At 73.3% G+C, this 57,671-nt stretch carries 44 protein-coding genes and 1 pseudogene (1 of these 45 running past the window's edge); 30 read left to right on the top strand and 15 right to left on the bottom strand.

What is annotated here, in order from left to right:
* The 4 genes and pseudogenes from ACFVVA_RS33995 to ACFVVA_RS34010 form a co-directional block, all read right to left on the bottom strand.
* Positions 1-184 (bottom strand): annotated as a pseudogene (locus ACFVVA_RS33995) (N-acetylglucosamine-6-phosphate deacetylase); the annotation flags it as partial.
* A gap of 130 nt (positions 185-314) precedes the next feature.
* Positions 315-2,489 carry an NEW3 domain-containing protein gene (locus tag ACFVVA_RS34000; protein ID WP_387694595.1) on the bottom strand — a complete coding sequence of 725 codons (2,175 nt, stop codon included), beginning with the start codon at positions 2,487-2,489 and terminating at the stop codon, positions 315-317.
* A gap of 284 nt (positions 2,490-2,773) precedes the next feature.
* Positions 2,774-5,206: a ricin-type beta-trefoil lectin domain protein gene (locus ACFVVA_RS34005; RefSeq protein ID WP_387694596.1), complete on the bottom strand. Its 2,433-nt coding sequence runs from the start codon at positions 5,204-5,206 to the stop codon at positions 2,774-2,776.
* 103 nt (positions 5,207-5,309) lie between these two features.
* Positions 5,310-7,766 (bottom strand): RICIN domain-containing protein, encoded by a 2,457-nt coding sequence (locus ACFVVA_RS34010; protein WP_387694597.1) that lies wholly within the window; start codon positions 7,764-7,766, stop codon positions 5,310-5,312.
* Between the two features lie 557 nt (positions 7,767-8,323).
* Between ACFVVA_RS34010 and ACFVVA_RS34015 the strand changes: the two genes are divergently transcribed.
* The 4 genes from ACFVVA_RS34015 to ACFVVA_RS34030 all read left to right on the top strand — a co-directional run bounded on the left by ACFVVA_RS34015 (position 8,324) and on the right by ACFVVA_RS34030 (position 13,579).
* Complete coding sequence (locus ACFVVA_RS34015; RefSeq protein WP_387694598.1) at positions 8,324-9,373, top strand: substrate-binding domain-containing protein; 1,050 nt, start codon at positions 8,324-8,326, stop codon at positions 9,371-9,373.
* Between the two features lie 158 nt (positions 9,374-9,531).
* The gene (locus ACFVVA_RS34020; RefSeq protein ID WP_387694599.1) at positions 9,532-11,103 is read left to right on the top strand and encodes a sugar ABC transporter ATP-binding protein; all 1,572 of its coding nucleotides are present in this window, start codon (positions 9,532-9,534) and stop codon (positions 11,101-11,103) included.
* A 73-nt stretch (positions 11,104-11,176) separates the two neighbouring features.
* Positions 11,177-12,217, top strand: coding sequence for an ABC transporter permease (locus ACFVVA_RS34025; RefSeq protein WP_387694600.1), 1,041 nt, complete (start codon positions 11,177-11,179; stop codon positions 12,215-12,217).
* Between the two features lie 555 nt (positions 12,218-12,772).
* Positions 12,773-13,579: a DeoR/GlpR family DNA-binding transcription regulator gene (locus ACFVVA_RS34030; RefSeq protein ID WP_387694601.1), complete on the top strand. Its 807-nt coding sequence runs from the start codon at positions 12,773-12,775 to the stop codon at positions 13,577-13,579.
* 27 nt (positions 13,580-13,606) lie between these two features.
* On the opposite strand, the gene galK is transcribed toward ACFVVA_RS34030, so the two are convergent.
* Complete coding sequence (gene galK, locus ACFVVA_RS34035; RefSeq protein WP_387694602.1) at positions 13,607-14,752, bottom strand: galactokinase; 1,146 nt, start codon at positions 14,750-14,752, stop codon at positions 13,607-13,609.
* Between the two features lie 266 nt (positions 14,753-15,018).
* On the opposite strand from galK, the gene galT reads away from it, so the two are divergent.
* Positions 15,019-16,125 (top strand): galactose-1-phosphate uridylyltransferase, encoded by a 1,107-nt coding sequence (gene galT / locus ACFVVA_RS34040; protein WP_387694603.1) that lies wholly within the window; start codon positions 15,019-15,021, stop codon positions 16,123-16,125.
* A gap of 166 nt (positions 16,126-16,291) precedes the next feature.
* Here galT and ACFVVA_RS34045 read toward each other — a convergent pair whose 3' ends face one another.
* The 5 genes from ACFVVA_RS34045 to ACFVVA_RS34065 form a co-directional block, all read right to left on the bottom strand.
* Positions 16,292-18,778, bottom strand: a complete 2,487-nt coding sequence (locus ACFVVA_RS34045; protein ID WP_387694604.1) for an RICIN domain-containing protein — start codon at positions 18,776-18,778, stop codon at positions 16,292-16,294.
* 87 nt (positions 18,779-18,865) lie between these two features.
* A complete protein-coding gene (locus ACFVVA_RS34050) occupies positions 18,866-20,752 on the bottom strand; it encodes a DUF5107 domain-containing protein (protein ID WP_387694605.1) in 1,887 nt (628 codons plus the stop codon).
* On the bottom strand, positions 20,749-21,594 hold the full coding sequence (locus ACFVVA_RS34055) for a carbohydrate ABC transporter permease (protein ID WP_387694606.1): 846 nt from the start codon (positions 21,592-21,594) through the stop codon (positions 20,749-20,751). Before ACFVVA_RS34055 ends, ACFVVA_RS34050 begins: the two co-directional genes overlap by 4 nt.
* 48 nt (positions 21,595-21,642) lie before the next feature.
* The gene (locus tag ACFVVA_RS34060; RefSeq protein WP_387694607.1) at positions 21,643-22,608 is read right to left on the bottom strand and encodes a carbohydrate ABC transporter permease; all 966 of its coding nucleotides are present in this window, start codon (positions 22,606-22,608) and stop codon (positions 21,643-21,645) included.
* 2 nt (positions 22,609-22,610) lie between these two features.
* On the bottom strand, positions 22,611-23,894 hold the full coding sequence (locus tag ACFVVA_RS34065) for an ABC transporter substrate-binding protein (RefSeq protein WP_387694608.1): 1,284 nt from the start codon (positions 23,892-23,894) through the stop codon (positions 22,611-22,613).
* Positions 23,895-24,191: 297 nt separating this feature from the next.
* Here ACFVVA_RS34065 and ACFVVA_RS34070 point away from each other — a divergent pair, with 297 nt between their 5' ends.
* From ACFVVA_RS34070 to ACFVVA_RS34105, 8 genes are all read left to right on the top strand, one after another.
* A complete protein-coding gene (locus ACFVVA_RS34070; RefSeq protein ID WP_387694609.1) occupies positions 24,192-25,196 on the top strand; it encodes a LacI family DNA-binding transcriptional regulator in 1,005 nt (334 codons plus the stop codon).
* A gap of 44 nt (positions 25,197-25,240) precedes the next feature.
* Positions 25,241-27,784: a glycoside hydrolase N-terminal domain-containing protein gene (locus ACFVVA_RS34075; RefSeq protein WP_387694610.1), complete on the top strand. Its 2,544-nt coding sequence runs from the start codon at positions 25,241-25,243 to the stop codon at positions 27,782-27,784.
* A 9-nt stretch (positions 27,785-27,793) separates the two neighbouring features.
* Positions 27,794-28,552: a DeoR/GlpR family DNA-binding transcription regulator gene (locus ACFVVA_RS34080; RefSeq protein WP_387694611.1), complete on the top strand. Its 759-nt coding sequence runs from the start codon at positions 27,794-27,796 to the stop codon at positions 28,550-28,552.
* A gap of 213 nt (positions 28,553-28,765) precedes the next feature.
* Positions 28,766-30,028, top strand: coding sequence for an extracellular solute-binding protein (locus ACFVVA_RS34085; protein WP_387694612.1), 1,263 nt, complete (start codon positions 28,766-28,768; stop codon positions 30,026-30,028).
* A 19-nt stretch (positions 30,029-30,047) separates the two neighbouring features.
* Positions 30,048-31,070 (top strand): carbohydrate ABC transporter permease, encoded by a 1,023-nt coding sequence (locus tag ACFVVA_RS34090; RefSeq protein WP_387694613.1) that lies wholly within the window; start codon positions 30,048-30,050, stop codon positions 31,068-31,070.
* On the top strand, positions 31,067-31,906 hold the full coding sequence (locus ACFVVA_RS34095) for a carbohydrate ABC transporter permease (RefSeq protein ID WP_387694614.1): 840 nt from the start codon (positions 31,067-31,069) through the stop codon (positions 31,904-31,906). Before ACFVVA_RS34090 ends, ACFVVA_RS34095 begins: the two co-directional genes overlap by 4 nt.
* Positions 31,907-31,959: 53 nt before the next feature.
* The gene (locus ACFVVA_RS34100) at positions 31,960-32,961 is read left to right on the top strand and encodes an SIS domain-containing protein (RefSeq protein WP_387694615.1); all 1,002 of its coding nucleotides are present in this window, start codon (positions 31,960-31,962) and stop codon (positions 32,959-32,961) included.
* A 116-nt stretch (positions 32,962-33,077) separates the two neighbouring features.
* Positions 33,078-35,744 (top strand): TIM-barrel domain-containing protein, encoded by a 2,667-nt coding sequence (locus ACFVVA_RS34105; protein ID WP_387694616.1) that lies wholly within the window; start codon positions 33,078-33,080, stop codon positions 35,742-35,744.
* A 107-nt stretch (positions 35,745-35,851) separates the two neighbouring features.
* On the opposite strand, the gene ACFVVA_RS34110 is transcribed toward ACFVVA_RS34105, so the two are convergent.
* Positions 35,852-36,055, bottom strand: a complete 204-nt coding sequence (locus ACFVVA_RS34110) for a cold-shock protein (protein WP_359907422.1) — start codon at positions 36,053-36,055, stop codon at positions 35,852-35,854.
* A gap of 415 nt (positions 36,056-36,470) precedes the next feature.
* Here ACFVVA_RS34110 and ACFVVA_RS34115 point away from each other — a divergent pair, with 415 nt between their 5' ends.
* On the top strand, positions 36,471-36,698 hold the full coding sequence (locus tag ACFVVA_RS34115) for a hypothetical protein (protein ID WP_359907425.1): 228 nt from the start codon (positions 36,471-36,473) through the stop codon (positions 36,696-36,698).
* Between the two features lie 478 nt (positions 36,699-37,176).
* Here the strand turns inward: ACFVVA_RS34115 and ACFVVA_RS34120 are convergent, their stop codons facing one another.
* A complete protein-coding gene (locus tag ACFVVA_RS34120) occupies positions 37,177-38,172 on the bottom strand; it encodes a TauD/TfdA family dioxygenase (RefSeq protein ID WP_387694617.1) in 996 nt (331 codons plus the stop codon).
* Between the two features lie 40 nt (positions 38,173-38,212).
* Entirely contained in the window at positions 38,213-39,199 is a 987-nt protein-coding gene (locus tag ACFVVA_RS34125) for a hypothetical protein (protein ID WP_387694618.1), read from the bottom strand.
* Positions 39,200-39,746: 547 nt separating this feature from the next.
* On the opposite strand from ACFVVA_RS34125, the gene ACFVVA_RS34130 reads away from it, so the two are divergent.
* The 10 genes from ACFVVA_RS34130 to ACFVVA_RS34175 all read left to right on the top strand — a co-directional run bounded on the left by ACFVVA_RS34130 (position 39,747) and on the right by ACFVVA_RS34175 (position 50,230).
* A complete protein-coding gene (locus ACFVVA_RS34130) occupies positions 39,747-40,760 on the top strand; it encodes a hypothetical protein (protein WP_387694619.1) in 1,014 nt (337 codons plus the stop codon).
* Positions 40,760-42,112, top strand: coding sequence for a cytochrome P450 (locus ACFVVA_RS34135; RefSeq protein WP_387694620.1), 1,353 nt, complete (start codon positions 40,760-40,762; stop codon positions 42,110-42,112). Before ACFVVA_RS34130 ends, ACFVVA_RS34135 begins: the two co-directional genes overlap by 1 nt.
* Before the next feature lie 114 nt (positions 42,113-42,226).
* On the top strand, positions 42,227-42,532 hold the full coding sequence (locus ACFVVA_RS34140) for a GNAT family N-acetyltransferase (RefSeq protein ID WP_387694621.1): 306 nt from the start codon (positions 42,227-42,229) through the stop codon (positions 42,530-42,532).
* A 216-nt stretch (positions 42,533-42,748) separates the two neighbouring features.
* The gene (locus tag ACFVVA_RS34145; RefSeq protein WP_387694622.1) at positions 42,749-44,089 is read left to right on the top strand and encodes a cytochrome P450; all 1,341 of its coding nucleotides are present in this window, start codon (positions 42,749-42,751) and stop codon (positions 44,087-44,089) included.
* 250 nt (positions 44,090-44,339) lie between these two features.
* Positions 44,340-45,401 (top strand): fatty acid desaturase family protein, encoded by a 1,062-nt coding sequence (locus tag ACFVVA_RS34150; protein ID WP_387694623.1) that lies wholly within the window; start codon positions 44,340-44,342, stop codon positions 45,399-45,401.
* A gap of 62 nt (positions 45,402-45,463) precedes the next feature.
* Positions 45,464-46,609, top strand: a complete 1,146-nt coding sequence (locus ACFVVA_RS34155) for a glycosyltransferase family 4 protein (RefSeq protein WP_387694664.1) — start codon at positions 45,464-45,466, stop codon at positions 46,607-46,609.
* A gap of 19 nt (positions 46,610-46,628) precedes the next feature.
* Positions 46,629-47,495 (top strand): alpha/beta fold hydrolase, encoded by an 867-nt coding sequence (locus ACFVVA_RS34160; protein ID WP_387694624.1) that lies wholly within the window; start codon positions 46,629-46,631, stop codon positions 47,493-47,495.
* Between the two features lie 175 nt (positions 47,496-47,670).
* Entirely contained in the window at positions 47,671-48,783 is a 1,113-nt protein-coding gene (locus ACFVVA_RS34165) for a hypothetical protein (RefSeq protein ID WP_387694625.1), read from the top strand.
* A gap of 201 nt (positions 48,784-48,984) precedes the next feature.
* A complete protein-coding gene (locus tag ACFVVA_RS34170; RefSeq protein WP_387694626.1) occupies positions 48,985-49,713 on the top strand; it encodes an alpha/beta fold hydrolase in 729 nt (242 codons plus the stop codon).
* Between the two features lie 19 nt (positions 49,714-49,732).
* Positions 49,733-50,230 (top strand): MarR family winged helix-turn-helix transcriptional regulator, encoded by a 498-nt coding sequence (locus ACFVVA_RS34175; RefSeq protein ID WP_387694627.1) that lies wholly within the window; start codon positions 49,733-49,735, stop codon positions 50,228-50,230.
* A 142-nt stretch (positions 50,231-50,372) separates the two neighbouring features.
* On the opposite strand, the gene ACFVVA_RS34180 is transcribed toward ACFVVA_RS34175, so the two are convergent.
* Positions 50,373-51,122 carry an anti-sigma factor domain-containing protein gene (locus ACFVVA_RS34180; RefSeq protein WP_387694628.1) on the bottom strand — a complete coding sequence of 250 codons (750 nt, stop codon included), beginning with the start codon at positions 51,120-51,122 and terminating at the stop codon, positions 50,373-50,375.
* The gene (locus tag ACFVVA_RS34185; protein ID WP_387694629.1) at positions 51,119-51,703 is read right to left on the bottom strand and encodes a sigma-70 family RNA polymerase sigma factor; all 585 of its coding nucleotides are present in this window, start codon (positions 51,701-51,703) and stop codon (positions 51,119-51,121) included. Before ACFVVA_RS34185 ends, ACFVVA_RS34180 begins: the two co-directional genes overlap by 4 nt.
* Before the next feature lie 341 nt (positions 51,704-52,044).
* On the opposite strand from ACFVVA_RS34185, the gene ACFVVA_RS34190 reads away from it, so the two are divergent.
* From ACFVVA_RS34190 to ACFVVA_RS34215, 6 genes are all read left to right on the top strand, one after another.
* Positions 52,045-53,682, top strand: a complete 1,638-nt coding sequence (locus ACFVVA_RS34190; RefSeq protein ID WP_387694630.1) for a molybdopterin-dependent oxidoreductase — start codon at positions 52,045-52,047, stop codon at positions 53,680-53,682.
* A gap of 113 nt (positions 53,683-53,795) precedes the next feature.
* Complete coding sequence (locus ACFVVA_RS34195) at positions 53,796-54,455, top strand: fasciclin domain-containing protein (RefSeq protein WP_387694631.1); 660 nt, start codon at positions 53,796-53,798, stop codon at positions 54,453-54,455.
* A gap of 168 nt (positions 54,456-54,623) precedes the next feature.
* Positions 54,624-55,700 carry a tRNA (adenosine(37)-N6)-threonylcarbamoyltransferase complex transferase subunit TsaD gene (gene tsaD / locus ACFVVA_RS34200; protein ID WP_387694632.1) on the top strand — a complete coding sequence of 359 codons (1,077 nt, stop codon included), beginning with the start codon at positions 54,624-54,626 and terminating at the stop codon, positions 55,698-55,700.
* Positions 55,701-55,836: 136 nt separating this feature from the next.
* Positions 55,837-56,436, top strand: a complete 600-nt coding sequence (locus tag ACFVVA_RS34205; protein WP_387694633.1) for a class I SAM-dependent methyltransferase — start codon at positions 55,837-55,839, stop codon at positions 56,434-56,436.
* Between the two features lie 185 nt (positions 56,437-56,621).
* On the top strand, positions 56,622-57,263 hold the full coding sequence (locus ACFVVA_RS34210) for a nucleotidyltransferase domain-containing protein (protein WP_387694634.1): 642 nt from the start codon (positions 56,622-56,624) through the stop codon (positions 57,261-57,263).
* A gap of 137 nt (positions 57,264-57,400) precedes the next feature.
* On the top strand, positions 57,401-57,671 hold the 5' portion of the coding sequence (locus tag ACFVVA_RS34215) for a chaplin family protein (protein ID WP_387694635.1). Its footprint extends 50 nt past the window's final position; only the first 271 of its 321 coding nucleotides appear in the window; it begins with the start codon at positions 57,401-57,403; its stop codon lies beyond the right edge, outside the window.

Below are 57,671 nucleotides of genomic sequence, written 5' to 3' on the forward strand. Positions count from 1 at the left end.
GGACGTGCAGGTCGACGAAGCCGGGGACGACGGTGTACCCGGTCAGGTCGAGGTCGCCGGGCGCGGTGTCGCCGCCGAGGCCGGCGATGCGCTCGTTCTCGACGGCGAGGCGGTCTCCCTCGACGACGCCGCCGGGCAGGACCAGGCGGGCGCCGGCCAGGGTGATGCGGTTCGTGACGATCATGGGTGGGTCCTGGATGCCGTTCGCGGGGAGGGGCGGAGTCCCGGGCGGGGGAACAGGGGCGGAGTCCCGGGCGGGGGAACGCCGACCGCCCGGCCCACCGGAACCGGTCCGATGGGCCGGGCGGTGCGGATCACGGCTGGACGGCCAGCGCGAACACGTGGATCGCCGCGGCGCCGGGCAGCGTGACGGAGCGGATCGTCTTGCCGGGCGTCAACGGGACGGTGTTGGTGAAGACGCCGTAGCCGGTGCCGAAGTTGCCCGGGCCGGTGGGCGTGTTGCGGTGGTCCGTGGTGAACGCGGTCTTCGCGCCGTAGGCGTCGGTCGGGGTGCAGCACCAGTTCGGGAAGCCCAGCTGGCCGCTGCTGGTGGTGCCGTCGGTGTAGGCGACGGTGACCGTGCCGGAGGCGAAGCCCGCTTCGGCGCCGAGGAAGCCCAGCGCGCTGCCCCGGCCGCCGAAGGTGATCTCCTGGCCGGCGGCCGACACGTTGTCGTTGGTGCCGGCGGCCGCGGACGGCCAGGTGAAGCTGAGGCCGTTGGCGCTGATCGTGGCGCCCGCGGTGGCGCCGGCCAGGGCCAGGGCCTGCGCGGAGTAACTGTTCCCGGCACCATCGAAGTTGCCGGGAGCGGTGTCGCTCTCGGAGGTGGCGCCGACGTTGTTGAACGCGGCCTCCAGCGACGGGTAGGGCACGGTCCGCACGATCGTCTGCTCACCGCTGACGGTGTCGACCCCGGCCGGCCGGGCCCGGTAGCTCGCGGTGGCGGTGATCGCCGTGACCGTGGTCCCGGGAGCGCCCTGGGGGCCGTGCACCGTCACCGTGGCCGACGCGGTCGCGCCCGGCGCGATGCGCGGCAGCGCGACGGTCGCCGGGGTGACGGTCCAGTCGGCGGGGGCGCTGATCCGCAGGTCGGTGTCGTTCAGCGCGACGGCGCCGTTGTCGGCCAGGGTGATCCGGTACGTCCCGGGCTCCTCGGCCGTGCTGACGTCCTGCCAGGTGACGGCGGTGGCGGGGGCCAGGCCGTGGGTCGCGCCGGGGTGGACCCGGTAGAGCACCGTGGCGTGCGGCGGCACGTTCGCGGAGATCACGCCGGTCGTCCCGACGGCCTGCTTGGTCACCAGGTCGTCGAGCCGGTAGCCGGCGGCGGCGGGCAGGCCGGCCCGGGCGGCGGTCGTGGTGATGGTCTGCGCGGTGTCGGAGGAGTTGAAGAGCGCGACCGCGCGGTCCCCGCCGGCCAGCGGCTTGCTCAGCACGTCGTAGCCGGTTCCGTGCTGGACGACGCGCCCCTGGATGCCCAGCCGGTCCTGGTCGACGGCGATGACGTCGCGGTTGCCGAGCACGTCCAGCGCGGCCGGGGAGAGGCGGGTGAGGTCGGTGCTGGAGATCAGCGGCGCGGCCATCATGGCCCACAGCGAGATCTGGCTCTGCATCTCGTCCTGGCTGAGCCCGGAGTCGCCGGCGAGCAGGAAGTCGGGGTCGTTCCACCGGCCGGGGCGCTGCAGATCGGCCAGTCCGACGTTGTAGCCGTAGTTGTACGTGATCGACGCCCACTTCTCGGCGCCACTGGCCTGGCCGAGCGCGATGTCCGCGCCCTCCCGCCACAGGTTGCCGAGCGGCGCGGACCAGCGGATCACCGAGTCCCAGTTCGGCGTGCCCTGGAAGTAGGCGGGCGCGGAGATCGAGAAGACCATCCTGCGGTGGGTGTTGAGCAGCGCCCGGCTCATCGCGGTGTAGGTGTCGCGGTAGCTCTGTTCCTCGGTCTCGCCGGGCTTGACCGGGACGTTGCAGCCGTCGAGCTTGACGTAGTCGACGGCCCAGGACGCGAACAGGTCCGCGTCCTGCTGCCAGTGGTCGAGGGAGCCGGGGTAGCCACCGCAGGTGGTGGTCCCGGCGTCCTCGTAGATGCCGAACTTCAGGCCGAGGTCGTGGACCTGGCGGCCGACGTAGGCCATGCCGTGCGGGAACAGCTTCGGGTCGGCGACCAGGTTGCCCTGGGCGTCGCGCTGCCCGGACATCCAGCAGTCGTCGATGGTGACGGTGTCGTACCCCTTCTTCGCCAGCCCGGTGGAGACGAGGGCCCGGGCGTTGTCGAGGATCGTCTTCTCGTCGATCCCGCACTGGTAGTACGACCAGTCGTTCCAGCCCATGGGCGGCGTGGGGGCGTAGTTCGGGTACTCGGCGACGGTGCCGGGCGGGGCGGGCTCCGCGGCGACCGCGGGCTGCGCCAGGAGCGTGGCGGTGGACACGGCGGCGAGCGCCGTACAGCAGGCGACGGTGGTACGGAGCCACCGGCGGAGGGCAGTTGACACGCTTCGACCTCACGGGATCTCGGGGGTCAGGGCATGGGTGGCTGCTGTGGTCCCAGCCGGATCATTTGTACGGGCCTCTGCTCGTTCTTGACAAGATGACGGGCAAAATAAGCAGCAACACGCACTCACTGTGCAAAGTCCGAGCACGAGTGCCCCTGCGGACCGGCCCGGCCGGGCAGCCGCCGGACGCAGGACGCAGGAGCGCGACCGGCCGGGCGCCCGCGATGTCACGGGCACCCGACCGGTCGCGCGCGGGATCTTCCGGATCCCCGCGGGTCGGTGGGCTACGGCAGGGTCCAGCGCTGGTTGGCGCCGCCGTTGCAGTCCCAGATCTCCAGCGGGGTGCCGTCGGCGGTCGCCGCGGCCGGGTCGTCCAGGCAGCGGCCGGACTGGGTGCTCTTCAGGGTGCCGTCCGGCTGGGGCGTCCACTGCTGGTTGGCGCCACCGGTGCAGTCCCACAGCTCGACCGGGGTGCCGTTGACGGTACCGGCGCCGGTGACGTCCAGGCACTTGCCGTTGTGGGTGAGGGTGCCGTTGGAGCGGGTCCACACCTGCTGGGCGCTGCCGTCGCAGGCCCAGAGCTGCACGGCGGCGCCGCTGGTGCCGGCGGCGGGGCGGGCGCAGGTGCCGGGCAGGGCGGAGGCGATCGGGCCGGTGTGGGTGGTGGGCGTGCCGGGGGTGAGGGCGAAGTTGTCGAACTGGTCGGTCTGGTAGCCGGTCACGCCGAGGCCGGCGCGGCCGTTGGTGAAGCTCGCGTCGGTGGCGCTGCCCACGGCGGTGCCGTCGATGCTCGCCGTGAGGGTCTCGTTGTCGAGGGTGAGCGCGACGGTGTGCCAGCGGCCGGTGCCGAGGGCGGCGGCGGTGCCGCTGGCGAGGGTGGTGAAGTTCCACTTGGTGTCGCTCTTGTCGATCGACCAGGCGCCGGTGTCGCTCACCCGCAGGTGGTAGGCGTTCAGGCCGTTGTTGTTGCGGCCCTGCTGGTTGGCCCGGCCGAGGAGCTCGACGGTGCCCGACTGCTCGAACATGGTGTCGGCGGTGACGGTGTAGTTGGACCAGCTGCCGTCGCCCATCATCGTGTACGGGGCGTTGTAGGGCTCGTCGGTCCAGCGGATCGGCGAGGCCGGGGCCATCTGGCGCAGGCAGGTGCCGGTGCGGCCGCCGCCGCAGGCGACGGTCTGGAAGGCGCCGTTCATGTCCGTGAAGTACTTCGGCGAGGTGGTCGTCGCCGGGGTGTCGAAGCCGTCCGCGTAGGGCAGCTTCATCGGCGCGGCGGCCGGCGGGGTCGCGGTGCCCTTGCCCTGGCCGGTGGTGGTGGTCACGGTGTAGACCCGGCCGGGCTGGAGGGTGAGGGTGTAGCGGCCCCCGGACGGGGTGACGTCCTTCTGCTTGACGAACCACTGCGCCGGGTCGTTGGAGTTGAGGTCGGTGGACCAGACGTGGACCTTGCCGGTGGACAGGCCGCCGGAGACGGTGAAGTTCGCGGTCTGGGCGGCGGTGGCGTCCAGGGTCTCGATGACGGTGCTGTAGTCGCGCTTGTTCGTGCTCTTCAGCGTGACGTAGCTGCCGTTGGCGCGCGCGCCGCCGAGGTAGCCGCTCGCGGCGTCGATGTAGCTCCAGCCGGGCCGGGTGAACTGGGTGGTGTGCGCCGTGACCCAGGTCGTCTTTCCGATGCCGTAGTTGCCGGACCACGGCTGGTTGGCGATCGACATGCCGTCGGTGGAGAAGAAGAGGTCGGGGTAGAGCGCGGCGATGACCGGCCAGTTGATGAACGAGGTCATCTTCCCGTCGAGGTAGCCCCGGTTGATCCCGCGCGCCACCGCCGGGGCGCCGCTGTTGAGGTCCTGGGAGCCGTTCTCGCTCGCCCACAGCGGCTTGCCGAGCGCCTGGGCGGTCGGCGTGCTCGGGCACTCGGTGAAGGAACTCATGTACCCGCAGGGGTAGTGCACCCCGACGACGTCGACGGCGTTCTTGAACGCCGGGTCGGCGGCCATGGCGTCGGCCACCTCCCAGGTGTCGTCGGCGGCGACGACCTTGGTGGCGCCGTAACCGCGCGCGACGAGCGTGCTCTTGAGGTTCTCGTACCAGGCCTTGTCGAAGCCGCGCTCGTTCCAGCCGCCGAGGTAGGAGACGTTCAGGTGGTGCTGGGCGGCGCAGCCCATCCACGACATCACGTAGTCGATGGAGTCCTGGGACCAGAAGTTGCCGCCGCTGCCGGTGTTCCCGATCCAGCCGGGGGCGCCCCAGGACAGGCCGATGAACGTGATGTCGGGGTTGCGGGCCTTGGCCTGGTCGGCCAGCCACCACTCGTAGCCCTGGTTGCAGTCGACGGTGCCCCTGGTGTGCTCGATGCTCGGCTCGGCGCCGTCGGTGGAGTTGGTGTCGCCGCCGATCTCCAGCTTCAGCACCTGCAGCGAGGCGCCGTAGCCGGGCTTGAACAGGTAGTCCAGCAGCTGGCTGCGCTGGGGCTCCGGATAGTCCACCAGCAGGCGGGAGTTGCCGCCGCCGCCGGAGATCGCGCCGACCCCGTCGAAGGTCAGGCCCGGCTTGGTGCCGTCGACGGTGACGGCGGTGGAGGCGGCGGCGGCGGTGGGGGTGGCGGCGCTCTCCGGCGCGGCCAGGGCGGCCGGCGGCGCGGCCAGGCCGCCGAGCGCGCCGGCGAGGACGAGCGCCGCGCTCAGCGCGGTGCGCCAGGTCGAGGAGGGATGTTGACGGCCCATGGGCGTCTCCGAGGTGGGGAGGGGTGGGGGCGGTGTTGCTCCGTGCCGGGCACCCGGTCGGGGCGCCCGGCACGACGTCGGGGCAGGGGGTTCTCCGGTCCCGTTACGAGACGGTCCACTGCTGGTTGGCCCTGCCGGCGGCGCAGGTCCACTGGACGACCTGGGCGCCGTCGGCCGTCGAAGCGCCCGTGACGTCCAGGCACTTGCCGCTGTTCACCGAGACCAGCTGGACGCGGGCCCCGGTGTCCGGGACGAGGGTCCACTGCTGGTTGGCCTTGCCGGCGGCGCAGGTCCACTGGACGACCTGGGCGCCGTCGGCGCTCGAAGCGCCCGTGACGTCCAGGCACTTGCCGCTGTTGGCCGAGACCAGCTGGACGCTGCCGGTCCCGGCGACCGGCACCGGCGTCCACTGCTGGTTGGCCTTGCCGGCGGCGCAGGTCCATTGCACGACCTGGGCGCCGTCGGCGCTCGAAGCGCCCGTGACGTCCAGGCACTTGCCGCTGTTGACGCTGGTCACGGTGTGGGTGGCCGGCGCGGCCAGCGGCGTGACGGTGGTGTTGGCGAAGTCGGCGTGCTGGAACCCGCCGACGCCCAGGCCGATCTGACCGATGCCGTGCCCGGCGTCGGCGACGGAGGCGACCTGGGTGTGGTCGATCGACGCGGTGATGCTCTGGCCCTGGACGGCCAGTGCGAGGTTGTGCCAGGTGCCGGCCCCCGCGCCGGAGTAGCTGCCGCTCGCCAGCACGGTGTCGGCGCCGGAGCGGTTCTCGCTGAACAGGCTCCAGGCACCGGTGTCGTCGATCTTCAGGTGGTAGCCGGAGCGGTCGTGGTCGACGTGGTCGATGCGGCCGAGCAGTTCGGCGGAGGTACCGGCCTCCTCGAAGGTGACGTCGGTGCTCGCCTGGTAGTGGGCCCAGGACGGGTCGCCCAGGAGCGTCAGCGGGGTGTAGTTCATGTCGCCGTGCCACGGGATCGGCGCCCGGGTGATGACCTGGCGCAGGCACATCGGGGTGGTCGCCCCGGACGGGCAGGGCGCGGTCTCGAAGGCGCCCGCCCAGTCGTGGAAGTAGCGGGCGGTGGCCCCTTCGGAGTAGCCGCCGAGGTCTGCCTGGTACGGCAGCGGCATCGAGGTGGGTGCGGGCGGCGTGGCGGTGCCCTTGCCCTGGCCGGTGGTCGTGGTGACGGTGTAGACGTAGCCGGGTTGCACGGTGAGCGAGTACGAACCGCTCTTGGGCGTCACGTCCTGGGTGTGGACGAACCACTTCGACTGGTCGGTGGAGTTCATGTCGGTGGCCCAGACGTGCACCTGGCCGGTGGACAGGCCCCCGGCGACCTTGAAGGTCACGGTCTGCGCGGCGGTGGCGTCGGTGGCCTCGATGACCGTGCTGTAGTCCTTGCCGGACTTGAGCGTGACGTAGCTGCCGCTGTGCGGGTCGCCGTTGGCGCCGGTCCCGTCCAGGTAGCCGCTGGACGTGTCCAGGTACTGCCAGCCCGGCTTGGCGAACTGGGTGGTGTGCCCCATCACCCAGATGTCGCGGCCGACCGCGTAGTTGCCGGACCACGGCTGGTCGGCGGCCATCAGCCCGGCGCCCGCGTACGGCAGGTTCGAGGGCCAGGAGCTGACCAGCGCCCACTTGATGTCGGCGGTGATCCGGGCGTCGAGGTACTCGCGGTTGACGTTGCGGGCCAGGGCGGCCGGGTCGGCGCCGTAGCTGTCGTTGTCGTCCTCGGAGGCCCAGAGCCGCTTGCCCAGCCCGGTCGCGGTGTCGCTGCCCGGGCAGGCGGTGTAGACCGGGGCCGAGTGCCAGCAGGTGCCGTGCAGGCCGATGACGCCGACGGCCTTGGCGAAGGCGGGGTCCGCGGCCATGTCCGCGGCGATCGACCAGTGCTCGTCGTCGCTGTCGGACGCGACCAGGGTGGTCCCCTGGTGGCCGTGGGCGTCCAGGTCGGTGCGCAGCTTCTCGAACCAGGCCTTGTCGTAGCCGCGCTCGTTCCAGCCGCCGAGGTAGCCGACGTTCAGTCCGTGCTGCCGGGCGCAGCCGAGCCAGGACTCCAGGTACGTGATGTTGTCCTGGGACCAGACGCCGCCGTTCAGCCAGCCCGGCGCGGCCCATTCCAGGCCGTAGAAGGTGATCCCGGGGTTGCGGGCCTTGGCCTGCTCCATGAGCCACCACTCGTACCCGCGGTCGCAGTCGACCTCGGTGGGGGTGCGCATGTGGGACGGTTCGGGGCCGTCCGAGGAGTTGGCGTCCCCGCCGATCTCGACCTTGAGCATCTGCAGCGAGGCGCCGTAGCCGGGCTTGAACAGGTAGTCCAGCACCTGGCTGCGCTGGGGCTCGGGGTAGTCGACCAGCAGACGCGAGGTGGCGCCGCCGCCGCTGATCGCGCCGAGCCCGTCGTACGCGCGCCCCGGCGAGCGGCCGTCCAGTGTCACGGACTTCGTCGTGGGGGCCGGCGCGGCCACCGCGGGCGGCGCGGCCAGCGCGGCGGTGGTGAAGCCGAGTGCGAGCGCCGCCAGGGCCGTGACGCCCCGGCGGATCGGGTGGGGAGGTTTGCTCATCGACTACTCCTGTCCTCGGGCTGGGTCGGCCGGGTGGGGGCCCGCCAGGACCAGGTCGCCGGACGGGGCCGGGACGGGACTGGCGGGTGCATGCCGACATGCCGGGGAGGACAGTAGACCCAACATTCAACAGTAATCAACAACTTCGGATGAAATACAACGCGATCGGCCACCCGCCCACAGGAGGCCGCCGCCGATCCGGGTTGCCCCACGGGCACAGCACCGCCCCGCGGGCATGCCCCTGCCAGGCGCTATTGACGCCGCCCCGGCTTTGCCCGAAGCTGTCCACGACAACAACCTACCAATCAGTAAGTTCCGATGAACACGCCACCACCTGCTCCGATCCGAAAGATCGCGGCCCGATCCGCCGGCTTCGGCCCCCCATCCGCGGCGCGACGGGATAACGAGACGGTCTCGATGGCTCCGATCCGGAAAGATGAGCTTGACTCAGCTCAGGGCCAGGCGTTTTCTTTTGACCCACCACGTTTGATCGTGGTGTTTTCTGATTGGTTTTGTTGCTTCTCGCCGATCGGCCCCCACCCTCAGGAGCCCCCTCCATGCACCTCCCCCTCCGTGGCCGCCTGGCCGCGATCGCCACGCTGAGCCTGATCACCTCCGTCGGCCTGACCGCCTGCTCCACCGGGCAGACCTCCTCGAACAGCGCGGACGCGCCCGTCGCCCCGGTGTCCGGCAAGGTGACGATCACCTACCTGCAGAAGCAGGGCGACCAGCAGTACTTCGTGGACGAGGCCGCGGGCGCCAAGGCCAAGGCCGCCGAGCTCGGCGCCGAGCTGAAGGTGGTGAACCTGGGCAACGACGCCAACAAGACGGTCGGCGAGGTGCAGGCCGCGATCGCCCAGAAGAGCAACGGCCTGATCATCGTGGTGCCCGACCCGGCGGTCGGCCCGCAGGTGGTCCAGACGGCCCGGGACGCGAAGGCCGCACTGCTGACCTCCGACGACCAGGTCTGCGCGAGCGGGCCGGCCCCGGCCCAGTGCGCGGCGACCGACCTGGTGCCCCGGATCGGCTTCTCCGGCGCCCAGATGGGCGGTGAGGTCGGCAAGCGGGCCGCCGAGGAGTTCAAGAAGGCCGGCTGGAACGCGGCCGACACCCGGATCATCTCCGCCTGGAAGCAGGACGTCACCGTCTGCGGCGACCGCGTGAAGGCCGCCAAGGACGCCTTCGACCAGGCCGTGCCGGGCGTGCAGCTGATCGACGTCGCGACCGACAACACCCCGACCGGCGCGCAGGACAAGGTCGCCGCCACCATCACCGCCAACCCCGGGGTCAAGCACTGGGTGACCTGGGGCTGCAACGACGAGAACGTCCAGGGCGCCGTCACCGCCCTGCAGAACGCCGGGATCAACCCCGACGACATCGACGGCGTCGGCCTGGGCGCCTACCTCGCGTGCAAGAACTGGGCCTCCGGCAAGCCCTCCGGGATGAAGGCCGCCCTGTTCATCAACGGCAAGGACGTCGGCGCCCTGTCCGTGCAGACCATGTACGACAAGCTCAAGAACGGCAAGGACTTCCCCAAGGAGGCCTTCGCCCCGACCACGATGGTCGACGCCGCCACCTGGCAGTCCGCGGGCGTGTCCTGCAGCTGACGCCTCGCCGAGCCGCCGGTGGGGCGGGCGGGCACCGGCCTGCCGAATCCGCCCGCCGCACCGGCGCGCTCCCGGAGACCGTACCGCGACCACCGGCACCGCCGACCGTGCGCACGGCTCCCCCAGACCGTACGCACCGCACTGCCAACGAGGCCCCGATGACCACACCCGCACCGTCACCCGTCCCGCCGGCGAGCGGCGCCCCCGGCCTGAGCGCCGAGGGCGTGTCCAAGCGCTTCGGCTCCGTCCGGGCCCTGGAGGACGTCACCCTCACCTTCCCGCCCGGCCGGGTCACCGCCCTGATGGGCGAGAACGGCGCCGGGAAGTCCACCCTGCTGCGCATCCTCACCGGCGACCACCGCCCCACCGAGGGGCGCGTGCTGCTGGACGGCGAGACCGTGGACCTGCAGTCCCCCCAGGACGCCCGCCGCGCCGGGATCCGGATCATCCCGCAGGAACCCGAGATCATCCCGCACGTCCCGGTCGCCGAGAACGTCTACGCCGGCTCGCTGCCCCGCCGGGCCGGCCGCCGCCTGGACCGCACCGAGCTGCGCCGCCGCATCACCGCGGACCTGGCCCGCCTCGGCTTCGACAAGGTCCTCGACCCCGATCTGCTCGGCTCCGAACTCACCGCCGCGCAGCGCCAGTTGGTCGAGATCATGCGGGCCCTGACCGGCGCCGTCCCGCCGCGGGCGATCGCCTTCGACGAGCCCACCTCCTCGCTCTCCGAGCACGAGGTCGAGGCCCTGTTCGCCCTGATCGGGCGGCTGCGCGACGAGGGCATCGCCGTCGTCTACGTCTCCCACCGGATGAAGGAGATCTTCCGGCTCGCCGACCGCATCGCCGTGCTGCGCGACGGCCGGGTCGCCGGGGTGGTCGAGGCCGCCGCCACCGACGAGAGCGAGCTCGTCCGGCTCATGGTGGGCCGCGACCTGTCCTCGCTGTTCGTCCGCCAGCAGGTCGCCACCGACCGCGTCGTGCTGGACGTCCGCGACCTCACCACCGACGACGTGCACGGGGTCAGCCTGACCGTCCGGGCCGGCGAGGTCGTGGCGCTGGCCGGACTGATCGGCGCCGGACGCTCCGAGCTCGCCCTCGCCCTGGCCGGCGACGCCCCGATCCACTCCGGCACGGTGGCACTCAACGGCGAGGTCCTGCGGCTGAAGGACCCGCGCGCCGCCATCGCCGCCGGCATCGGCCTGGCCCCCGAGGAGCGCAAGGCCCAGGCCCTGTTCCTGCAGCGCACGATCCGCGACAACACCTCGCTGGTCAGCCTGCGCCGGCTCAGCCGATGGCGCTTCGTCAAGCAGCGCCAGGAGAAGGCCCTCGCCCAGGAGTACGCCGACCGGCTGCGCGTGCGCGCCCCCTCCATCGAGGCCGAGGTCCGCACCCTGTCCGGCGGCAACCAGCAGAAGGTCGTCCTCGCCCGCTGGCTCGCCCGCAAGCCCGACCTGCTGATCCTCGACGAACCCACCCGGGGCGTCGACATCGGCGCCAAGGCCGAGATCTACCAGATCATCGCCGACCTCGCCCGCGAGGGCACCGCCGTCCTGGTCATCTCCTCCGAACTGCCCGAAGTCCTCGGCCTCGCCGACCGGGTCGTGGTGATGCAGAACGGCCGCACGACCGGCGAACTGACCCGTGACCGGGCGACGGAGGAGGCCGTCCTCGCCCTCGCCATGGCCGACGACCTCGCCACCACCACCACCCAGACCGGAGAGACCCAGTGAACGAGCGCAGCGAGCGAACCATCGAAAGGCGCGCGTGGGCAAGTGCCCCTGCCGAGCGCAGCGAGGTGGGCGCATGACCACCGCCACTCCCCCGACCGCCCCGGCGCCGGACGCCGGGGCCCTGCCCGTCCGGTCCGGCGGCCCGCGCAGCCTGCTCGCCGCGATCGGCGGCCAGAACCTCAGCCTGATCGGCGCCCTCGTCGCCGTCGTCGCCCTGTTCGGCTCGCTCAACCCCAACTTCGTCGGCTGGGACAACGTCCAGGTCATCGCCGAGGCCGCCACCATCTCCGGCCTGCTGGCCGTCGTCCAGACCGTCGTGATCATCTGCGGCGGCCTCGACATCTCGGTCGGCTCCCAGGCCGGCCTGGCCTCCGTCACCAGCGCCATGGTCTTCACCTCCACCGGCGCCGACCCGTACCTCGGCATCGGCGCCGCGCTCGCCATCGGCGCCGGCATCGGCCTGTTCAACGGCGTCGTGATCGTCTACGGCCGGGTCAACCCGACCATCGCCACCCTCGCCGGACTGGCCGCCTACAAGGGCGTCGCCCAGCTCGTCTCGGACGGCCGCGCCCAGGGCTACGTGCTCAACGACCCGGTCTTCGTCTTCCTCAGCCGCGGCCGGATCGCCGGCCTGCCCACCATGGTCTGGCTGCTGATCCTCACCGCCGTCGCCGTGCACGCCCTGCTCACCTACACCGACATCGGCCGCAACATCTACGCGATCGGCGGCAACGACACCGCCGCCCGCCTGGCCGGCATCAACCTCAACAAGTACCTGCTCGCCGCCTACGCCCTCTCCGGCACCGTCGCGGCCCTGGCCGGCGTGCTGCTCACCGCCCGCACCGGCAGCGGCCAGCCGGTCTCCGGCAGCGAGGGCCTGGAGCTGCAGTCGATCACCGCGGCCGCCCTCGGCGGCTGCGCCCTCAAGGGCGGCAAGGGCAGCATCGGCGGCACCCTGCTCGCCGTCGCGCTGCTCGGCGCACTGCAGAACGGCCTCACCGTCCAGGGCATCAACGCCTTCTGGCAGAACGTCGCCCAGGGCTCCCTGCTGGTCGCCGCCGTCGTCATCCAGCAGCGCCGCAACCGCGAGCGGGCGGTCGGACTGCCCGCCTGAGCCCGGTCTCCCGTGCGCGGGGCGCCCCATCGCCCGGCGCACGGGAATCCGCCCCCGGAGCCCGGACCGACGCGTGCGGCGCCGGGCCGGGCTCCCCCTTCGGGGTGCGCCCCGCGGGCTCCCGGACCGGGCGTCCCGGCGCCCACCCCACCCCCCATGACGTCCGCCCCGGCCGTCCCCTGACCGGACCCGCCGCACAGTGGCAGCGGGTCCGGACTCGGCCGGAGGCGGAACGAGCGGTCGGCCGCCGAGGGTCGGCCGGACCGCGACCGGAACCGCCGGTGCCGCCCCTGCAGGCGGCACCGGCGGTTGCGCGTCCTCCCGGGGCGGTGCGGCCGGGCCCCCGCCGTACCGGCCGACCGGTCGGGACGGGGCCCGCCGGGGTCCTGGAATACTGGATCATGTCGCGACCGACGGCTCCCCGGTCACCGACGCGAACGCTCCGGCGCCCCGCCCGGCCCTCGGCGGCGGCTCCGGTACGTCCGGACCGCGGCAGGGTCGGCCTGCCGGAGGAAGCGGGAGCGGCCAGGCACCCGTCCGATCGAAAGGGCCTTCGTGGCTGATCAGAGTTTGCTCGCCCCGCAGCGCCAGGCGCTGATCCTGGAGGCCATCCGCAAGGCCGGCGCGGTGCGCGTCGCCGAGCTGGTCGAGCAGTTCGGCGTGTCGGACATGACGATCCGCCGCGACCTGGACGCACTGGTACGCCAGGGAGACGTGCAGAAGGTCCACGGCGGGGCCATCGCGGTCGGGACCGCCAGCACGGACGAACCCGGCTTCGACCTGAAGTCCGGGCTGGAGGAGAGCACCAAGGCCGCCCTGGCCGACGCCGCCGCGCAGCGGGTGGAACCGGGCAGCGTGGTGGCGCTGTCCGCCGGCACCACCACCTACGCGGTCGCCTCCCGGCTGCTGGAGGTCCCGGGGCTGACGGTCGTCACCAACTCCCTGCGGATCGCGGACCTGCTGTGGGCAGCGGAAAGCGACGGAGCGGAGACCGTTCCGTCGCTGCTGTTGACCGGTGGGGCGCCGACGCGCTCCGCGGCCCTGGTGGGCTCCCTCGCGGACCAGACGATCCGCACGCTCCACGTGGACCTGCTCATCCTCGGCGTGCACGGCGTCAGTGAGCAGGCCGGACTCACCACCCCCAACCTGGCCGAGGCGCAGACCAATCGGGCCCTGATCGCCTCGGCCCGGCGCACCGTCGTGGTCGCCGACCACACCAAGTGGGGCGTCGTCGGCCTGAGCAGCTTCGCGACCCTGACGGAGGTCGACTGCTTCATCACCGACGACGCCCTCCCCGCGGCGGCCCGCAGCGCGCTCGCCGACGCGGTCGGCGAACTCGTCGTGGTACCGGCCGCCGGCTGACCGGGCTTCTCCGGGCCCCCCGCCCGGTCAGGCCAGCCGACGCGCCCCCGCCGAGGGGACGGCGGTGAAGGCGACGGGTGCGGCGAAGCCCGCGGAGCCGAAGGCCGACCGCACCGCGTCCGCGACCGCCGCCACGTCCGCCGCGGCCACCAGGGCGATGACGGAGCCGCCGAAGCCGCCGCCGGTCATCCGGGCGCCCAGCGCCCCGGCGGCCACGGCGGCCTCGACCGCGAGGTCCGTCTCGGGGCAGGAGACCCGGAAGTCGTCGCGCAGCGAGGCGTGTCCGGCCGTCAGGACCGGCCCCAGTGCGGCGATCCGCCCGCCGTCCAGGTGCTCGATCGCCTCGGCCACCCGCCGGTTCTCGGTGACCACGTGCCGCACCAGCGGGGCGAGTTCCCCGGGGAGGCGCTCCAGGGCCGCGGTGAGGCCGGCGGCCGGCAGGTCGCGCAGCGCGGCCAGGCCGAGCAGATCGGCGGCACGCTCGCAGCCGGCCCGCAGGGCGGCGTAGGCGCCGTCGCCGAGGTCGTGCTTGACCCGGGTGTCGATCACCAGCAGCCGGAAGCCGGCCGCCTCCAGGTCGAGCGGGACGTGGCGCCGCTCCAGCGTGCGGGTGTCGAGGAGCAGCGCGGCACCGTCGGTGCAGCAGGCGGAGGCCATCTGGTCCATCACTCCGCAGGGCACGCCGACGAAGGCGTTCTCGGCCCGCTGGGCGATCAGGGCGAGCTCCGGCGCGGACAGGCCGAGCCCGTACAGGTCGTTCAGGGCGGCGGCCGTGGCGCATTCCAGGGCGGCGGAGGAGGAGAGCCCGGCGCCGGCCGGCACGTCGCTGTCGAAGGACAGGTCGGCGCCGCCGATCGCGTGTCCGGCCTCGGCGAGGGCCCAGAACACGCCGGCCGGGTAGGCGGCCCAGCTGGTGACGACCCCGGGGGCCAGGCCGTCGAGCGCGAGGTCGGTGATGGTGCCGTCGCCCTGGGTGCTGTGGAGCCGCACCCGGCCGTCCGCGCGGCGGCGGGCGGTGACCCTGGTGGTGTGCGGGAGGGCGATGGGCAGGACGAAGCCGTCGTTGTAGTCGGTGTGCTCACCGATCAGGTTCACCCGGCCGGGCGCGGCCCACACGCCGCTCGGCCTGGCGCCGTGGACGGTCTCGAAGTCGGTGGCGGCCCGGTCGATCATCTGCTCGGCTCCCGTACGTCGTGCGCGTGCGTCGTGTCGGCTCCCGTCGGTGCCTCCATCGGCGGACGGGAGTTGATTTCGACATAATCAAACATCATCGGCCGCCACAGTCAACACCTGCGGATTTCTCATCGGGAAGCGAGCCGGAAGCGGCGCCTGATGACCTGCCAGCAGGTCTACACCTGTTGACAAACGATCGGATATGTTTGATTCTGTTTGAGATCGGCACAGGCTGGCCGAAACTTCCCCGCAGAAGGAGCACAGCGGTGCACAAGACCGCGACCAAGTTGGCCGACGGCCGCGAACTCGTCTACTACGACCAGGAGTTCGGCACAGTCCGGAACGCCGTGGACGAACGCCCGTTGGAACCCTCCGCGAGCCTCTCCGAGACCCGGCTCGACCCGGTGCTCGGCGAGTGGGTGACCGTCGCCGCCCACCGCCAGCAGCGGACCTACCACCCCCCGGCCGGCGAGTGCCCGCTCTGCCCCTCCCGGAACGGACGGCTGAGCGAGGTCCCCGCGGCCGACTACCAGGTCGTGGTCTTCGAGAACCGCTTCCCCTCGCTGGCCCTGGACTCCGCCGCCCATGTCACCGCCCACGAGGACGACCCCCTGCGCACCCTCCGGCCGGGCACCGGCCGCTGCGAGGTGGTCTGCTTCGCCCCCGACCACGACGCCTCCTTCGCCGACCTGGACGAGGCCAGGGCCCGCCTGGTGCTGGACGCCTGGACCGACCGCACGGCCGAACTGTCGGCCAAGCCCGAGGTCCGGCAGGTGTACTGCTTCGAGAACCGCGGCGAGGAGATCGGCGTCACCCTGGCCCACCCGCACGGGCAGATCTACGCCTTCCCCTTCGTCCCCTCCCGCACCGCCCGGATGATCGGCCGTGCCGAGGCGTACCGGGCGAGCACCGGGCGGAACCTCTTCGAGGACCTCGTCGCCGCCGAACGGGCCACCCCCGAGCGGCTGGTGCTCCGGGGCGAGCACTGGACGGCCTTCGTGCCCTTCGCCGCCCGCTGGCCGTACGAGGTCCACCTCTACCCCAACCGCCGGGTGCGCGACCTCACCGCGCTGAACGAGGCCGAGCGCGCCGAGTTCCCCGGCCTCTACCTCGACCTGCTGCGCCGCTTCGACCGGCTGTTCCCCGCTCCCGCCGGCGCCGCGCCGAACCGGACCCCGTACATCTCCGCCTGGCACCAGGCGCCGAAGGACGGCGGCGACGAACTCGCCCTGCACCTGGAGCTGTTCACCGTCCGGCGCGCTCCCGGCAAGCTCAAGTACCTGGCGGGCGTGGAATCCGGACTCGACGCCTTCGTCACCGACGTGAGCCCGGAGGCCGCCGCCGAGCGGCTGCGCGAGGCCGCGGCCCACTGACCGGCCCATAGGAGGACCCCGGCACGGCCGTCGATCGAGCCGTGCCGGGGCCGGGGTCGGGGTCGGGATCGGGGCATCGCACGGAAATGCCGGGCCCCCGGGGGACAGCCCCCGGGAGCCCGGCATCAGGCCCGTCCCCCCTGGGGGACCGTCCTGCTGGCCCGCGTCAGGAGATCGACCACCGCTGCAGCGGCGATCCGGTGTCCGGCTCCTGCGTCACCGCGGCGCCGTCGGCGCCGGAGGCAGTGGTGAGCAGCAGGCCGCTGTGGGCCGAGGTGACGGTGTACGAGCCGTCGGCCGTCGGCCGGACGTTCCAGTGCTGGTTGGCGCCGCCGCTGCACGGCCACTGGATCACCTGGGCGCCGGCGGCGGTGGAGCCGCCGCTGACGTCGGCGCACATCGACGAGAGGCCGTTGACCAGCTCGTACGAGCCGTCGGGCTGGGGGCGGAACTGCCAGACCTGGTTGCTCCCGCCGGAAGCGGTCCAGGTGATGAGGGGGTTGCCGGCGGCGGTGCTGTGGTCGGCGTCGTCGAGGGCCTTGCCGCCCGTGGTCAGGGTGTGGTTGCCGCCGAGGTCCGGCTCGACGGTCCAGGTGAAGACGGCCGAGGCGCTCGCGGTGCCGGAGGAGGCGGTGGCGGTGACCTTCGAGACTCCGGGCGCGGTCGGGGTGCCGGTGATCAGACCCGAGGGGCTGACGGAGAGCCCGGCGGGCAGCCCGGTCGCCGTGAAGGTGAGCGACTTGCCGGCGCTGTCCGTGGCGCCGAGCTGGAGGGAAGCGGCCTTGCCCACGGTGCCGGACTGGTCACCGGGGGCGGTGAGGACGACCGCCTCGGGGGCCGTGCCGGTCGGGGCGAGGGCGAGGGTCTGCTCGGCCGCCGTGCGGCCGCCGCCGACCGTGCCGCCGGTGGTGTCGCTCCAGGAGCGGGCGGGCACGGTCTCGGCGAGCCGGCCGGAGGTGCCGGACATGCCGATCACCAGGCCGCTGTAACGGTTCACCAGCTGGAACCGGCCCTTCCCGGCCTTGCTGGGGAGGATGAACCACTGCTGCCCGACGGTGGCGTTCCCGCCGACGGCGCCGGTGGCGGTCAGCGCGGCGCCCCAGGCCCGGCCCGCCGTCGAGGTGGCGTCGACGCCCAGCAGCTGACCGGTGGCGGCGTTGACGATCCGGTAGGAGCCGTCGCCTTCGGCCAGGAACCGCCAGGACTCGCCGGCGGAGCCGGCCGCCTTGGCCGTGGAGGTGACGGCGGAGCCGCCGGCGGTCTGGGCGAGGACGCGGCCGTTGCCGCTCTGGATCCGGTAGGTCCTGGTCAGGTCGACCGGCGGGGCGGCCGGCGCCGAGGAGCCGACGGTCAGCTCGACGTACTGGCCCTCCGAGCCGGCGCAGCCGAAGGAGCAGTACTGCCGGAAGGTCTTCCCGACGATCGTGCTGCCGGTCAGGTTGGCACTGTCCAGGAGCCAGCGGTACCAGGAGGCGGTGTGGTAACCGCCGGTGTCGCCGAGCAGGGTCCACTTCTGAGTGGCCAGGTCCTTGGTCGCGTAGATCTGCTGCGGGGCGTTGCCGCTCTGGTCGACCGCCTGCGGAGTGCCGATGTAGAGGCCCAGATAGGCGTCGTAGCTGACGTTCATGACGAACAGCGGCGTGCTCGGGGCGAGCGTGCCGGCCGCGACCTGCTGCTTGACGGTCCCGGGGTTGGCGGGGTTGTACTCCTTGGCCGGCGGCAGGTACCCGGTGGGGTTGGCGCCGTCGGCGGGCACCATGTCGCTCTCCAGGCCGCCGGCCCCGGCCTGCGACCACGCGCCGTCGTACCACTTCTGCCAGCTTCCCGGCGCCATCTTGGCGGACATCGGGGCCCGCGCGACGTGCTGCTGGAACGCGCCCCAGCTGCCGCCCTTGTCGACGATCCGGGAGCCGTAGAAGACGTAGAAGTATCCGGAGGCGGTGTCCGCGAACAGTCGCTGGTCGCCGTCGCCGTAGGCGAAGGTCTGCTGCGGGAAGGCCGCGGTGTCGCCTCGCGTGGTGCTGTAGGGCGAGGTGATCACGTGGTCCCTGATGGTCCAGGTCCGGCCCTGGTCGGTGGAGACGGCGTAGTCGATCGCGTCGTAGTGCAGGCCGTCGCCGAAGGGCTGGGGGGTGAACTCGTTGTGCACCAGCCCGTACCAGTCCCCGCTGTCCGGGTCGACCCAGACCCCGGCCAGGTCGCAGTAGTTCCGCTGGGCGTAGTGCGAACCCTGCGGCGCGTAGCTGGACTGCCGTCCGGTGGGGCTGTTGTTGCAGCGTGCGGTGGTGTCGTCGTTGCGGTCCGACGGGTCGGCGGGGTTGACGGCGTCGCTGATCTCGGCGGACCTGGTGGCGCTGTCGAAGTCCCGACCGGTGAAGAAGCTCCACTTCCGGGAGTCGTTCGCGCCGTACAGCGAGTGCGACTGCTGGAAGTAGAAGGTGCCGTCCTTGTCGATGTAGGGACTGGCCTGGGTGTCGTCGGGGTAGGCGTACGAGCCGGTCCTGCCGACCGAGACCGTGTACGTGGCGGGGGCCGGCTTGCCGGCGGCCGGTGCGTCGGCGGGCGCCGGGGCGGCGGCCAGGGTGCCGGCGCCGAGCGCCGCCAGGGCGGTGGCGGTGAGGACGCGGGTCCATCGGGTGGGTAGGGGTGACACTGGTACTCCTCTTCCGTGGCGGGGCGCAGCGTTGCGCCCCTGTGGTGGGGGGTGCGGAACGGGAGAGTGGTCTGGGGAGGCGGGCGGTCAGCCGTCCGCCATGCGGAAGTCGTACTGCGGGGGCACCGCTGTGCCGGGGTGGACGGCGAGCCAGAGGGTGTCCAGGGAGAGCTCGCCCTCGCGCATGGTGTCGACCTGGATGCCCTCGGCCAGCAGCCGCCGGACCCGGTCGTCGTCGCCGCGGGCGTGCGCCGCCTCCGCCTCGGCCAGCCGGATCCGCCCGTGCGCCCGGTCGGCCGGGGAGAGCGCCTCGATCAGCGCGAGCGCCTCGGCGGGGCGCTCGGCGCGCCGCAGCGACTCCAGCACCTCGATCGTCAACTCCCGCAGTCCCGGGCGGAGTCGGTGCGCCGAGAGCATGAGGTCGGCGGCTTCCCGCGCTTGTGGGGCGAGGAGGGCGAGCGCGCGCAGCGCCCAGGGCGAAGGCCGGCCGGCGACGGAGCGTTCGAAGGCCTCGCGGGCGGACTCCCGCTCCCCGTCGGCCAGGCGCAGCAGACCGAGCTGGTACAGCGCGTGCCAGTCCGTGGCGTTCGCCTCCAGCAGCAGCCGCCAGTGCGCCCCGGTGACCGGCTCGGCCGGCGGGTCGCAGACCGGGAGCGTGCCGGTCTTGAGGAGCTGCCGCCAGGGTTCCTGGGCGGCCGCCGGCTCGCCGAAGGGCAGGGCGGGCGAGGCGGGCAGGGCGCCGGCCTCGATCTCCAGCGCGGCCCAGCCGCCGCCCTCGGACAGCACCTCGCCGGGTGCGCCGAACTCCTCGGCCTGCGCGTCGGCCCGCTCCAGCTCCAGCGGCGGGAGCAGCCGGTCCAGCGCCTCGCCGGCGGCAGCCCGGGCATCCTCCCAACTGCCGTGCACGGCCTCGGGATCGGCCTGCAGCAGCCCGTACGCCTCGGTCCAGGACCAGGTGGCGCCGGCGGGCATCGGCAGGTGCTCCAGCTGGGTGCGGGCCAGGCCCGCCTGGATCTCCAGGTAGGCGGAGTCCGGGCCGGAGAGCCACTCCTGCCAGTGCCTGCCGCCGGTGCCGGTGCCCCAGCAGAACATCTTGCGGCCGCGCAGCCGGGCGGTGGAGGTCTGGACGAGCCCGGCGCCGGTGCCGTCCAGGGCGGCGATCCAGGGGCGTTCGCCGCCGGGGAGGTCGAGGAAGTAGTCGGCGGCGCGCGCCGCCCGGCCGGGGTAGCTGCGGTCGGCGCCGTCGACCTCCGGGAAGGGCACCCGGCGCAGGTCGCTGACGTAGTCGCAGTGGAAGGCATGGCCGGCCGGGCCGAGGACGCGCACGTCCCGGTCCTCGGGCACGGCGATGTTGGACCACCAGTAGACCGGCGTCTCGGTCGGCGCGGGGTTGTGCACGGCGATGCGGACGTACAGCACCGGGGAGCCGGCGGGCAGCCAGGTGTCCATCCGCAGCACCAGGCGCCGCAGCCGTTCGAAGGCGTACATCCGGAGCACCGGGGTGCCGTCGGGCGCGCTCGTCCGGACGGCGTACAGCGGCTCGCAGGTCAGCGGCCAGTGCCCGGTGGCGCCGAGGTTCCACTCCACCCCGCCGGCCAGCCAGGCGTCGCGCAGGGCGAGGTTGGCGGGCTGCAGGATCCGGTTGCGGTGCAGCAGCTCCCGCCCGGTGGGACGGTGGACCAGGGACCACAGCCGCCCGCCGAGGGAGGGCAGGAAGGTCGCGGTGAGGGTCTCGTTCTCCAGGACCACGCACGGGAGTTCGCGCTCGGTGCGGACGCGGTCGTACCCGCCCTGCCGGGTGTACGGCAGCAGGGTGTCGGGCACCCCGTAGGCCAGGTTGCGGCGCATCTCGTCGTCGACCCCGGCGCCCGCGCCGGTCTGCCGGGGCAGGCCGTGCAGGATCGGCAGGGTGCCGCCGACCGGATCGGGGGCCCCGTGGATGCGGAGCAGGTCGGTGTGCAGGGTCGAGGTCACTTGCCGATCCCAACTGTCATGCCCTGGATGATCCGCGAACCCATCCAGGAGAAGAGCGCGATCATCGGGGCGAGGATGATGCAGACTCCGGCGAACATCGTGCCGAAGTCCAGGCCGTTGAACTGCTGTGCCGCGACGAACGAGGAGAGCGCCACCGGGAGGGTGGTCGTCCCCTGGCTGTTCGTCAGGACGAGGGCGAACAGGGTCTCGTTCCAGGCGGTGATGAACTGCAGGAGGAAGGCGGTGACCAGCCCGCCCCGGGCGACCGGGAGCACCACCTGGAGGAAGGTGCGCAGCGGGCCGGCGCCGTCCAGGACGGCGGCCTCCTCCAGCACGCCGGGGATGCCGCGGAAGAAGCCGGTCAGCAGGAAGACGGTGAACGGCATCGCCAGGCCGACGTAGACCAGCCCGAGGCCGAGGTCGCTGTCGGTCAGGTCCACCCGGGACAGGCCGACGAACAGCGGCACCACCAGGACCTGGCCGGGCACGCCGAGGCCCATGGCGAAGCTCATCGTCAGCGCCGAGGAGGTCCGCGAGCGGCGCCGGGCGAGGGCGTAGGCGCAGGGCGCGGCGAGGGCGACGGCGACCACGGAGGAGAGGCCGGCGGTGAGCACGCTGTTGAGGGCCGCCCGCGCGAAGCCGCCCTCGTCGAGCGCGGTGGTGTAGTTGCCGGTGTCCGGGCTGGTCGGCAGGCCGAAGCCGTGCCGCAGGATGTCGGGACCGCTGCGCAGCGAGGTCAGCAGGATCCACAGGACCAGCAGCAGGTCGGCGGCGACGACGATCCAGACGGCGGTCGTGCCGATCCTGCTCGCGAGTCCGGTGGGTCGGTTACTGCGTCGCACGGGAGGGACCTTTCCGGTTGGGTGTGGGGGGCCGGGGACGCGACCGGGTCAGTACTCGATCGGCTCGCGGCGCAGCAGGCGGCGCAGCACGACGGTGATCAGGGTGACCATGACCAGGCTGACGATCGCGGCGGCGGTGGCCGTGCCCAGCCGGGGGACGGTGCCCTGGGGGAAGGCCTCGGCGTACACGTACACGGCGGTGTTCCAACTGCTCACCGGTGGATAGGCGTTGGTGCTGCCGCCGTAGAGCAGGATCAGCTCGAAGATCTTCACCGAGCTGACGGTCCACAGCACCGCGCAGACCGCGATGACGTCCCAGGCGCACGGCAGGGTGATGTGCCGGAAGCGCTGGAAGGGGCCGGCGCCGTCGAGTTCGGCCGCCTCGTAGAGGTAGTCGGGGATCTGGTCGACCGCCGCCATGATGATGGAGGTGTAGTAGCCGGTCGCCGTCCAGACCAGGGTGCCCAGGACCATCGGGAGCAGGTTGTCCGTCGACAGCCACTTGGGCGGTGTGGTCACCCCGAAGAGCTTCAGCGCCTGGTTGACCGGGCCGGTGGGCGAGAACAGGAAGCCGGCGGCGATGCCGAAGACCATGCCGTTGACCAGCGAGGGGAAGAACAGCACCGACCGGGCGAAGAGCCTGGCCCGCATCTCGCGCAGCACCAGGGTCAGCGCGAAGCTGAGCACGAAGGTGATCGTGCCTCCGACGACCATCAGTTCGAGGGTGTTGAACAGTGAGGTGCGGAACCGCGGGTCCTGGAACAGCAGGAGGTAGTTCTGCGAGCCTCGCCACTCCATCTCGCCCATGCCGTCCCACTTGTGCAGGCTGGTCCACAGGGCGTAGCCGACCGGGGCGACGAACAGCACCGCGTACACGATCAGCGCGGGCGCGGTGAACGGCCAGAACACCCGGCGGCGCTGGCGCTCCAGCGGGCCGACGCCGGGCCGGGCGGCGCGCTCGGACCGGCCCGGGTCGGTGTCCGTCCGGGGCGGGTTGTCGATCGTCGTCGCCACCGTCAGCCCTGGGTCTGCCAGTAGGTGACCTGGTCGGCCTTGCACTTGGCGACGAACCGGTCGGCCGTGGTTTTGCCGTGCCAGAAGTCCAGGTAGTTCTCGTTCAGGACCTTGGGCAGCCAGCTGCCGGCCACCCCGTCGAAGCCGAGGCGCACGGTCGGGGCCGCCAGGGCCTTCTGGACGTCGGCCAGTTCGGCGGGGGCCGGGATGTCGCTGCGCGGGGTGAGGTTGAGCGCGGTGGTGGAGATCCCGGACAGGTGCTTCTTCTGCAGGAAGAAGGCGATGAACTTCTGTGCGGCGGCGGCGTTCTTGGCCCGCTTGGGGATCGCGAAGCCGAACAGGCTCGCGTCCGGGGTCTTCGCGGTGGGCGGCAGCATCGACGCCGTCCTCCAGCCGGCCGGGACCTGCTTGGCCACCTCGGCGGTGACGTAGTTGCCGTCCATGTAGAAGGCGGCCTTGCCGCCCGCCCAGTTGGTCTCCTGCGCGGGGTACTTGGTGGCGTCGTAGCCCTCGATCAGGTGGCCGCCCTTCACCAGCTGCTCCACCTGCTGCGCCGCGGCGAGGACCGCCGGATCGTCCCAGGTCGCGCCGGACTTGTCGGCGGCGAGCTGGGCGACGTTCACCCCCGCCCCGCTGAGCAGGTAGTCGAAGTACAGCGCGTTGCTCCAGGGGTCCTCGCCCTCGGAGGCGATGCACGCCTTCCCGGCCGCCTTCAGCGCGTCGCAGACCTTGAGCAGTCCGGCCCAGTCGGTGGGCGGACTGGGCATCGCGGCGGTGATCGCCGGGTCGGCCGCGTTGTAGAACATGGCGTTGGTGACGACCTCGTACGGGATCACGTAGTGGTTGGAGCCGGACGGGTCCTTCGGCAGCATGTCGAAGTACTTGGCCGGGATCACCTGGGAGACCGGGACGTTCTCCTCGGGCACCTGCAGCTGCAGCACCGGCGAGAGGTCCAGTGCCTGGCCGGCCGCGGCGGTGGTGCCGTAGACCTTGTCGTCGGACTCGTCCCACAGGTCCGGGGCCCGGTTGGCGGCGATCGCCGGGCCGATCTTCTTGGCGATGTCCCGGCCCGCCCAGGTGACGTCCACCTTGGCGCCGGTGGCGGCGGTGAAGTCGTCGATCGCGGCCTTCAGCACCTTGGCCTGCGGCTCGTCGGCACGCCACATCGACCAGTAGGTGAAGCTGCCGGCGGCCTTCGCGCCGCCCTCCGAGCCGCTGCCGCAGGCGCTCGCTCCGAGCGCGAGGGCGACGGCGGTGGCCGCCCCGATGATGCGGGCAGCGGGCATGGTCGTTCTCCCCATGGGTGGTTCCTCTCGGAGGCGCGAGATGCCGCGCAGACGTGTCGTCAGCCGGGGCCCGAAGACGGGGAGCGGCTGGATGGCTGGGACGATACGGTCGGGTTGACCGGTAAATCAAGAGTCCTTGCAAAAACCTGCTCCGGACCGCGGCGCTTCGACACCGATTCCGCATGAAACTCGCAAGTTACGAACCGGAGCTGGGGTTTGATCAACCTTGACGCCCCTTCACCGGTGCCCTACGTTTCACCGAAAGCAAGTTGACCGGTAAATTCGAAGGATCCAGTCATGGTGACGATGCAGGACGTGGCCGAGCGGGCCGGGGTCACGAAGCAGACCGTCTCCAACGTCATCCGGGGGCGAGGGGCCGTGAGCCCGGCGACGGCGGCCCGGGTGCGCGCCGCGATCGGGGAACTCGGGTACACCCCCAACCTGGTCGCGCGCTCCCTGGCCACCGGCGCCACCAGAACGGTGGGCCTGTTGGTCCCCACGGTGACGGGCTCCTTCTACTCCGACATCGTCGAGGAGGTCGAGGACGTCCTCGACGCCAACGGCTACCACCTGCTGCTCTGCACCACCCGGCTCGACGGCGAGCGCGCCAAGCGGCACCTGGCGAGCCTGACCAGCCGCTCGGTGGACGCGCTGCTGATCGCCGGCGACCGGGACCTGATCGACCACCTGCCGTTGCTGGCCGAGGCCTCCTTCCCGGTCGCCCTGTGCGCCTGGGAGACCGACGCCCCCGACCGCTTCCCGGTGGTCACCATCGACTACGAGCGGGCCGGCCACCTGGCCGGGCGCCACCTGCGCGAACTCGGGCACGAACGCGTCGCGGTGCTCGCCAGCCCCGACCACGCCCCGCGGGTCGCGGGCTTCCGGCGCGCCTTCGCCGCCGACGGCCTGACCGTCCCCGACGACGCCGTCCACACCGCGCCCGAACCCACCCCCGCGGGCGGCCTCGCCGCGGCGACGGCGGCGCTCACCGCCGACCCGACGATCACCGCGCTCTTCGCCACCCACGACGTCCTCGCCCTGGGGGCGCTGGAGGCCGCCCGGGAAGCGGGCCGCTCCGTGCCCCACGACCTGTCGATCGTCGGGCACGACGACAACCCGGAGGTCGGCGTGGCCCGACCGGCGCTCACCAGCGTGGCCATCCCCAAGCGGGAGATGGCCCGGGAGGCGGTCGAACTGCTGCTGCGTGCCCTCACCCGCTCCGGCAGCCCGGCCAACTCGATCCAGCTGCTGCGCCCCGAACTCGTCGTCCGGGACAGCACCGGCCCGGCCGGCGGCCGCTGAACCGGCCCGACCGGAACCACCACTCACGAACTGGGGCACCGACCTTGTCGCCCGAACCGACGTCCGGCCACGACCGCCTCTGGTACCGCCGACCCGCCGCCTCCTTCCTGGAGGCCCTGCCACTGGGCAACGGGCGGCTCGGCGCACTGTTCCTCGGCGGATCGGACCGGTCGGGTACGGGCGAGACCGTCCACCTCAACGCCGACACGCTGTGGTCCGGCGGACCCGGGCCGCACGACCGGGCCGACGCCGTCGAGCACCTCGCGGAGCTGCGCGCCGCCGTCCTGGCCGACCGCGACCATGCCCGTGCCGAGGCCGTCGCGACCCGGATGCAGGGCCCGTTCACCGAGGCCTACCAGCCGCTCGCCACGCTCCGGCTGGAACTCGGCGACGGACCGTCGGACGGCTACCTGCGCTCACTGGACCTGGACGAGGCCGTCCACCGGGTCTCCTACCGCAGCGGTGGCGCGCAGATCCTGCGCGAGTCCTGGGTCTCGGCCCCCGCCGACGTCCTGGTCACCAGGATCACCTCGTCCGTCCCCGGGCGGATCGACCTCGACGCCCGGTTCGACACCCCGCATCCGGACGCGCGCACCGGCGGCCCCGGCCCCGACCGCCTCGTCCTCTCCGGCCGGGCCCCCGCGCACGTGGCCTTCGGCGAGCCGGACCCGGTACGCCACCGCCCCGGCGAGGGCATGGGCTTCGCGGCCGGGCTCCGGGTCCTGGCCGACGGCGGCCGGGTCGAGCGAACACCGGGTGCGGTGACGGTGCGCGGCGCCGACGAGGTGCTCCTGCTGGTTGCCGCCGAGACCGGCTACCGCGGCTGGACCGAGGCCCCGGTCGGCCCCGACGACGGACCGGTCGAGCAGGTCGGACGGCGTCTGGACGCGGCCGCCGCCCGGCCGTACGGGCAGCTGCTCGCCGAGCACCTCGCCGACCACCGGCGGCTGTTCCGCGCCACGACGCTGCGCCTCGGCGACGACCGCGCCACCGACCGCGCCGACGGCGGCACCACCGACCGGCCCACCGACGAACGGCTCGCCGCCGTCCGGTCCGGCGGCGGGGACCCGGCCCTGACCGCCCTCCAATTCGCCTACGGTCGCTACCTGTTGATCGCCTCCTCGCGTCCGGGGACCCAGCCGGCCACCCTCCAGGGGATCTGGAACACCGAGACCGCCCCGCCGTGGAACTCCAACTGGACCACCAACATCAACCTCCAGATGAACTACTGGCACGCCGAGACCACCGGCCTCGCGACCTGCCACGAACCGCTCTTCGACCTGGTCGCCGACCTGGCCCGGACCGGCGCCCGGACCGCGGCCGCCTACTACGGCACCCGCGGCTGGACCATCCACCACAACGTGGACCTGTGGCGCTCCGCCTGCCCCGTCTCCGGCTCGCCCTCCTGGGCGAACTGGCCGATGGCCGGCGCCTGGCTCTGCGCGCACCTGTGGGAACACCACCTCTTCACCGGAGACCGCGGCTTCCTGGCCGAACGCGCCTACCCGCTGATGCGCGGCGCCGCCCGCTTCCTGCTGGACTTCCTCACCGAGGACCGCGACGGCCACCTGGTCACCTGCCCGTCCACCTCCCCCGAGCACCACTTCCGGCTGCCCGACGGCACCCTCGCCTCCGTCTCCGCCGCGGCCACCATGGACCACTGGCTGACCGCCGAACTGTTCGCCAACACCACCCGCGCCGCCCGGATCCTCGGCGTGGACGCCGACCTGGCCGAGGAGTTGGACGCGGCCCGAGGCCGGCTCCGGCCCCCGCGGACCGGAGCGGACGGCCGCCTGCTCGAATGGTGGGAGGACCTCCCCGAGGAGGACCCCGGCCACCGCCACCTGTCCCACCTCTACGGCCTCTACCCCGGCAGCGCCGTCGACCCGCTCACCGACCCGGAGGCCGCCGAGTCGGCGCGGCTCGCCCTGATCCGCCGCCTCGACCACGGTGGCGGATCGACCGGCTGGAGCCTGGCCTGGGTGGCCGCCCTCGCCGCCCGCCTCGGCGACGCCGACCTCGCCCACCGCAGCGTGGTCGGCCTGCTGACCGACCACTCCGCCCCCAACCTGTTCGGCCTGCACCCCCCGGACATCTTCCAGATCGACGGCAACTTCGGCGCCACCGCCGCCGTCGCCGAGATGCTGCTGCAGAGCCACAACGGCGTCCTCCGGCTGCTCCCCGCCCTGCCCGAGGCATGGCCCACCGGCCATGTCCGGGGGCTGCGCGCCCGCGGCGGTCTCACCGTCGACCTCCGCTGGGACGCCGGCCGCCTCACCGAGGCGACCGTGCACGGCGACCGTCCGCAGACCCTCGACCTCCTGCTCCCGGTCGGCACGGCGGAACCCGCCGTCACCGACCCGACCGGCCGGCACTCCGCCGCGACGTTCGACCCCACCCCGGCCGGACCACGTCTGACCCTGTGGCTCGACCGGCAGGGGAGCCACCGGATCCGCCCGCGCGACGGTGCGGGACCCGGCACACCCCAGGACGCCGCCCCGGCCATCGGCGGCGACCGCACCGCTCCCGTTGCCGAGCAGTTCCACGCAGTTCCGCGCAAAGATCTTCCCTCGCACGGACGGCACTAGACTTCCGCCATGCTCAAAGCCGACCGCACCTCCCGGATCCTCACGCACCTCACCGAGACGGGCAGCGCCGACGTGCACGAGCTGGCCGCGCTCCTGCGGGTGTCGGCGGCCACCGTCCGCCGGGACCTGCAGGAACTCCACGACCAGGGCCTGCTGCACCGCACCCGCGGCGGGGCGGTCACCGGCGCCGTCAACCTCGAACTGCCGCTGCGCCACAAGCACGGCACGCGGCAGGCGGAGAAGCGCCGGATCGCCCTGGCGGCCGACCGGTTGGTGCCCGACGGCGCGGTGGTCGGCCTGACCGGCGGCACCACGACCAGCGAGCTGGCCCGCGTCCTGGCCGAACGCGGCGGGATCACCATCGTGACCAACGCCGTCAACATCGCGGCCGACCTGATCGTCCGGCCGGACATCCGCCTGGTGGTGGTCGGCGGCATCGCCCGGACCACCAGCTACGAGCTGGTGGGGCCGGCCGCCGACCGGATGCTCGCCCAGTACCACCTCGACATCGCGTTCATCGGCGTGGACGGCCTGACCCCCCAGCAGGGCTGCACCACGCACGACGAGATGGAGGCCCAGACCGACCGCGCGTTCCTGCGCAGCAGCGCGCGATCGGTCGTGCTGGCCGACAGCAGCAAGATCGGCCGGGTCACCTTCGCCCGGATCTGCCCGCTCTCGGAGGTCCACGACCTGGTCACCGACGCCGAGGCCACGGCGGAGCAGGAGGAGGCGATCGCCGCCGACGGGGTACGGGTCCTGCGCGCCTGACGCCGGGCCGCTGGCCTCACGGGCCCTGGTCCCGCACCCACCCATGCAACGCCCGGCCGGATCTCCCGGCCGGGCGTTTCTGTCACCACAACGGTTGACATGAACGCAAGGACACAGGAAGCTCTTTCGCATCTGCGCAGAATCAGGGTCTATCAAGCATCTCCGATCATCCATCAAGCGCATACGAAGGCGGTACCTGCGGTGGAAAAACGAGTGCCGGCCATCCTCACGGTGTGCGCCCTCGGCGCCCTCGCCCTCACCTCCTGCGGCAGCGGCGGTGGCGGCGGCGGCACCGACGCCGACGGCAAGGTGACGCTCAAACTGGTCGCCGCCGACTACGGCGACAAGGAGTCCAACAGCTCGAAGGCCTACTGGAACGGCGTCGCCTCCGCCTTCACCGCCGCCAACCCCGACATCAGGGTCGATGTCCAGGTGGTGAACTGGAACGACATCGACCAGCAGGTCAAGACGATGATCCAGAGCGGCAACGTACCGGACGTCCTGCAGACCGGCGGCTACGCCGACAAGGTCGCCGACGACCTCCTCTACAAGGCGCAGGACGTCCTGTCGCCCGCCACCCGGAGCAACCTGATCGACAGCTTCGCCAAGGCCGGCGAGGTCAAGGGCGTGCAGTACGGCATACCGTTCGTCTCCTCCACCCGGCTCCTGTTCTACAACAAGGCGATCCTCCAGCAGGCCGGCATCACCCAACCCCCCACCACCTGGGAGGAGTTGCGCAAGGACGCCGAGCAGATCAAGGCCGCGGCGCCCGGCGTCACCCCGTACGCACTGCCGCTCGGCCCGGAGGAGGCCCAGGGCGAGAGCATGCTCTGGGAACTCGGCAACGGCGGCGGCCCCACCGACAAGGACGGCAGGTACACCCTCGACAGCCAGGCCGACATCGACACCTTCTCCTGGCTCAGGTCCAACCTCGTGGGCCCCGGCCTCACCTACCCCAACCCGGCCACCACCGACCGCAAGACCGCCTTCGCCGACTTCGCCGCGGGCAAGGCCGCCATGCTCAACGGCCACCCGTCACTGATCCGGATGGCCCAGGCGGGCAAGGTCGACTACGGCGTGGCCCCCGTCCCCGGCAAGGCGGGCCCGCTCACCACCACCCTCGGCGTCGCGGACTGGATGATGGCCTTCAAGAAGAACGGCCACCGCGAGCAGATCAGGAAGTTCCTCGACTTCGCGTACGCCGCGGACAACATGCTCCGGTTCGACGAGACCTACAACCTGATGCCGGTCACCCAGGACACGCTGCGCGCGATGACCACCGGCGGCAAGCACCCGGACCTCGAACCGTTCTTCGCCCCGCTGCCGCACGCCGCCTTCTACCCGCTGGGCGACACCAGTTGGGACATCGTCTCGGCCGAGCTCAAGAAGAGCATCGGCAGCGCCGTCTCCGGCGACCCGGCCAAGGTGCTCGGCGACCTGCAGAAGAAGGCCCAGGACGCCGTCGCCGACAAGTGACCCCGCGGAAGGCACCCCAGTGACCTCCAGTTCCCCCACCGCCGGGTCCCCCACGACCCCCGGCTCCCCCACCACCGGCTCCCCCAGCGGCCCCGGCGCCGCCGCCGGCTCCCCCGCACCGTCCGCGAGGCCGCCGTCCGCGGGCCCACCGCGCCGCCCCGCGCCGTCGGCCTCCCGCCCGGGCCGGCTCGGGCCACTGCCCTGGATCGCCCCGGCCGTCCTGCTGATCCTCGCCGTCGTCCTGTGGCCCGTCTACGAGATGGTCCGCACCTCCTTCCTGCGCATCAGCACCAGCGGCTTCGTCCGGGGCCCGGCCGGCCTGGACAAGTACCGCAAGCTCTTCGGCGAGGCCGACCTCGGCCACGTGCTGCTCGCCACCGTGGTCTGGACGGTCGTCGTGGTCGGCCTGACGATGCTGCTCTCGCTCGGCCTGGCCCAGCTCTTCAACCAGCGCTTCCCCGGCCGCCGGTACGCCCGCTGGGCCCTGATCGTCCCCTGGGCCGCGTCGGTGCTGATGACCGCCATCGGCTTCCGGTGGATGCTCGACCGCACCGCCGGCGTGCTCAACACCGCCATGACCGACCTCGGCCTGATCGACGGCCCCCGGGACTGGCTCGGCACCCCCGCGACGGCCTGGCCCTGGATGGTGTTCGTCGCGGTCTTCGTCTCGCTGCCGTTCACCACCTACACCCTGCTCGCCGGCCTGCAGACCGTCCCCGCCGACGTGTACGAGGCGGCCCGGACGGACGGCGCCTCGCCCTGGCAGACCTACCGGCGGATCACCCTGCCGCTGCTGCGCCCGGCCTTCCTGGTCGGCGTCGTCATCAACCTGATCAACGTCTTCAACTCCTTCCCCGTCATCTGGGCCATGACCCGGGGCGGCCCGAGCAGCGACACGGCCACCACCACGGTGTTCATGTACCAGGTGAAGAGCACCGATATCGGCGAGTCCGCGGCCGTCTCGGTGGTCAACTTCGCGCTGGTGGTGCTGATGGTCCTGGCCTTCCTCAAGGTCAGCCGCTGGAACGGGGAGGAGAGTTGAGGGCCCGGCGGGGCCGCCGCCCGATCCGGCCGCGCACCGTGGTGCTCGCCGGCGTCGCCTGGCTGCTGGCGGCGGTCTTCCTGCTCCCGTACCTGGAGATGGTCGTCACCGCGCTGCGCCCGGCCGACGAGCTGCGCGACGCGGGTTACCTGCCGCACCACTTCGCCTGGTCCAACTTCGTCGGCGTCTGGCGCGACTCCACCCTCGGCGGCAACCTGAGGGTCACCCTGCTGGTCGCCGGCGGGTCCACCGTGCTGGCGCTGCTGGTCGCCCTGCCCGCCGCGTACTGCACCGCCCGGGTCCGGTACCGGGGCCGTCGGCTCTTCCTGCTGCTCGTCCTGGTCACCCAGATGTTCCAGCCGACCTCGCTGCTGGTGGGCCTCTACCGCGAGTTCTACCGGCTCGTCATGCTCAACTCGGTCTGGACGCTGATCCTCTGCAACGCCGCCTTCAACCTGGCCTTCGCGATCTGGATCCTCACCGCCTACATCTCGGCCATCCCGGTGGAACTGGAGGAGGCCGCGCTGCTCGACGGCCTCGGCCGGCTCGGTGCCCTGCGCCGGGTGGTCCTGCCGCTGGCCATGCCCGGCGTGGTCACCGCGGTGATCTTCACCTTCATCTCGGCCTGGAACGAGTTCGTGATGGGCCTGACCCTGTCCACCGAGCCGGGGAGCCAGCCGCTCACCGTCGGGATCAACAGCTTCATCGGCAACTACACCGTCGAGTGGAACTACCTGTTCGCCGGGTCGGTCGTCGCGATCGTGCCGGTCGTGGTGCTGTTCGCCCTGATCGAGCGGCACGTGGTCTCGGGACTGACCGCCGGATCGGTCAAGTAGCCGACCGCACCCACGGGTTGAACCTCCGCCGCCTCTTCGAAGGAGCCCGCCGCATGGCCCCCGCCACGCCCGACCCCGTCGGTACCCCCACCTCCGGCGGCACCGCCGGCACGCCCTCCCTCACCGCCGCCGAGATCGCCTCGCAGCCCGACTGCTGGCGCCGCGCCGCCGACTCCCTGCCGCGGCACTCCCCCGCCCTGCCCCGCCGCGGCGAGCGGATCGCCGTCGTCGGCTGCGGCACCTCCTGGTTCATGGCCCAGGCCTACGCGGCCCTGCGCGAGGGCGGCGGCCACGGCGCCACGGACGCCTTCGCCGCCTCGGAGTTCCCGCCCGGGCGCGACTACGACCGGATCCTGGCCATCTGCCGCTCCGGCACCACCACCGAGGTGCTCGACCTGCTCGGCCGGGCCCGTACGGCCGGGGTGCCCACCAGCACCGTCACCGCCGATCCCGCCACCCCGGTCGCGGCGCTCGCCGACGCCGTCGCCGTCCTGGACTTCGCCGACGAGCGCTCCGTGGTGCAGACCCGCTTCGCCACCAGCGTGCTCGCCCTGCTGCGCGCCCACCTGGAAGCCGAGGGCGCGCTTCCGGCGGGAGTCCACCCGCTGTCCCGCGCGGTCCGGGACGCCGAACGGGCCGTCGCGGTGCCGCTGCCCGCCGAACTGCGCGAGGCCGGGCAGTTCACCTTCCTCGGGCGCGGCTGGACGTACGGGCTGGCGCTGGAGGCCGGGCTGAAACTGCGCGAGGCGGCGGGCGCCTGGACCGAGGCGTACCCGGCGATGGAGTACCGGCACGGGCCGATCAGCATCGCCGAACCGGGCCGGGTGGCCTGGGTGTTCGGCGCGCCGCCCGCCGGGCTCGCCGAGGACATCAGCCGGGCCGGCGCCCTCCTGGTCGCCGGATCCGGCGGCACGGACGGCGACCTGGACCCGCTGGCCGACCTCGTCCGGGCCCAGCGGCTGGCCGTCGCCGTGGCCGGGTCGCGGGGCTGCGACCCGGACCGGCCGCGCCACCTCACCCGCTCCGTCGTCCTCGGGGACCAGCACCGTCCCTGACCGGCACCGCGGCCGACCGGCACCGTGCCCCGTCACCACCGCGCCCGATCGCCCGCCCGGGCGCGCCCGGCAGGTCCCGACCGCCCACCTCTCCAACATCGAACGGAGACACCACCGTGCGCCTACTCCGGCCCCACCTCCGCCGGGCCGCCCTCACCGCGGCCCTGGCCGTCCTCCCCGCCCTGGCCGGGCCCGTCCTCCCCGCCCGGGCCGCGACCCCCGGCTCCGCCGTCCTCGACCAGGGCCACCAGAGCGTCACCTGGCAGAGCCCGCAGTACGCCAAGGGCACCCTCGGCGACCCCGGCAGCTGCCCCCCGGCCGCGCAGGACCCGGGCGGCACGGTCTGCGACCACTTCGACCTCACCGTGAACGTGCCGGCCGGCTACTGGGACGACAATCCGGAGGGCGGCGTCCCGGTGTCCGTCCGCTGGCAGAACCCCGCCGACGACTTCGACCTCTACATCTACGACGCCACCGGCAAGCAGGTGGCCAGCAGCGCGGGCACCGCCGACCCGGAGGCCACGGTGATCCCGAAGGCCTCGGGCACCTACCGCGTCCTGGTGGTCCCCTACGACGTCCACGGCGGCTCCTACACCGGCACCGCCTACCTGCCGCAGACCGCCGACGCCGGCGACCTGACCGCCTTCGGCGGCTCCCAGGGCAGCTACGACATCTCCGCGGGCACCCTGAAGGCCCGGGTCGACTTCCTCGCCGACGACCAGCTGCGCCTGCGCGCCGCCCCGGACGGCGTCCTCACCGATCCGGCGGGCAGCACGATCGTCCGCACGCAGCCCGAGCCGCAGCGCGACACCAGCACCTTCGACGCCGGCGCGTACTACGGCATCCGCTCCAAGGGCCTGGTCCTGCGGGTCTACAAGCACCCGCTGCGGTTCGGCCTGTACAAGGCGGACGACCGCACCGCCCTCTGGCAGGAGAGCGCCCCGCTGCGCTGGAGCACCGGCGGACTGCGGCAGAGCCTGGTGCGCGGCGCGGACGAGCAGTTCTTCGGCGGCGGCGAGCAGAACGGCTCCTTCTCGCACCGCGACCGGACCGTCCACGTCGCCAACAGCACCGACTGGAACGAGGGCGGCTGGAACAACTCCCAGCCGTTCTACGTCTCCTCCGCCGGCTACGGCGTCTTCCGCAACACCTTCACGCCCGGGATCTACGACTTCGGCTCGCCCGTCCGCACCGGGCAGCAGGAGCGCCGTCTGGACGCCTACTACTTCACCGGTGACGTCAAGGCGGTGATCGGCCGGTACACCGACCTGGTCGGCAAGCCCTTCATGCCGCCCGTCTACGGGCTGGAGCCCGGCGACTCCGACTGCTACCTGCACAACGCCAACCGCGGCGAGCGCCACACCCTGGACGCGCTGAAGGTCGCCGACGGCTACGTGGACAACCAGATGCCGCTGGGCTGGATGCTGGTCAACGACGGCTACGGCTGCGGCTACGAGAACCTGCCGCAGACCGGCACGGGCCTGCGCAAGGACCACGCCCAGCTCGGCCTGTGGACCCAGAACGGCCTGCCCAACCAGGCCGAGGAGGTCAAGGCCGGCGTGCGGGTGCGCAAGCTCGACGTGGCCTGGGTCGGCAACGGCTACGACTTCGCGCTGAACGCCTGCGACCAGGCCAAGGCCGGCATCGAGGACAACAGCGACGCCCGCGGCTTCGTCTGGCTGCCGGTCTCCTGGGCCGGAGCGCAGCGCTGCGGCGTGCTGTGGAGCGGTGACCAGAGCCTGTCCTGGGACTACATCCGCTGGCAGATCCCGACCTATGCCGGCGCCACCATGTCAGGCATCGCCTACAACACCGGCGACGTCGGCTCGATCTACCGCCGGGACCCCAAGATGTACGCCCGCGACCTGCAGTGGAAGGCCTTCCTCCCGGCGATCATGACCATGGACGGCTGGGCCCGGGACATGACGGGCAAGCAGCAGCGGGACCAGCAGCCCTGGCTCGACGGCGAGCCCTACACCTCGATCAACCGCAAGTACCTGCAGCTCAAGGAACGGCTGCTGCCGTACATGTACACCCTCTCCGCAGAGGCCACCCGCACCGGCGTCGGCGCGGTCCGCCCGCTGGCCCTGGAGTACCCGCACGACCCGAACGCCCTCGGCCCGAACGCGAAGTACGAGTTCCTGGCCGGTCCCGACTTCCTGGTCGCTCCGGTCTACTCGGACACCACCGTGCGCGACGGCATCTACCTGCCCGAGGGCACCTGGACCGACTACTGGACCGGTCGCACCTACCAGGGCCCGACCACGATCAACGGCTACTCCGCCCCGCTCGACACCCTGCCGCTGTTCGTCCGCGGCGGCGCGATCGTCCCGATGTGGCCCAAGGGCACGCTCTCCTGGGAGAACCGGGACCGCTCCGAGCTCGACTACGACCTCTACCCGCAGGCCACGGGCGACTCCTCCTACACCCTGTACGAGGACGACGGCGTCACCCGGCAGTTCACTGCCGGCTCCTCGGCCACCCAGCAGGTGGACGTGCACACCAACCGCGCCGTGACCAACGTCCGCATCGGCGCCAGCGAGGGCGACTACGCCGGCAAGCCGGCCCAGCGGTCGTACCGCCTCACCGTGCACGGCCGCCCCGCCCCGCGCCTGGTGGCCACCGACGCGGGCCTGCTCCCCCGGCTGGACTCGTCGGCCGCGCTCGACGCGGCCGGCTCGGGCTGGTACTACGACGCCGCGACCGGGGTGACGACGGTCCGGACGCCGTCCCTCCCCACCGGCAACGGCTTCTCGCTCAACCTGGTCCATGGCGGCAACTGACCGCCCGACAGCGAGGGGCTTCCACCCCCGTACGGCAAGGGGCCCGTACCGTGCGCGACGCACGGTACGGGCCCCTTTTCCTGCCGGGCGAAAGCCGGGGCAGAGGACTACAGCGGGCGAATGTTCTCGGCCTGCGGGCCCTTCTGGCCCTGCGTGACGTCGAACTCGACCTTCTGGCCCTCAACGAGCTCGCGGAAGCCCTGGGCAACGATGTTCGAGTAGTGGGCGAACACGTCCGCGCCGCCACCCTCCTGCGCGATGAAGCCGAAGCCCTTTTCCGCGTTGAACCACTTCACGGTGCCAGTAGCCATGAGAAATCTCCTTCGAGAGACTGTCCGAAGCCTGCACCATGCAGACTTTCGAGTCGCCGCGATGAGAACCCTCCGGGAAAGAGCCGGAAAACAAAAAATGCGCCTGCGAAGAGCAGGCGCACACAAAGTTCATGGGAACCACAACTGCAACTAAAACAACCGTAGCAGACATCGGGCCGCGACGGCGGATAACCACGCGAATATTTTCGCCTCACCCTCCCGGGCGCAACCCGTCACCCCCAGGGGGACGGCAACAACCGGCTGCCGCGGGGAGATTGAGGGCGCCATGGCCCGCCCCGGCCCGGTCGCGGCTTTCGCCACGCCCGGGGCGCGGGCCGCCCCGAGGATGACCGGCAACGGATTCACCCCCGCCGGGACGGCCCGTTCCCTCGATTTTCGGAGCATACTGACCAGGATGACGAAATCACCGGCAGTCCGACGCCCTCTGCCCACCAGTCCCTTCAAGCCCCGGCCCGAAGCACCGCCCAAACACTTCGCGGTCGGCGACCGCATCAGCCACGACAAGTACGGTCTCGGCCGCGTCATCGCGGTGGAGGACGGGGCCTACCCCGCGGTCCTCGTCGACTTCGGCACCCGACAGGAGCGGATCACCCCGCCGTACGCCGCCATGTACACCCTCTGACCGACACACCGGCGGCGATGCCGTCACCGCCCCGGGGTGCGGTCCGGACCCCGACGGCGCAGCCGACGGTGCCCGGTCTCCGGGCCGCCACTGTGCACACCGCAGGGGCCGATCCGCCGTGGCCGTGCCGGGACTCCGGCACGGCCCCGTACGCGCGCGCCCGCCGGCCCGCCCCCGCATCACCGTCGTCACCGACCGCATGCCGGTGACGACGGCCACCGGGTCGCCCCGGGCCGAACCCTCCTCCCTCCGCCGCGCCAGCACGGCACCGCTCCCGTTTTCACGCGCCCGGCGCGACACACTCGTCATCCCCCCTGCGGCCCGCGGTCGGCCTCGCCCCTCCTGCCGGCCGCTCGCCCATCCCCCGTCGCCGCCCCCGGGCCCGGGGGCGGCGACGGGCGTGCCATCGGTCGCCGACCCGCTCGCGACGGCCGGGGCTCGGTCCGGCGCCGGGCCGGCCGCCGCCGCTCGGGGCCGGTCAGCGGGCGAGTACCTGGCCGTCCTGGGGGCGGTGATCCCGGGAGCGGCGCAGGTCGACGGTGACGTAGGTGCGTTGCAGCCAGCGGTCCGCCCCGTCGTAGCGGGGCCGGAAGGCGGTCCGGCCGTGGACGGTGACGCGGTTGTCGATGACGACCAGGTCACCGGGGGCCAGGCGCAGGGTGCGGGCGGTCTCCTCGCATGCCCGGCCGAACTCGGCCAGCGCGGCGGTGGCCCGAGGGGTGAGCGGGGTGGTGACGAGCTGGGCCATGCGGATGTCGGGGTCCTCCGATGCGCCGAACAGCACCGGTCGGGGTTCGGCTCCGGCTCCGCTCGCGGCGTCCGGGCCGAAGGAGGGCGGTGGTGTGGTGATGAACTCCGGTGCGAACAGGGCCTCCCGGTCGGCCCGGGTGAGCAGCGGCAGCGCCTGGCGGATGCCGGCGACGCGCATCCCGGCGATCCGGTCGTGGTCGGCGCGCAGGCACAGGAAGACCACGTAGTCCGGCGGGTGGGGGTGGAAGCCGTTCTCGGTGTGGAAGGACAGCGGCACCGATCCGGCGTTGCCGTGGAAGGCCTCCTGCCCGGGCACGGGCACCACGTCCTGCACGAGAGCGCCGGACTTCTCGGCCAGGTAGGCGAGCGGCTCGCCGAGCCCGCAGGCCACCATGGTGAGCAGCGCGGCGGGGACGGTGGCCCGGCGCTGGACCGAGCCGGGCACGGCCGGTGTCGGGGGCAGGGCCGCCTCGTCGACGGGCAGGCCGCCGATCACCAGGGTGCCGTGCGGGCCGGAGCTCCTGCGGAACCGGCGCACCGCACGGCGCAGCGGCAGCGGGAGCTCGTCCCAGGCGTCCCGGGCCCGGGCCACCCACTCGGGGCTGTCAACCCGGTCGTGCCCGCCGGCGGACAGGGAGCGGGCCAGGCGCCGGCACGCGCCGGCGTCGGCCGGATCCAGGTTCCAGTCCGCGGCGAGGGCGGTGTGGTGCGGGGTGCCGGGCATCGGGTCTCCTGCCGGGAGTGCGGACGGTGGACGGCCGGGCTCACGAGTGGCGCAGGCCGGCCACGGCGTCCGCGATGTAGTGGTCCCCGAAGCGGATCAGGGGGGCGTACTGGGCCGCGCGGCGGTGGCGCATGAGCCGTAGTTCGGCGACGGCGTTGTCGGGGCCCTCGGGCCGCTGGGCGATGGAACGGCGCAGGTGCACCAGCGAGTACGCGAGGGTGACGTGCCGTTCGGCGTCCACGAGGTCGGCTTCCAGGAGCGCGCCCCGTGCCTCGGCCAACTCCGGGGCTCGGGCCGCCAGTTGATCGTAGGAGTCGGGGAGCGCCGACAACAGGTCCTTCATCGCCGTCCGGAACAGCCTGTACCCGCGGTGCTGGCGCCCGCTGAGCGGGATGTCCGTCGACGGCGGCTCCATGGTCCGGCGGATCGCCGCCATGTAGTAGTCGGCCGGGATCGTGCCGGCGTGGTTCATGGCCGCGGGGAAGCCGCGCACGTACTCCGTCGCGTCCGCCATCCGCCCCAGGGCGGCATCGCCGTCACCGTGCCGCAGGTGGCGGGTGGCGTCGGCCACGGCGACCGCGGCGCAGACGTTGAACAGGACATGGACCTGGTGCCCGACGAGCCACCGCGCGCTCCACGCGCTCTCCGGCGACGGCCGCGCACCGGGCTCGGGAACGACCACCGGCGGGACGGGCTCATGGTCGGCGCCGGGCGCCACGCCGGTGAGGTCGAGCACCGACCGCCGCATCCCGGCCACCTCCAGCGCCAGGTCGGCACCCGACAGCGGAGCCTCGCAGAGGTCCTCCAGCCCGCGGTGGACGACCAGCAGCCCGTGCAGGGCGGCCTGCTGGTCCGACAGCTCCACCTCACGGACCCGGAAGTACGACTGACTGGTCGACTCCGCCGGCACGTCCTCACCCGCCACGGCCGGAGCCAGAGCCGCCAGCGCGGCCACCGACTCGCCGGCTGCCGCGGCGGCCTGCCGCAGCGTGGCGGTCCGTTCGACGGGCCCGGCATGGGTAGCCACCCAGGCCAGCACCCGCGCGGCCCGCCGCGCCCCGGCGGCGACCCGCGCACCCAGCGCCGGGACGGGCCGCCCGCCTCGGGGCTCACGGAAGACAGCGACAGGAGGATGACCGGCGACCGGCGATAAGCCCATGGTGGAAATATTTCGCCAGGAACACGCCATACGAAACCCTGGTCGGCGACCCGGTTCCGGCCCCGGGGCGGCCGCAACCTGGTGGCGGCGTACCGCGCCAACACGCCCCTGATCGTCACATCCGGCCAGCAGCACCGGGAGCGATCCGGGGCAGCGTCCCGTCCCCGGCCGCATGGATGCCCACCGCGACCGGCGGGACCGACGGCCGCGAGTACGCCGGGGCGCTCTGGACCGGAAGGGCGGGCCGGCCGGCCGGCCGTGCGCCGGGAGGCAACCACGGGTGCGCGCACAGTCCACCACCCCACCCCGATCCGGACTAGTTTCGGCCTCCCGCGCAGGCCGGGCGACCCCACGCGATCGTCGCGGGGCACCGAACTCCGGCCGCGACCCCAACCAGACGAGGGCCGGCACAGCGATGACCGATCTCCGCGACGGGCAGCCGCCGCACAGCGCTCCGGACGACTTGTGGTGCCCCTTCCCCTCCCTGACGAACCCCCACGCCGAACAGGCCGACCGGCAGAGCCTGGCCTGGCTGGCGCGCCACCGGCTGCTGGACGGGCGCCTCCGGCAGTCCGACCGGATCGGGCGCCAGCGCAGCGGTCACCTGGCCGCACGGACCAACCCCGAGGTCTCCGCCGAGATGCTGCGCCTGCTGTCCGACTGGTACGTCTGGCTCTTCGCCTTCGACGACGGGTACTGCGAGGACCGCGAACACGGCCACCGCCCCGGGCCGTTGGCCCGCACGACCGCTCTCCTCGCCCGGGTGATCGACCCCGAGCCGCCCGGCGAGGAGGTCTTCGACGGCCGGCTGTCCGGACCGGCCGGCACCTACGCGACGGCCCTCCGGGAGATCCGGGACCGGGTCGCCGCACAGGCCTCACCGTCACAGCTGTTCCGGTGGGAGTGCACGGTCCGCGAGTACCTCTCCGCGCAGGTGTGGGAGGCCGCCAACCGCGAGGCGGGCACGGTGCCGGGCCTGTCCGAGTACGTGGCCATGCGCAGGCACGCCGGAGCCACGTACACCTGCCTCGCCCTGGTCGACGTCGCGGCCGGCCTCGAAGTCCCGGCCGAGGAGGCGGACGGCCCTTCGCTGCGCAGGCTCAGGGACCTCACGGCGAACCTGGTGAGCTGGGACAACGACCTGTACTCCCACGCCAAGGAGACCGCGGGCGGCCAGGGCCGCCACAACCTGGTCGAGGTCCTGGCCCGCCACCACCGCTGTTCTCCGGCCGAGGCCCGACGGTCGGCCGTCGCCATGCGTGACGCCGAGATGCGCGCGTTCATCGGGCTGAGCCGAACCGTCCACGCGAACGGCGGCGACGCGGCCTCCGCGTACGCCCGGAGCCTGGGGCTGTGGCTGCGCGGACACATCGACTGGTCCCGCGGCAGCTCCCGGTTCGACGTGCCCGCCCCCACGGCGAGGCCCTGATGCGCGAGGACGACGCCCCGCCCGTCGCGGTGCCGTGCGCGCCCGGCCGCCTGCCCCTGCTCGGACACCTGCTCCCACTGCTGACCGACCCCCTGCCCTTCCTCCAGTCGCTGGCCGACCACGGCCCGGTGGTGCGGATCCACCTGTGGCGCAGGCCGGTTCACGTCCTCACCGAACCGGAGCTGGTGCACCGGCTGCTCGTCGAGGACGCCGCGAGGACCGAGAAGGGCTTCGTCTTCGACAAGGCCCGCGGCGTGCTGGGCAACGGTTTGTTCATCTCCGAGGGCGCGTTCCACCTCCGCCAGCGGCGCCTGGTCCAGCCCGCTTTCCACCGCGACGGCATCCGCCGGTACGCCGCCCTGACCGCGCGACTGGCCGCGGCCGCGGTGTCCCGCTGGGAACCCGGGCGGGCGGCGCCGATCGAGCACCGGATGCACGATCTCGCCCGGGACATCGTGGTCGAGGCGCTGTTCGCCGCCCGCCTGAGCGACGCCCAGAAGGCCCGGATCGACCGGGCCGTGCCCGTGGTCCTCACCGGATTCGTCCAGCGGGCGCTCTACCCGTCGCCGCTGCTGGAGAAGCTGCCCGTACCGGCCAACCGGCGCTTCGACACCGCGGTCCGGGACCTGCGCACCGTCGTGGACGAGATCGTCGCCCGGGCCGCCCTCCGGCATCAGGGCCGGGAGGACACGCTGCTGTCGCTGCTGCTGACCACCCGCGACGAGGAGACCGGACTCGCCATGGCACCGGTCCAGGTCCGGGACGAGGCGGTCTCGCTGCTCCTGGCCGGCACCGAGACGACCGCCACCACGCTCGCCTGGCTCTTCCACGAACTCGCCCGGCACCAGGACCTGCAGGACGAGCTCAGCGAGGAGGTGCGCGCCGTCGCCGGGGACGGCGCCGTATCCCTGGAGGACCTGCCGCGCCTGGAACGCACCGGGCACGCGATCAGCGAGACCCTCCGGCTCCACACCCCCAACTGGATCCTGATGCGCCGGGCGGTGGCGCCGCTCCACTGCGGCGGCGCCCTCCTGGCCCCGGGGGCAGAGATCCTCTTCAGCCCGGCCGCACTGCACCGCTCCCCGCAACTCCACCCCGACCCGTTGCGATTCGATCCCGAGCGCTGGCGCCGCCCCGGAAACCCTGCCCGCCCCGGGTTGTTCATCCCCTTCGGCGCCGGCCGCCACAAGTGCGTCGGCGAGTCCTTCGCCCGGGCCGAGATGCTCGTCATCGCCGCCACCGTCCTCGCCCGCCTGCGGCTCCGGCCGGCGACGGCCGGCTCCCTCCGGGAGAGCGCCACGGCCGCGACCGTCCGCCCGCGCGGCCCGTTGCTCGTCGCCGAACCGCGGTGAGCGGCCGGGCGCGGCGAAGTCGTCACCCCGCCGCGTGTCGACCGCGACAAATGTTTATTGTTCAACTATAGTCAGGGATGCCGACCCGGCAATCCGACCGCACGAGGAGGAACCATGGAGCAGTCCGTCACCGACAACACCGAGAAGTCCCGGTTCGAGATCCAGGACGACGGCGAACTCGCCGGCTTCGCCGAGTACCACCGCTCCGGCAACGAGATCGCCTTCATCCACACCGAGATCGACCCCCGCTTCGAAGGCCGCGGCCTCGGCAGCCGGCTGGCCCGCGCCGCCCTGGACGCCGCACGCGACCAGCAGCTCGCCGTCCTCCCCTACTGCCCCTTCATCCGCGGCTGGATCACCAAGCACCCCGAGTACGCCGACCTCGTCCCCACCACCCACCGCGCCCGCTTCGGCCTCTGACCCCCGAAGGCGAAGGCGCCGGGCGGTCGGCGGAGCGGCGCCACCGCCCGCCCGGGGCAACGGCCCGTCCCCGGCGGACAGTCCGCCACTGGGGTGCCGTCCCCGGGCCGGGCGGCGGATCCGTCGCGCGGCCCCGCCCGGGAGCGGGGAACCCCGGGCCGCCGCGGCGCCGCGCCGAACCGCCCCGCCGCCCGGCTGCGGACCTATGCTGATCCGGTGTCCTCGTCCGCGCGGGATCCCGCCCCCACGACGTACTCCCATGCGACTCTGCCCGGGGCACTGCCGGTGCTCGGGCACCTGCCCGCGCTGGTGCGGGATCCGACGGGGTTCCTGGGGCGGCTGTCCCGGTACGGCGACCTGGTGGAGGTCCGGCTGGGACCGAACCGGATGGTGGTGCCCTGCCACCCGGAACTGCTGCGGCAGGTCTACGCGGACGACCGGACCTTCGACAAGGACGGAGCGATCCACCGGCGCTTCCGTCGGGTCCTCGGCAACGGGCTGGCCACCTGTGCGCACGCCGACCACCGACGCCAACGGCGGCTGCTGCAACCGGAGTTCCGGCCCGAGCGGCTGGCCGGGTACGCCGCCGTGATGACCCGCGAGGCGGCGCAGCTGGCCGCCTCCTGGCGGGACGGCGAGGTGGTCGAGGTCTTCCCGGCGTGCTACCGGTTCACCCTGCGGGTGGTGGCGCGCAGCCTGTTGGGCACCGAGGCGCCGGACGCGCTGGCCGATCGTCTGCAGCACGCCTTCGAGACCGCGTTGGCCGGCGCGTTGCGGCGGGTGCTGATGCTGCCCGCGGGCCCCGGCTACCACGCGGCGGTGCGCACCCTGCGGCGGACGGTCGCCGAGCTCGTACGCGACCGCCGGGCCGACAATACCGGGCACACCGATCTGCTGGCCGGCCTGCTGGCGGCCCGGGACGAGGACGGCTCCACGCTCTCCGACGCCGAGCTGCACGACCAGGTGGTCACGCTGCTCCTGGCCGGATCGGAGACCACCGCCTCCCAACTCTCGTGGACGCTACGGCTGCTGACGATGCATCCGCAGGTGCTGTCCGCCCTGCAGGCGGAACTCGACGCGGTGCTGCCGGGCGGCCGCCCGGCCGAGTGGGCCGACCTGCCGTTCCTGCCCCGTACGGCCCGGGTGTTGACCGAGGCGCTGCGTCTCCATCCCCCCGGCTGGGTGCTGTTGCGCACCTGCACCCGCGAGACCGATCTGGGTGGGCGCATCCTGCCGCGCGGCAGCCAGGTGCTGCTCAGCTCCTACGTGGCCCACCACAACCCGTCGATCTTCGCGGAACCCGCCCGTTTCGATCCGGACCGCTGGCTGCCCGAGCGGGCCGCCGCTCTGCCGCGCTGGGGCTTCGCCGGTTTCGCCAACGGGCCGCGACAGTGCGTCGGCGCCGACTACGCACGCGCCGAGGCGGCGATCGCGCTGGCCACCGTGCTGGGCCGCTGGCAGCCGGTCGCGGCGCCCGGGCCGGCCGACGCCCGCCCCGTGCGGCTGGCCACGGTGCTGCGGCCGCACCGGCTGCGGCTGCGCATGCTCAGCCGATAGTCGGTAGCCAGTAGCCGGTAGCCGACGGCGGCAGTCAGGGGCGGTCCCGCTCCCCCGGCAGCGTTCCGTACGGGTTCTCGACCCGTGAACAGCGGGCCGTCAACCCGCGCCCACCACCCACTCGATCAGGTTGCGTTCACCGGCGACGCGGGACAGCGACCGGTGGAGTACGGAAGTCTCAGGGCTCCCCTGCCCGGGGCACGCCGCGCGGCGACGGCCGGCCGTGGCGGCCCGAGACCGGATTGGTGGCATGACCGTTCAGGACACTCCGAGTACCGGGACCGCCCGGCGCGGCGAATTCGCCGAGCTGTACCGGCGCGTGGCCGAGGCCGGTCTGCTGCGTCGGCGCCCGCTCTACTACGCGTGCCGGAGCGCGGGGCTGTTCGCCGCGCTGGCGGGGCTGCTCGCCTGGTTCGTCGCGCTCGGCGCGAGCTGGTGGCAGCTCGGCCTCGCACCGCTGTTCGCCCTCGCACTGGGCCAGTTGGCGCTGCTCGGCCATGACGTCGCGCACCGCGCGGTGTTCGCCGACCGCCGGACGACCGACCTGGTGGGCATCGTGCTGGGGAACCTGGTGGTCGGCATGAGCTACGGCTGGTGGGTCGACGACCACAACCGGCACCACGCCCACCCGAACCACGAGGGCCGCGACCCGGCCGCCGACGCCATCCTCTTCGCCAGAACCGCCGAACAGGCCGACCGGGCAAGGGGGTTGCGACGCCTGATGGCCCGGTACCAGGCGGAGCTGTTCTTCCCGCTGCTCTCCCTCCAGGCGCTCGGCCTGCTCGTCGCCACCGGCCTGACCCTCACCCGCGGCACCGTCCGACACCCCGTCCTGGAACGCACCCTCGCCGCACTGCACTACGTCCTCGCGGCGGCCCTGACCGTCCTCGTGCTCGCTCCGCTCCAGGCGCTCGCCTTCACCGCGCTGTTCGGGGCACTGCTCGGCGTCTACCTGGGCTGCATCTTCGCCCCCAACCACAAGGGCATGCCGTTGACCGGCCCCGGCGCGCAGCGCACCGACTTCCTCCGGCGGCAGGTGCTGCCCTCCCGCAATCTGCGGGCCGGCCGGTTCGTCCACTTCCTCTTCGGCGGCCTCGGCCACCAGATCGAGCACCACCTCTTCCCGGCCATGCCGGTGCCGGCGCTGCTCCCGGCCTCGCGCATCGTGCGCGCGTACTGCGCGGAGATCGGCGTGCCGTACGCCGAGGCGGGCCTGACCGCCTGCTTCCGGGAGATCCTCCGGGACCTGCGCGCGGTCGGCCGGTCCGTCCCGGCCCGGCCCGAGGCCGTGGCGGCGGAGGCCGCCCGGTGAGCGGGGTCCTGCCCGGGCGGGCGGCGCCCGCCACGGACGGCCCGGCTCCCGACGGCGGGCCGCTGCGGGTGGTGATCGTCGCCGAGTCCTTCGCCCCGCAGCTCAACGGCGTGGCCCACAGCGTGCTCCGCACCGCCGAGCACCTCCTCGCCCGGGGGCACGTCCCGCTGGTGGTGGCACCGGCGGCGCAGCGGCGCGAGCACGAGGACTGCGGGGCGACGTACGGCTACCGGGTGGTCCGCGTCCCGTCGGTCCCGCTGCCCGGCTACCCCGAGGTGCGGATCGCCCTCCCCGGGCGCCGGGTGGCCGACGCCGTCGAACGGCACCGCCCGCACGTGGTCCACCTGGCGAGCCCGTTCGCGCTCGGGGCCGCCGGCGCGGCAGCGGCCAGGCGCGCGGGCGTCCCCGCCGTCGCCGTCTACCAGACCGACCTCGCCGCCTACGCCCGGACCTACCTGCCCTTCGCGGGCGCGGCCGGAGCCCGGCTGGCCTGGCGCCGGCTGCGGCACATCCACACGGCGGCCGCGCGGACCCTGGCGCCGTCCCGGGCCTCGTTCGACCTCCTGGCGGCCCACGGGATCCCCCGGGTCCACCTGTGGCCGCGCGGCGTCGACTGCGTGCGCTTCCACCCCGGCCACCGGGACGAGGCCCTGCGCCGCCACCTCGGCCGGCCCGGTGACGTGCTGGTCGGCTACGTCGGGCGGCTGGCACCGGAGAAGCAGGTCGAGCGGCTGGCCGAGGCGTCCCGGCTCCCGGGCGTACGGCTGGTGGTGGTCGGGGACGGCCCGTGCCGCGCCCGGCTGGGCGCCACACTGCCCGACGCACTCTTCCTGGGCCGCCGCACCGGGCACGAACTCGCCCGGCTCTACGCCTCGTTCGACGTGTTCGCCCACCCCGGGCCGTTCGAGACCTTCGGCCAGACCCTCCAGGAGGCGATGGCCAGCGGTCTGCCCGTCGTCGCCCCGGCGGCCGGCGGACCGCTCGACATCGTCCTCCCCGGACGCACCGGCTTCCTCGTGCCGCCCGGCGCGGCCGGTGGCTTCCGGGAGGCGGTAGAGCGGCTCGCCCGCGACGCGGAACTGCGCCGAACGCTCGGCCGGGCCGGCCGGGCATCGGTGGCGGAACGCAGCTGGGAGGCGGTCGGCGACCGGCTCCTCGACCACTACCGGCTCGCGGTGGCGGAGTCCTCCGCGGCACGGCGCGCGTGAGAGCGGGGAGCGAACCGTCATGAGCCGACCGCTCGCCGCCGAGTACGTACCCGGCGCCCGCCCGGACGCCGGGACCGCCGTGTTCCTGCATGGGCTGGGCGGCTGGACCCACAACTGGGCCGCCCTGATCGAGCACCTCCGGCCGTCGGTGCACTGCCTGGCCCTCGACCTCCCGGGCTTCGGCCGCTCCGCTCCCCCGCCCGACGGCCTCGTCACCGTCCGGCGCCAGGCCGCGGCCGTCGCCCGCCACCTCGACCGCACCGGGCACCGCCGCGTCCACCTGGTCGGCAACTCCCTCGGCGGCCTGACCGCCCTCCACCTCGCCGCCCACCGCCCGGAGCTGGTCTCCACCCTGACCCTGGTCTCGCCGGTCCTGCCCGCCCTCCCGCCGCCGCAGGCCCTGCGGATCTCCCTGCTGGGCCTGCCGGGCGCTCACCGCCTGTACGCCCGGCTGCTGTCGGCCCGGAGCCCCGACCGGCAGCTCGACGACCTCTACGGCCTGATCTACGCCGACCCGTCCCGCGTCGACGCCGAACAGCGGGCGACGGAGGCGCGCGAACGCCTGCGCCGCGCCGAACTCCCTTACGCCCAGCAAATGTTGGCTCAGGGCGTGCGCGCCGTCGTCCGATCCCACCTGCGCCCCGCCGGCGAGGCCTCGGCCTGGCAGCAGGCCCACCGGGTCACCGCCCCCACCCTGCTCGTCTACGGCCGCGAGGACCGCCTCGTCCCCTTCCGGTCGGCGGCCCGGGCCTACGCCGCCTTCCGCGACGCCCGGCTCCTCACCCTGCCCGGCGTCGGCCACGTCGCCATGCAGGAACACCCCGGCGCGGTGGCCACGGCCTTCCGCGCCCTGCTCGCGGAGTCCCGTCGCACGCCCGGCGGGTGAACCGCGCGCCGCCCGGCGGCGGCCGCCCTCGGCCCCGCACCCGTTACCGCACCCATTACCGTGTCCGTCACCGCCCGCCCCGGCCCCGGAACCTGAAGCCGCACCCCGTACGGGTACGTCCCGTAGCCTTTGCCTTCCACCGCGGGGACCCGCGGTGTCCGAAGCGGAGGGTCACATGAACTCGCTTTTGTCGAAGGCCCGTTGGTTAGGCTCCCTGGCGGCGGGCGCGGCACTGCTGCTCGCCGGGTCCGGCTCCGCCGGCGCCGTCACCGGCACGTCCGGCGGGCCGGTCCCGGGTGTCCCGCGGACCGTCGAGCTGGATTCGTCACCCGCCTCGGTGACGGTCGGCCCGGACGGGCGCAAGGCGTACGTCGCGGTGAAGGACAGCATCAACGGCGCCAAGGTGAAGGTGGTCGACACCCAGAGCGGGGCGATCACCGCGGTGGTCACGCTGTCCACCGGGCTCGGGGCCGGTCCGGGACCGCTGGCCGTCAGCCCCGACGGCTCGCGGGTCTACGTGCTGTTCTCGACCGCCCGCAAGGCACCGCTGTCCAGCCTGGCCTCCATCGACACGGCCACCGATACGGTCGTCTCCAGCACGGAGGCACCGGACCAGCCGCGGCCCGACGGAACCCTCCCCGGGGCGCTCACCTCGCTGGCGGTCAGCGCGGACGGCGCCAGGGTCTACGTCGGCCAGGACGGACCGGCCCGCTACCACCGCCCGGCCGAGCCGAGCGCCCGGGTCCTGTCCTTCTCCCCGCAGCAGGGATTCACCGCCGCCGTGCCGGTCCCCGGCCGCTACCTGGGCTCGATCGTCACGCCTCCGGCCGATGACGCGGTGTACGCCGCCACCGACGAGAACCTGGTCCGCCTGGACACCGGCACCGGGACCCCGACCGTCGCCGGCGCCATCGCCGCCCCGATCGGCTCCGTCCCCAGCCTGGCCCTCTCCCCGGACGGCACCCGGCTCTACGGCGTGGGGAACAGCGGCACCGGCTACGCCGTCGACCTCGCCACGGACGCCCTGTCCACCCTGGACATCGCCCCGGGCCAGTGGCTGCAGAACCCGTCGGTGGGCGCGGACGGCACCCGGCTGTACCTGGTCCAGCAGGACCTCACCAGCAGCGACGGCAAGGCCTCGGTCCTCGTCCTGGACACCGCGACCAACACCCTCGTCCCGGCCGAGGGCATCACCGGCCTCAACTGGGTGACCGGCCTGGCCCTCGGACCCGACGCCCACACCTTCTACCTCACCGTCAACTCCAGTCTGCAGATCGTCGGCTACTGACCGAACCCGCCCACCGCGCCCAGCACCACCCCGCAGCGACGGCGGGGCGGAGGTCCGGATACCCGGCCCCGCCCCGCCGTCGCCTTTGCGCGGAGCGGTCCGAGGGCGACATGAGCCGCCGGGCATCACTCGGCGCCTCCGGCCGCCGGCATCCCGCGCTCAACATATGACGCAACACATGTGTCGTGTAACATGTTTTCCATGAACACTGCAGCGAAGAATCCGACCCTCGTCTTCATCCCCTGCTTCTCCGGCGCCCCGTGGAGTGCCGAACAGCTCGCCCCCTACGGCGAGACCCCCAAGCGCACGCTGCGCCTGCCCGAAGGCGTCGACAGCATCGAGCGCTACGCCGACCACGTCGAGAACGCGATCGCCGACCTCGACAACTACGTGCTGGTCGGCGACTCGTTCGGCGCGAACATCGCGCTCGCCCTCGCCACCCGCCGCCCGCGGGGCCTGCGGGCCCTGGTCGTGTCCGGCGGATTCGCGGCCAACCCGATCGACTCGAAGCCCATGAAGGCACTGGGCCAGGTGATGGGCAAGGCTCCCGGCCCGTTCTACCGGCAGCTGACGCTGCGGTTCCACGCCCACCGCCTCGCCTCCCCGTTCGACGGCGAGGGCCAGGTGCCCTGGAGCGAGGCGCGCAGCCGCGAACTGTTCCTCGCCAACACCCCGGCCGCTTCCTTCGGTGCGCGCGTGTCGGCGGTCTTCGCGGCCGACTACGTCGACGTGCTCGACCGGGTCCAGGTCCCGACCCTGATCCTGACCCCCTCGCACGACGTGCTGATCGGCGAGAACGCCTCGAAGGTCATGCTCGCGGGCATCCCCGACGCCCGGGAGGTCGTGCTGCCGCGCACCGGCCACATGTTCCGCTTCTCGCACCCGGTAACCTACGCCGCCGCGGTCGAGAACTTCCTCGCCGCCCCGTAGACCACCCGGAAGGACATCGATGCGCAAGGCCGAGCACCTGCGGTTCGCGATCCTGGCAGCCCAGCGCGAAGGCAACCGGCTGCTGATCCAGGCCCTCAAACCCCACGGCATCACCCCCTCGCAGGCCGAGGTGCTGCGCCTGCTCCAGCAGCACGGCACCCTGAGCCTCAACGGGCTCGGACAGCTCCTGGTCTGCGAGAGCGGCACCAACCCCAGCCGGCTGGTCGAACGCGTCGTCGCGGCCGGACTGGTCGAGCGCCGCACCGACGCCGAGGACCGCCGCTACCTCCAGCTCAGCCTCACCCCCGAGGGCGAGCGCCTGGCCACCGCGGTCGCCGGGATCGAAGAGTTCCTCTACGCCTCGATGGACGCCGCCTGCGAGGGCCTGGACACCGACGCGATGCTCGCCTTCCTGCACAACTTCATCGACCCCCTCCCCTCGGGCGAGGCCCTCAACAAACGCCTCGGCCTCGACCGGGGAGCACGCGGAACCGTGGGCGACAGGCCCTCCGGGTGAGGCCCTGCCGCCGGCGACGGCCGGCGACGGCCCGGGACGCCGCCGGATCGGGTACGGGGCCGCCGCCCCACCAATGAATCGACGCCGACCCGGCGAGGCACCCGGACCGGACAGTCCGGAGCCCGCGGGACCGCACGCCTTCTCAGGTGAGCGACAGGAGCATGACCGGTACCCCACTGGGGTGCGTCGAACCCCCGGCGGGCTCCACGGTGACGCCGACACCCGTCGCCCCGCCCAGTGGCCCGGACAGCACCAGCCCGCCGTCCCCACGGGACAGCAGCCCGGCCGATCGCATCGTTCCGGAGTCGTTGAACCACAGTTGGTACGTGGTGCCCTCGGCCGGGGTGGGCATGCCGGAAGCGAGGAAGGCGGCCTGACCGCGGTCGTGCGACCACACCACCGTCCCCACGCCGGTTCCGCCCGACGCGGTTCCGGTGGCCGTGCGGGCGTCGGGCGCCGTCAGCAGACCCGTCAGCCGGTCCGCCTGCTGCTGGACAGCGGCCGCCCGGGCACGCGCGTCGCCGGCCTGCCGGTACTGCTGGACGGCGAGGCCACCGGAGCCGACCGCGACGGCGAGGCAGGCGGCCAGCGCGAACTTCGTCCACCCGCCCGCCCTCCGGCCGGACCGGAGGCCCGCGCCGGGCACAGCGGCGGTCCGGGGCGCCTCCTGCCGCACGCCGGGCAGCGCGGCGATCACCCGGGCTTTGAGGGCCTCGGGCGGCACGACGGCCTGCGCGGCCCCGAGCCTGGCCAGGGTCGCGGCGAACTCGGCCACCTCCTGGGCGCAGGCCGGGCAGTCGGCCATGTGGCCTTCGAACTCCGCGCTTTCGGCGGGGGAGAGGGCGTGGACGGCGTAGGCGCCGGTCAGGGTGTGCAGGTCGGCGGCGGTCATGCTCCCACCCCCAGGCAGTCGCGCAGACGGATCAGTCCGTCGCGCACACGGGTCTTGATCGTGCCCAGCGGTGCGCCGACCACCTCGGCGACCTGGGGGTAGGTGTAACCGCGGTAGTACGCCAGTGTCAACGATTCCCGCTGCAGTTCGGTGAGCGTCCTCATGCAGCGCCTGACCTGCTCGCGCTCCAGTCTGCCCTCGACCTGTTCGGCGACTTCGTCGAACGCCGGGGTGTGGGAGGCTGCCGCGACGCGCTGGTCGCGGTCGGAGGCGGCCTGCGCCGAGCGGACCCGGTCCACCGCGCGCCGGTGCGCGATGGTCAGCACCCACGGCATCACCTCACCGCGCTCGGCCCGATAGCGGGCGGCGGTGCGCCACACCTCCAGCAACACCTCCTGGGCGACCTCCTCGGACTGCGCGGGATCGCGCAGAACCCTGCGCACCAGCCCCAGCACCGGACCGGCCACCACGTCGTACAGCCGGGAGAACGCGTCCTGGTCCCCGCGCGCGACGCGGGCGAGGAGTTCCGTCAGGTCCGGTACCGGCCGTCCGGGACCGGACAGGTGGACGACGGCGCTCATCCGTCCGTTCCTTCGCACTGGGCGGGCTTCGAGCCCGATCGGCGGACGGCAGACATCGAGGGCCTCCTCATGGTCCCGGCGGGACGGCGGTGCGGTCTCGGCCGGGCGGACGGTGCGGAACTCACATCCGCCCTTCGGAGCGGGCCCGCGCCCGGATTGGCCGCACCGCCTGCCGGTACGCCCGGTCACCGGCTCCGGAGGACACGCGGATCCTGCGGACCGGCCCTCGGAGCCGGGCCGTGCCTGCTGCGCCCACCGTCAATGCCGGCTGCCGCCCCACCCGTCCGGGTGAGTCCGGCGCGGCGACCCATCCGCGGCCCCGGGCGCCTCGAACCCTCGGCGTGAGCAAGAATCCATCCGACGCTTCCGGGCTCCTCCGCGGCCGCCCCGACCGCCTCCGCCGCGTCGGCGTCGCAGCGGCGACCGGGTTGGCGGCCGCCTCGGCCGCACTCGGTGCGGGAGACCTGGCCGCCGCCTTCACCGGGCCCGACACCGCGCCGGTCGTCGCGGTGGGCTCCGCGGCCGTCGACCTGTCGCCGACCCCGCTCAAGGAATACGCCGTCCGCACCTTCGGCGTGTACGACAAGACGGTGCTGCTCGGCGGAATCCACCTGACGGCGGCCCTGCTCGCCGCCGGTGCCGGATGGCTGTCCGCTCGCCGCCCGAAGACCGCAGCGGGCGTCTTCGCGGCCTTCGGCGTGCTGGGTGCCCGGGCCGCGCTCTCCCGGCCGGGAGCGGGCGCGGCGGACGTCGTACCGGCCCTCGTGGCAGGCGTCGTCGGCGCGGCCACCGTCCTCGCCCTCGCACGCATGACGAGGTCGGCCGCACAGCCGGTGAACACGGTCCTCACAATCGGACGTCCCACCGACGAGAGCGCCCGCCCGGAGCGGCGCACCGGGCCCGAAGGCACCACCCGCCGGGCCGTTCTCGCCGTCACCGGCGGGACGATCGCCGTCGGCGCGGTCGCGGTCACGGGAGGCAGGATCCTGACGGACCGCCTCTTCGACGTCGGCGCCGTCCGCGCGTCCGTTCGCATCCCGCCCGCCGTGGAACCGCTGCCGCCCCTGCCGCCCCCGGTCCGTCCGAAGGTCGCGGGCCTGCCCCCGTTCGTCACCTCGAACACGGATTTCTACCGGGTGGACACCGCGCTCGCACTCCCCCGTATCGACCCGCGGCGCTGGGCCCTGCGCATCCGGGGCATGGTCGACCACCCGCTGTTGCTGACCTTCGACGACCTGCTGCACGAACCCCTGGAGGAAATGGACCACACGCTGTCCTGCGTCTCCAACGAGGTGGGCGGCCCCTACGTCGGCACCACCCGCTGGCTCGGCGCTTCCCTCCCCGCCCTGCTGCGCCGTGCCGGCGTGCACCGCGGCGCGGACCAGCTGGTCGGCCGCTCACAGGACGGCATGACCATCGGCACGCCGCTGGAGCCGGTGCTCGACGGACGGCGCGCACTGCTGGCGGTCGCGATGAACGGCGAGGCCCTGCCCGTCGCCCACGGTTTCCCCTGCCGCAGCGTCGTCCCCGGCTTCTACGGCTACGCCTCCGCCACCAAATGGCTCGTCGACCTGGACGTCACCACCTTCGCCGCATTCGATCCGTACTGGGTGCGCCGGGGCTGGGACCGCACCGGTGCGGTGCGCACCGCCTCGCGCATCGACGTCCCGGCCCCGTTCGCCCGCGTACCCGCCGGGGACGTCACGGTCGCCGGCACCGCGTGGGCGACCCACCGCGGCATCGCCGCGGTCGAGGTCCGGATCGACGGCGGTGCCTGGCAGCAGGCGATGCTCGCCGCCGACGCCGGAACGGACCTGTGGCGGCAGTGGACCCACACCTGGCCCGGGGCCGCGCCCGGCACCCACCGGATCGAGGTCCGGGCGACCGATGCGACCGGCGCCGTCCAGACCGGGGACCGGGCCGCCCCCTACCCGTCCGGCGCCACCGGCTGGCACAGCACCGTCGTCACCGTCACCTGAGAGCCCCGGCCGACCCGCCCGGCCTCCACCGGGCCACCTTCACGTACCCGGCACTGTCCGGGGCGGTCCGCCCGAGGGGCCGACCGCTGCACCCGCACAAGGAGATCACTGCGATGAACGTCACCACCCGCCGCCGCAACACCGTCACCGCCGTCCTCGCCGCGACCGCGCTCGCCCTCGGCCTCGGGGCCTGCGGCAGCGGCTCCGGGTCGCCCTCCGCCTCCGTCTCCCCGTCGAAGGCCCCCGCCGCCGCGCCGGCGGCCGGTACCACCGCGTCGGCCGCCGGTGCCGCCATGAGCGACCGGCCGTTCGGCACCGCCTGTGCGGCCGTGCCCAAGGACGGAGCCGGCTCCTTCACGGGCATGGCCAAGGACCCGGTCGCCACCGCCGCCTCCAACAACCCGCTGCTGTCCACCCTGGTGACCGCCGTCAAGCAGGCGGGCCTCGTCGACACCCTCAACTCCGCGCAGAACCTCACCGTCTTCGCGCCCACCAACGACGCCTTCGACAAGATTCCCAAGGCCACCCTGGACGCCGCCCTCGCCGACAAGGAGACGCTGACCAGGATCCTCACCCACCACGTCGTTCCCCAGCGCCTCGCCCCCACCGCCCTCGCCGGAGGCCACAAGACCCTGGAAACCCACGACCTCACCGTCACCGGCGCCGCCCCCGACTTCACTGTCGACGGCGACGCCAAGGTCCTGTGCGGAAACGTCCAGACCGCCAACGCCACCGTCTACATCGTCGACACCGTCCTGATGCCCGCCTCCTGACGCGCCGTTCGCGTCCCGCCGGCGGCCCGCCCGATCGCGGGCCGCCGACGGGCCCGGTGGACCTCCTGCGGGACGGACCGGGGAAACCGGACCTGCCGGACCAGCACCCTCGGCCTTATTGCACAATAGTTGCAGTTGCACAGCAATCAGCAATAAGGGGTGCGCGTGATGCCGGACTCGCCGGTGGTGCTGGGGATCGAATCCTCGTGCGACGAGACCGGCGCCGGTCTCGTCCGCGACGGGGTCCTGCTCGGACAGGCGGTCGCGTCGAGCATGGACGAGCACGCCCGCTACGGCGGGGTCGTACCGGAGATCGCCGCCCGCGCCCACGTCCACGCGATGGCCCCCGTGGTCCGCGAGGCCCTCGACCGGGCCGGACTCACCCTCGCCGACGTCGGCGCCGTCGCCGTCACCGCCGGACCCGGCCTGTCCGGCCCGCTCCAGGTCGGGGTCGCGGCGGCCAAGAGCTACGCCTTCTCGCTCGGCGTCCCCCTCTACGGCGTCCACCACCTCGCCGGACACGTCGCCGCCGCCGCCCTGGACGGCGAACCCCTGCCGAACCCGTGCGTCGTGCTGATCGTCTCCGGCGGGCACACCTCCCTGCTGCTGGTGCGCGACCTCGCCCGCGACCCGATCGTCCACCTCGGTGACACCCTCGACGACGCCGCCGGCGAGTGCTTCGACAAGGTCGCCCGGATCCTCGGCCTGCCCTACCCCGGCGGGCCCGCCATCGACCGCGCCGCCCGCGACGGCGACCCGAAGGCGGTACGCCTCCCCCGCCCGCTCAGCGGACCCAACGACCCCCCGTACGCGTTCTCCTTCTCCGGCCTCAAGACCGCCGCCGCCCGCTGGGTCGAGGCCCGACGGGCGGCCGGCGCCGAGCCGCACGTCCCGGACGCGGCCGCGGCGCTCCAGGAGGCCATCGCCGACACCCTCACCCGCAAGGCCGTCCGGGCCTGCACCGACCACGGGATCGACACCCTAGTCGTGGTCGGCGGGGTCGCCGCCAACTCCCGCATCCGTGCCCTGACCGAACAGCGGTGCGCCGCGGCCGGGATCACCCTGCGGGTGCCGCCGCTGCGCCTGTGCACCGACAACGGCGCGATGATCGCGGCCATCGGCGACCTCCTGGTCCGCTCGGGCGCCGCCCCCTCCCCGATGAACCTCTCGATCGACCCGTCCGCCCCCTTGGAATACGCGGCACTCTCCCCGCTCGCCCCGGCGGCCCCGGCCCGGGCCGCGTAACGGCCCTCCCGGTGCGGCGGCCGCACCGCGCCAGGGCCCACCGGTGGGCGTTCAGTGGCCATGACCGGTGCCGGCGGTCTCGCCTTAGGATGCGGGAATGGACAGGACCACGCTGCCGCACGGAGAGCTCATACCGATGACGACGAGGCGAACCCGCTGGCAGGAGGCGGGGCAGAGCGGGAACTTCGGCAAGCGATTCGCCGAACTCATCTCCGCGGGCGAGGACGTCGACGGTGAGGCCCGGCTCGCCGACACGCTCCTGCCGCGCGGTGCCCGAGTGCTCGACGCCGGCGCCGGCATGGGGCGGGTGGCCGCCGCGCTCCTGCAGCGGGGGCACGACGTGGTCGCGATCGAGCCCGACGAGGCCCTGGTCCGGCAGGCTCGGGAGACCTACCCCGGGCTGCCGATCGAGGAACGCGACATCCTCGACCTCGGCCCCGACGACGGCCCGTTCGACCTGGTCGTCTGCGTGGGCAACGTCATCGTCTTCCTCGCCGAGGGCACGGAACGCAGGGCACTGGGCGCGATGCGCGACGTGCTCGGCGAGAACGGCCGGATCCTGGTCGGCTTCCACCTCCAGGACCCGCCGCCGCACGCCAGGACCTACACGGTGGCGGAGTTCGAAGCGGACCTGACCGCCGCCGGACTGCGCGTCGACCTGCGGGCCGGAACCTACCAGCTGCACCCCGCGAACGACGCCTACGGCGTCTGGATCCTGAGCCGCGCCCAGAGTTGACCCCGTCTCCAGAGCCGGCGCTCTGTCGACGAACACCCTCCCGTGGAGCGGCGCGGCGCGGGGAGTTTTCGGAGCGCCGGCCCCTGGGCCCGGCGGCCCGCGTCAGCGACGTACGGCCCCAGGACCCGTCGGCCTCCTGCGTCGAACCCGGCCGGGGCCTTCGAGCCCGCTGATAGATTCCTGCGGTGAGCGAGCAACTGCCCGGCGGCGGCATCGAGCTGTCACCCGAGGAGATCGAAGCCCTCGACGCCAGATGGTCGTCCTGCTGGACCCCGAGCGAGGTCGCGCAGCGCTTGGCCGGGATCGGCACACCCTGGTACGTCGCCGCGGGCTGGGCACTGGACCTGTTCCGCGGCAGGCGGACGCGCGCTCATGGAGACATCGAGATCGCGATTCCGGCCGCGGGCTTCCCCGAGGTCCGCTCCCGCTTCCCCGGGTACGTCTTCGACGCGGCAGGCAGCGGCCGGATCTGGGAGGACGCCGCACCGGAGGTGCTGGCCGCCGTACACCAGACCTGGCTCCGCGATCCGGTCACCGGAAACTACCTGCTCGACGTGTTCCGCGAACCGCACGACGGCGACACGTGGATCTGCCGACGCGATGAGACGATCCGGCTTCCCTACCCCGACATCATCCTCCGCACCCGGGACGGCATCCCGTACCTGGCACCCGAACTGGTCCTGCTGTTCAAGGCCAAACATGTCCGCCGAAAGGACCAATCGGACTTCGACGCGACCGTCCCGCACATGACCCCGGCTCAGCGCGCGACCCTGACCGGGCTGCTCGCCCGCGTACACCCCGGGCATCCCTGGCTCGCGGCCCTGTAGCCGGCCCCGGATGCACCGACCCGATGGTGCGTATCCGGAGCACGGTTCCGTCGTTGACCAGACCGCGCCGGGCGGTTGCCCGGGCGAGGTCTGCGCAGGGACCGGCTTTCGCCGGGGCTGCGCCGGGAAGGGGCACGATGAGCCTGGTGACGGGTGCTGGACGGCAGAGCACGGGCACCGGTGGACGCGCCGTGGGCAAGCGGGTGGCGGTGGTGGGTGCGGCCGTGGGAGCGGCGCTCGCCCCGGCCGGTGTCGGCCACGCCGACATCCTCGGTGCGGGCAACGCCGTGTTCGGCAACTCCTGTGTCAACCAGGGCGGCACGCAGGCCACCGGCGGCACCGTGGCCGACAGCGGCACGGTGACGGGCAATCAGCTCGGTCTGCCGCTGAGCCTGCCCCGCAATCATT

It is taken from the genome of Kitasatospora sp. NPDC058048, assembly GCF_042885555.1.
In the GTDB taxonomy this organism is placed as follows: Bacteria; Actinomycetota; Actinomycetes; order Streptomycetales; family Streptomycetaceae; genus Kitasatospora; species Kitasatospora lactacystinica.

Excerpts from the sequence above, each read along its gene's own strand:
- ACFVVA_RS34005 (WP_387694596.1), bottom strand. The coding sequence starts at position 5,206 with ATGGGCCGTCAACATCCCTCCTCGACCTGGCGCACCGCGCTGAGCGCG.
- ACFVVA_RS34010 (WP_387694597.1), bottom strand. The coding sequence starts at position 7,766 with ATGAGCAAACCTCCCCACCCGATCCGCCGGGGCGTCACGGCCCTGGCG.
- ACFVVA_RS34015 (WP_387694598.1), top strand. The coding sequence starts at position 8,324 with ATGCACCTCCCCCTCCGTGGCCGCCTGGCCGCGATCGCCACGCTGAGC.
- ACFVVA_RS34020 (WP_387694599.1), top strand. The coding sequence starts at position 9,532 with ATGACCACACCCGCACCGTCACCCGTCCCGCCGGCGAGCGGCGCCCCC.
- ACFVVA_RS34025 (WP_387694600.1), top strand. The coding sequence starts at position 11,177 with ATGACCACCGCCACTCCCCCGACCGCCCCGGCGCCGGACGCCGGGGCC.
- galK (WP_387694602.1), bottom strand. The coding sequence starts at position 14,752 with ATGATCGACCGGGCCGCCACCGACTTCGAGACCGTCCACGGCGCCAGG.
- ACFVVA_RS34065 (WP_387694608.1), bottom strand. The coding sequence starts at position 23,894 with ATGCCCGCTGCCCGCATCATCGGGGCGGCCACCGCCGTCGCCCTCGCG.
- ACFVVA_RS34070 (WP_387694609.1), top strand. The coding sequence starts at position 24,192 with ATGGTGACGATGCAGGACGTGGCCGAGCGGGCCGGGGTCACGAAGCAG.
- ACFVVA_RS34080 (WP_387694611.1), top strand. The coding sequence starts at position 27,794 with ATGCTCAAAGCCGACCGCACCTCCCGGATCCTCACGCACCTCACCGAG.
- ACFVVA_RS34100 (WP_387694615.1), top strand. The coding sequence starts at position 31,960 with ATGGCCCCCGCCACGCCCGACCCCGTCGGTACCCCCACCTCCGGCGGC.
- ACFVVA_RS34110 (WP_359907422.1), bottom strand. The coding sequence starts at position 36,055 with ATGGCTACTGGCACCGTGAAGTGGTTCAACGCGGAAAAGGGCTTCGGC.
- ACFVVA_RS34115 (WP_359907425.1), top strand. The coding sequence starts at position 36,471 with ATGACGAAATCACCGGCAGTCCGACGCCCTCTGCCCACCAGTCCCTTC.
- ACFVVA_RS34120 (WP_387694617.1), bottom strand. The coding sequence starts at position 38,172 with ATGCCCGGCACCCCGCACCACACCGCCCTCGCCGCGGACTGGAACCTG.
- ACFVVA_RS34130 (WP_387694619.1), top strand. The coding sequence starts at position 39,747 with ATGACCGATCTCCGCGACGGGCAGCCGCCGCACAGCGCTCCGGACGAC.
- ACFVVA_RS34135 (WP_387694620.1), top strand. The coding sequence starts at position 40,760 with ATGCGCGAGGACGACGCCCCGCCCGTCGCGGTGCCGTGCGCGCCCGGC.
- ACFVVA_RS34140 (WP_387694621.1), top strand. The coding sequence starts at position 42,227 with ATGGAGCAGTCCGTCACCGACAACACCGAGAAGTCCCGGTTCGAGATC.
- ACFVVA_RS34150 (WP_387694623.1), top strand. The coding sequence starts at position 44,340 with ATGACCGTTCAGGACACTCCGAGTACCGGGACCGCCCGGCGCGGCGAA.
- ACFVVA_RS34160 (WP_387694624.1), top strand. The coding sequence starts at position 46,629 with ATGAGCCGACCGCTCGCCGCCGAGTACGTACCCGGCGCCCGCCCGGAC.
- ACFVVA_RS34165 (WP_387694625.1), top strand. The coding sequence starts at position 47,671 with ATGAACTCGCTTTTGTCGAAGGCCCGTTGGTTAGGCTCCCTGGCGGCG.
- ACFVVA_RS34170 (WP_387694626.1), top strand. The coding sequence starts at position 48,985 with ATGAACACTGCAGCGAAGAATCCGACCCTCGTCTTCATCCCCTGCTTC.
- ACFVVA_RS34175 (WP_387694627.1), top strand. The coding sequence starts at position 49,733 with ATGCGCAAGGCCGAGCACCTGCGGTTCGCGATCCTGGCAGCCCAGCGC.
- ACFVVA_RS34180 (WP_387694628.1), bottom strand. The coding sequence starts at position 51,122 with ATGACCGCCGCCGACCTGCACACCCTGACCGGCGCCTACGCCGTCCAC.
- ACFVVA_RS34185 (WP_387694629.1), bottom strand. The coding sequence starts at position 51,703 with ATGAGCGCCGTCGTCCACCTGTCCGGTCCCGGACGGCCGGTACCGGAC.
- ACFVVA_RS34195 (WP_387694631.1), top strand. The coding sequence starts at position 53,796 with ATGAACGTCACCACCCGCCGCCGCAACACCGTCACCGCCGTCCTCGCC.
- tsaD (WP_387694632.1), top strand. The coding sequence starts at position 54,624 with ATGCCGGACTCGCCGGTGGTGCTGGGGATCGAATCCTCGTGCGACGAG.
- ACFVVA_RS34205 (WP_387694633.1), top strand. The coding sequence starts at position 55,837 with ATGACGACGAGGCGAACCCGCTGGCAGGAGGCGGGGCAGAGCGGGAAC.